59 protein-coding genes (1 of these 59 running past the window's edge) are annotated in these 54,491 nt (G+C 65.7%); 40 read left to right on the top strand and 19 right to left on the bottom strand.

All coding sequences use genetic code 11. The features are described 5' to 3' along the window. From ACOJTD_RS24060 to ACOJTD_RS24040, 5 genes are all read left to right on the top strand, one after another. A protein-coding gene (locus ACOJTD_RS24060; RefSeq protein WP_420135366.1) for a TonB-dependent receptor crosses the window boundary here: on the top strand, window positions 1-1,789 show its 3' portion. The gene continues 500 nt to the left of window position 1, outside the view; the window shows 1,789 of its 2,289 coding nt (coding positions 501-2,289); the start codon falls outside the window, past its left edge; it ends in the stop codon at window positions 1,787-1,789. Between the two features lie 23 nt (window positions 1,790-1,812). Further along, window positions 1,813-2,535, top strand: a complete 723-nt coding sequence (locus ACOJTD_RS24055; RefSeq protein WP_420135365.1) for a cobalt ABC transporter substrate-binding protein — start codon at window positions 1,813-1,815, stop codon at window positions 2,533-2,535. Continuing rightward, a complete protein-coding gene (locus ACOJTD_RS24050; RefSeq protein ID WP_420135364.1) occupies window positions 2,532-2,813 on the top strand; it encodes a DUF3649 domain-containing protein in 282 nt (93 codons plus the stop codon). Before ACOJTD_RS24055 ends, ACOJTD_RS24050 begins: the two co-directional genes overlap by 4 nt. A gap of 64 nt (window positions 2,814-2,877) precedes the next feature. Beyond that, window positions 2,878-4,452: a PepSY-associated TM helix domain-containing protein gene (locus ACOJTD_RS24045; protein ID WP_420135363.1), complete on the top strand. Its 1,575-nt coding sequence runs from the start codon at window positions 2,878-2,880 to the stop codon at window positions 4,450-4,452. Then, the gene (locus tag ACOJTD_RS24040) at window positions 4,449-4,748 is read left to right on the top strand and encodes a DUF3325 domain-containing protein (protein WP_420135362.1); all 300 of its coding nucleotides are present in this window, start codon (window positions 4,449-4,451) and stop codon (window positions 4,746-4,748) included. Before ACOJTD_RS24045 ends, ACOJTD_RS24040 begins: the two co-directional genes overlap by 4 nt. Before the next feature lie 212 nt (window positions 4,749-4,960). Here ACOJTD_RS24040 and ACOJTD_RS24035 read toward each other — a convergent pair whose 3' ends face one another. Beyond that, the gene (locus ACOJTD_RS24035; RefSeq protein WP_420135361.1) at window positions 4,961-5,740 is read right to left on the bottom strand and encodes a class II aldolase/adducin family protein; all 780 of its coding nucleotides are present in this window, start codon (window positions 5,738-5,740) and stop codon (window positions 4,961-4,963) included. Window positions 5,741-6,005: 265 nt separating this feature from the next. On the opposite strand from ACOJTD_RS24035, the gene ACOJTD_RS24030 reads away from it, so the two are divergent. Together ACOJTD_RS24030 and ACOJTD_RS24025 are read left to right on the top strand one after the other, a co-directional pair. Next, window positions 6,006-6,893, top strand: a complete 888-nt coding sequence (locus ACOJTD_RS24030) for a hypothetical protein (RefSeq protein ID WP_420135360.1) — start codon at window positions 6,006-6,008, stop codon at window positions 6,891-6,893. A gap of 162 nt (window positions 6,894-7,055) precedes the next feature. Next, window positions 7,056-7,475, top strand: a complete 420-nt coding sequence (locus ACOJTD_RS24025) for a MucR family transcriptional regulator (protein WP_420135359.1) — start codon at window positions 7,056-7,058, stop codon at window positions 7,473-7,475. A 22-nt stretch (window positions 7,476-7,497) separates the two neighbouring features. Here the strand turns inward: ACOJTD_RS24025 and ACOJTD_RS24020 are convergent, their stop codons facing one another. Further along, window positions 7,498-8,238, bottom strand: coding sequence for an SDR family NAD(P)-dependent oxidoreductase (locus ACOJTD_RS24020; protein WP_420135379.1), 741 nt, complete (start codon window positions 8,236-8,238; stop codon window positions 7,498-7,500). 82 nt (window positions 8,239-8,320) lie between these two features. Here ACOJTD_RS24020 and ACOJTD_RS24015 point away from each other — a divergent pair, with 82 nt between their 5' ends. After that, window positions 8,321-8,986, top strand: coding sequence for a TetR/AcrR family transcriptional regulator (locus ACOJTD_RS24015; RefSeq protein WP_420135358.1), 666 nt, complete (start codon window positions 8,321-8,323; stop codon window positions 8,984-8,986). A 268-nt stretch (window positions 8,987-9,254) separates the two neighbouring features. Then, window positions 9,255-9,857, top strand: a complete 603-nt coding sequence (locus ACOJTD_RS24010) for a DUF6456 domain-containing protein (RefSeq protein ID WP_420135357.1) — start codon at window positions 9,255-9,257, stop codon at window positions 9,855-9,857. 3 nt (window positions 9,858-9,860) lie between these two features. Here the strand turns inward: ACOJTD_RS24010 and ACOJTD_RS24005 are convergent, their stop codons facing one another. Next, window positions 9,861-10,289, bottom strand: coding sequence for a SufE family protein (locus tag ACOJTD_RS24005; RefSeq protein ID WP_420135378.1), 429 nt, complete (start codon window positions 10,287-10,289; stop codon window positions 9,861-9,863). Between the two features lie 116 nt (window positions 10,290-10,405). Beyond that, window positions 10,406-10,810, bottom strand: coding sequence for a DUF5330 domain-containing protein (locus ACOJTD_RS24000; RefSeq protein ID WP_420135356.1), 405 nt, complete (start codon window positions 10,808-10,810; stop codon window positions 10,406-10,408). Window positions 10,811-11,212: 402 nt separating this feature from the next. Here ACOJTD_RS24000 and ACOJTD_RS23995 point away from each other — a divergent pair, with 402 nt between their 5' ends. The 3 genes from ACOJTD_RS23995 (at window position 11,213) to ACOJTD_RS23985 (ending at window position 14,237) form a co-directional block, all read left to right on the top strand. Beyond that, entirely contained in the window at window positions 11,213-13,030 is a 1,818-nt protein-coding gene (locus tag ACOJTD_RS23995) for a PAS domain-containing sensor histidine kinase (RefSeq protein WP_420135355.1), read from the top strand. A gap of 19 nt (window positions 13,031-13,049) precedes the next feature. Beyond that, the gene (locus ACOJTD_RS23990; protein ID WP_420135354.1) at window positions 13,050-13,826 is read left to right on the top strand and encodes a peptidoglycan-binding domain-containing protein; all 777 of its coding nucleotides are present in this window, start codon (window positions 13,050-13,052) and stop codon (window positions 13,824-13,826) included. Window positions 13,827-13,889: 63 nt separating this feature from the next. Beyond that, entirely contained in the window at window positions 13,890-14,237 is a 348-nt protein-coding gene (locus ACOJTD_RS23985; protein ID WP_420135377.1) for a DUF1491 family protein, read from the top strand. 54 nt (window positions 14,238-14,291) lie between these two features. Here ACOJTD_RS23985 and ACOJTD_RS23980 read toward each other — a convergent pair whose 3' ends face one another. The 3 genes from ACOJTD_RS23980 to ACOJTD_RS23970 form a co-directional block, all read right to left on the bottom strand. Beyond that, on the bottom strand, window positions 14,292-15,254 hold the full coding sequence (locus tag ACOJTD_RS23980; RefSeq protein ID WP_420135353.1) for a DUF2336 domain-containing protein: 963 nt from the start codon (window positions 15,252-15,254) through the stop codon (window positions 14,292-14,294). 136 nt (window positions 15,255-15,390) lie between these two features. After that, window positions 15,391-16,431: a polysaccharide deacetylase family protein gene (locus ACOJTD_RS23975; protein WP_420135352.1), complete on the bottom strand. Its 1,041-nt coding sequence runs from the start codon at window positions 16,429-16,431 to the stop codon at window positions 15,391-15,393. 80 nt (window positions 16,432-16,511) lie between these two features. Next, a complete protein-coding gene (locus tag ACOJTD_RS23970) occupies window positions 16,512-17,024 on the bottom strand; it encodes a hypothetical protein (RefSeq protein ID WP_420135351.1) in 513 nt (170 codons plus the stop codon). A 172-nt stretch (window positions 17,025-17,196) separates the two neighbouring features. On the opposite strand from ACOJTD_RS23970, the gene ACOJTD_RS23965 reads away from it, so the two are divergent. From ACOJTD_RS23965 to ACOJTD_RS23955, 3 genes are all read left to right on the top strand, one after another. Then, entirely contained in the window at window positions 17,197-17,397 is a 201-nt protein-coding gene (locus ACOJTD_RS23965; protein ID WP_420135350.1) for a hypothetical protein, read from the top strand. 14 nt (window positions 17,398-17,411) lie between these two features. After that, window positions 17,412-18,188 carry a hypothetical protein gene (locus tag ACOJTD_RS23960; RefSeq protein WP_420135349.1) on the top strand — a complete coding sequence of 259 codons (777 nt, stop codon included), beginning with the start codon at window positions 17,412-17,414 and terminating at the stop codon, window positions 18,186-18,188. Between the two features lie 140 nt (window positions 18,189-18,328). Beyond that, window positions 18,329-19,210 (top strand): oxygenase MpaB family protein, encoded by an 882-nt coding sequence (locus ACOJTD_RS23955; RefSeq protein ID WP_420135348.1) that lies wholly within the window; start codon window positions 18,329-18,331, stop codon window positions 19,208-19,210. Between the two features lie 136 nt (window positions 19,211-19,346). On the opposite strand, the gene ACOJTD_RS23950 is transcribed toward ACOJTD_RS23955, so the two are convergent. The 3 genes from ACOJTD_RS23950 to ACOJTD_RS23940 are packed head-to-tail and all read right to left on the bottom strand — an operon-like array spanning window position 19,347 to window position 22,768. Beyond that, a complete protein-coding gene (locus ACOJTD_RS23950; RefSeq protein ID WP_420135347.1) occupies window positions 19,347-19,916 on the bottom strand; it encodes a DUF1254 domain-containing protein in 570 nt (189 codons plus the stop codon). Continuing rightward, complete coding sequence (locus ACOJTD_RS23945; protein WP_420135346.1) at window positions 19,913-20,491, bottom strand: DUF1214 domain-containing protein; 579 nt, start codon at window positions 20,489-20,491, stop codon at window positions 19,913-19,915. The genes ACOJTD_RS23950 and ACOJTD_RS23945 overlap by 4 nt, the downstream gene beginning before the upstream one ends. 30 nt (window positions 20,492-20,521) lie before the next feature. Beyond that, window positions 20,522-22,768, bottom strand: a complete 2,247-nt coding sequence (locus ACOJTD_RS23940) for a transglycosylase domain-containing protein (RefSeq protein WP_420135345.1) — start codon at window positions 22,766-22,768, stop codon at window positions 20,522-20,524. Between the two features lie 273 nt (window positions 22,769-23,041). Here ACOJTD_RS23940 and ACOJTD_RS23935 point away from each other — a divergent pair, with 273 nt between their 5' ends. Together ACOJTD_RS23935 and ACOJTD_RS23930 are read left to right on the top strand one after the other, a co-directional pair. Beyond that, on the top strand, window positions 23,042-23,554 hold the full coding sequence (locus ACOJTD_RS23935) for a YcgN family cysteine cluster protein (protein ID WP_420135344.1): 513 nt from the start codon (window positions 23,042-23,044) through the stop codon (window positions 23,552-23,554). A gap of 48 nt (window positions 23,555-23,602) precedes the next feature. Further along, window positions 23,603-24,346 (top strand): sulfite exporter TauE/SafE family protein, encoded by a 744-nt coding sequence (locus ACOJTD_RS23930; protein WP_420135343.1) that lies wholly within the window; start codon window positions 23,603-23,605, stop codon window positions 24,344-24,346. A gap of 349 nt (window positions 24,347-24,695) precedes the next feature. Here ACOJTD_RS23930 and ACOJTD_RS23925 read toward each other — a convergent pair whose 3' ends face one another. Continuing rightward, a complete protein-coding gene (locus tag ACOJTD_RS23925) occupies window positions 24,696-25,202 on the bottom strand; it encodes a MarR family winged helix-turn-helix transcriptional regulator (RefSeq protein WP_420135342.1) in 507 nt (168 codons plus the stop codon). Between the two features lie 97 nt (window positions 25,203-25,299). Here ACOJTD_RS23925 and ACOJTD_RS23920 point away from each other — a divergent pair, with 97 nt between their 5' ends. The 3 genes from ACOJTD_RS23920 to ACOJTD_RS23910 all read left to right on the top strand — a co-directional run bounded on the left by ACOJTD_RS23920 (window position 25,300) and on the right by ACOJTD_RS23910 (window position 28,159). After that, window positions 25,300-26,535 carry a cytochrome P450 gene (locus ACOJTD_RS23920; protein ID WP_420135341.1) on the top strand — a complete coding sequence of 412 codons (1,236 nt, stop codon included), beginning with the start codon at window positions 25,300-25,302 and terminating at the stop codon, window positions 26,533-26,535. A gap of 10 nt (window positions 26,536-26,545) precedes the next feature. Then, window positions 26,546-26,866, top strand: a complete 321-nt coding sequence (locus ACOJTD_RS23915) for a 2Fe-2S iron-sulfur cluster-binding protein (RefSeq protein WP_420135340.1) — start codon at window positions 26,546-26,548, stop codon at window positions 26,864-26,866. Window positions 26,867-26,944: 78 nt separating this feature from the next. Further along, window positions 26,945-28,159, top strand: a complete 1,215-nt coding sequence (locus tag ACOJTD_RS23910; RefSeq protein WP_420135339.1) for an ABC transporter substrate-binding protein — start codon at window positions 26,945-26,947, stop codon at window positions 28,157-28,159. A 291-nt stretch (window positions 28,160-28,450) separates the two neighbouring features. Here the strand turns inward: ACOJTD_RS23910 and ACOJTD_RS23905 are convergent, their stop codons facing one another. Genes ACOJTD_RS23905 through ACOJTD_RS23895 form a run of 3 tightly spaced genes read right to left on the bottom strand, consistent with a single transcriptional unit; the run spans window position 28,451 to window position 31,838 of the window. Further along, window positions 28,451-28,657, bottom strand: a complete 207-nt coding sequence (locus ACOJTD_RS23905) for a hypothetical protein (protein ID WP_420135338.1) — start codon at window positions 28,655-28,657, stop codon at window positions 28,451-28,453. Then, complete coding sequence (locus ACOJTD_RS23900) at window positions 28,654-29,817, bottom strand: PepSY-associated TM helix domain-containing protein (RefSeq protein WP_420135337.1); 1,164 nt, start codon at window positions 29,815-29,817, stop codon at window positions 28,654-28,656. Before ACOJTD_RS23900 ends, ACOJTD_RS23905 begins: the two co-directional genes overlap by 4 nt. Next, window positions 29,814-31,838: a TonB-dependent siderophore receptor gene (locus tag ACOJTD_RS23895; RefSeq protein ID WP_420135336.1), complete on the bottom strand. Its 2,025-nt coding sequence runs from the start codon at window positions 31,836-31,838 to the stop codon at window positions 29,814-29,816. Before ACOJTD_RS23895 ends, ACOJTD_RS23900 begins: the two co-directional genes overlap by 4 nt. A 154-nt stretch (window positions 31,839-31,992) precedes the next feature. Here ACOJTD_RS23895 and ACOJTD_RS23890 point away from each other — a divergent pair, with 154 nt between their 5' ends. Continuing rightward, the gene (locus ACOJTD_RS23890) at window positions 31,993-32,439 is read left to right on the top strand and encodes a hypothetical protein (RefSeq protein ID WP_420135335.1); all 447 of its coding nucleotides are present in this window, start codon (window positions 31,993-31,995) and stop codon (window positions 32,437-32,439) included. 374 nt (window positions 32,440-32,813) lie between these two features. Here the strand turns inward: ACOJTD_RS23890 and ACOJTD_RS23885 are convergent, their stop codons facing one another. Together ACOJTD_RS23885 and ACOJTD_RS23880 are read right to left on the bottom strand one after the other, a co-directional pair. Further along, window positions 32,814-34,001 carry a serine hydrolase domain-containing protein gene (locus ACOJTD_RS23885; protein ID WP_420135334.1) on the bottom strand — a complete coding sequence of 396 codons (1,188 nt, stop codon included), beginning with the start codon at window positions 33,999-34,001 and terminating at the stop codon, window positions 32,814-32,816. A 284-nt stretch (window positions 34,002-34,285) separates the two neighbouring features. After that, on the bottom strand, window positions 34,286-35,356 hold the full coding sequence (locus tag ACOJTD_RS23880; RefSeq protein WP_420135333.1) for a linear amide C-N hydrolase: 1,071 nt from the start codon (window positions 35,354-35,356) through the stop codon (window positions 34,286-34,288). Window positions 35,357-35,676: 320 nt separating this feature from the next. Here ACOJTD_RS23880 and ACOJTD_RS23875 point away from each other — a divergent pair, with 320 nt between their 5' ends. The 9 genes from ACOJTD_RS23875 (at window position 35,677) to ACOJTD_RS23835 (ending at window position 44,644) form a co-directional block, all read left to right on the top strand. Beyond that, window positions 35,677-35,952 (top strand): hypothetical protein, encoded by a 276-nt coding sequence (locus tag ACOJTD_RS23875; RefSeq protein WP_420135332.1) that lies wholly within the window; start codon window positions 35,677-35,679, stop codon window positions 35,950-35,952. A gap of 191 nt (window positions 35,953-36,143) precedes the next feature. Beyond that, window positions 36,144-37,739, top strand: coding sequence for an MDR family MFS transporter (locus ACOJTD_RS23870; RefSeq protein WP_420135331.1), 1,596 nt, complete (start codon window positions 36,144-36,146; stop codon window positions 37,737-37,739). 164 nt (window positions 37,740-37,903) lie between these two features. Further along, complete coding sequence (locus ACOJTD_RS23865) at window positions 37,904-39,304, top strand: TAXI family TRAP transporter solute-binding subunit (RefSeq protein ID WP_420135330.1); 1,401 nt, start codon at window positions 37,904-37,906, stop codon at window positions 39,302-39,304. Window positions 39,305-39,430: 126 nt separating this feature from the next. Then, on the top strand, window positions 39,431-39,595 hold the full coding sequence (locus tag ACOJTD_RS23860) for a Flp family type IVb pilin (RefSeq protein ID WP_420135329.1): 165 nt from the start codon (window positions 39,431-39,433) through the stop codon (window positions 39,593-39,595). 166 nt (window positions 39,596-39,761) lie between these two features. Then, on the top strand, window positions 39,762-39,899 hold the full coding sequence (locus ACOJTD_RS23855; RefSeq protein ID WP_420135328.1) for a twin-arginine translocation pathway signal protein: 138 nt from the start codon (window positions 39,762-39,764) through the stop codon (window positions 39,897-39,899). A gap of 333 nt (window positions 39,900-40,232) precedes the next feature. Further along, on the top strand, window positions 40,233-40,382 hold the full coding sequence (locus tag ACOJTD_RS23850; RefSeq protein WP_420135327.1) for a hypothetical protein: 150 nt from the start codon (window positions 40,233-40,235) through the stop codon (window positions 40,380-40,382). Between the two features lie 216 nt (window positions 40,383-40,598). Further along, window positions 40,599-42,278, top strand: coding sequence for a methyl-accepting chemotaxis protein (locus ACOJTD_RS23845; RefSeq protein ID WP_420135326.1), 1,680 nt, complete (start codon window positions 40,599-40,601; stop codon window positions 42,276-42,278). Window positions 42,279-42,390: 112 nt separating this feature from the next. Further along, window positions 42,391-43,380 (top strand): hypothetical protein, encoded by a 990-nt coding sequence (locus ACOJTD_RS23840; RefSeq protein WP_420135325.1) that lies wholly within the window; start codon window positions 42,391-42,393, stop codon window positions 43,378-43,380. Next, entirely contained in the window at window positions 43,373-44,644 is a 1,272-nt protein-coding gene (locus ACOJTD_RS23835) for a DNA-packaging protein (protein WP_420135376.1), read from the top strand. The genes ACOJTD_RS23840 and ACOJTD_RS23835 overlap by 8 nt, the downstream gene beginning before the upstream one ends. Before the next feature lie 167 nt (window positions 44,645-44,811). Here the strand turns inward: ACOJTD_RS23835 and ACOJTD_RS23830 are convergent, their stop codons facing one another. Then, on the bottom strand, window positions 44,812-45,093 hold the full coding sequence (locus ACOJTD_RS23830; RefSeq protein WP_420135324.1) for a GIY-YIG nuclease family protein: 282 nt from the start codon (window positions 45,091-45,093) through the stop codon (window positions 44,812-44,814). A 276-nt stretch (window positions 45,094-45,369) separates the two neighbouring features. Here ACOJTD_RS23830 and ACOJTD_RS23825 point away from each other — a divergent pair, with 276 nt between their 5' ends. From ACOJTD_RS23825 to ACOJTD_RS23790, 8 genes are all read left to right on the top strand, one after another. Continuing rightward, window positions 45,370-46,542 (top strand): phage portal protein, encoded by a 1,173-nt coding sequence (locus ACOJTD_RS23825; RefSeq protein ID WP_420135323.1) that lies wholly within the window; start codon window positions 45,370-45,372, stop codon window positions 46,540-46,542. Window positions 46,543-46,599: 57 nt separating this feature from the next. Beyond that, window positions 46,600-46,827 carry a hypothetical protein gene (locus ACOJTD_RS23820; protein ID WP_420135322.1) on the top strand — a complete coding sequence of 76 codons (228 nt, stop codon included), beginning with the start codon at window positions 46,600-46,602 and terminating at the stop codon, window positions 46,825-46,827. Continuing rightward, window positions 46,824-47,021: a hypothetical protein gene (locus tag ACOJTD_RS23815; RefSeq protein ID WP_420135321.1), complete on the top strand. Its 198-nt coding sequence runs from the start codon at window positions 46,824-46,826 to the stop codon at window positions 47,019-47,021. Before ACOJTD_RS23820 ends, ACOJTD_RS23815 begins: the two co-directional genes overlap by 4 nt. 221 nt (window positions 47,022-47,242) lie before the next feature. After that, window positions 47,243-47,944 carry an HK97 family phage prohead protease gene (locus tag ACOJTD_RS23810; protein WP_420135320.1) on the top strand — a complete coding sequence of 234 codons (702 nt, stop codon included), beginning with the start codon at window positions 47,243-47,245 and terminating at the stop codon, window positions 47,942-47,944. A 1,074-nt stretch (window positions 47,945-49,018) separates the two neighbouring features. Then, entirely contained in the window at window positions 49,019-49,738 is a 720-nt protein-coding gene (locus tag ACOJTD_RS23805; RefSeq protein WP_420135319.1) for a hypothetical protein, read from the top strand. 113 nt (window positions 49,739-49,851) lie between these two features. Beyond that, window positions 49,852-51,105 (top strand): phage major capsid protein, encoded by a 1,254-nt coding sequence (locus ACOJTD_RS23800; RefSeq protein ID WP_420135318.1) that lies wholly within the window; start codon window positions 49,852-49,854, stop codon window positions 51,103-51,105. A gap of 88 nt (window positions 51,106-51,193) precedes the next feature. Further along, window positions 51,194-51,616: a DUF2019 domain-containing protein gene (locus tag ACOJTD_RS23795; protein ID WP_420135317.1), complete on the top strand. Its 423-nt coding sequence runs from the start codon at window positions 51,194-51,196 to the stop codon at window positions 51,614-51,616. Window positions 51,617-51,797: 181 nt separating this feature from the next. Beyond that, window positions 51,798-52,034, top strand: coding sequence for a hypothetical protein (locus ACOJTD_RS23790; RefSeq protein WP_420135316.1), 237 nt, complete (start codon window positions 51,798-51,800; stop codon window positions 52,032-52,034). 36 nt (window positions 52,035-52,070) lie between these two features. Here ACOJTD_RS23790 and ACOJTD_RS23785 read toward each other — a convergent pair whose 3' ends face one another. Then, the gene (locus ACOJTD_RS23785; RefSeq protein ID WP_420135315.1) at window positions 52,071-52,385 is read right to left on the bottom strand and encodes a hypothetical protein; all 315 of its coding nucleotides are present in this window, start codon (window positions 52,383-52,385) and stop codon (window positions 52,071-52,073) included. Between the two features lie 220 nt (window positions 52,386-52,605). Next, window positions 52,606-53,370, bottom strand: coding sequence for a S1 family peptidase (locus tag ACOJTD_RS23780; RefSeq protein ID WP_420135314.1), 765 nt, complete (start codon window positions 53,368-53,370; stop codon window positions 52,606-52,608). A 61-nt stretch (window positions 53,371-53,431) separates the two neighbouring features. Between ACOJTD_RS23780 and ACOJTD_RS23775 the strand changes: the two genes are divergently transcribed. Next, window positions 53,432-54,001: a head-tail connector protein gene (locus ACOJTD_RS23775; RefSeq protein ID WP_420135313.1), complete on the top strand. Its 570-nt coding sequence runs from the start codon at window positions 53,432-53,434 to the stop codon at window positions 53,999-54,001. Further along, on the top strand, window positions 53,998-54,318 hold the full coding sequence (locus ACOJTD_RS23770) for a head-tail adaptor protein (protein WP_420135312.1): 321 nt from the start codon (window positions 53,998-54,000) through the stop codon (window positions 54,316-54,318). The genes ACOJTD_RS23775 and ACOJTD_RS23770 overlap by 4 nt, the downstream gene beginning before the upstream one ends. The last annotated feature ends 173 nt before the right edge of the window (window positions 54,319-54,491 follow it).

Raw genomic sequence — 54,491 nt, 5'->3', positions numbered from 1 at the left:
CACCTTCCAGATCCGCGGCTTCCCGGTCGCGGCGACCGACGTCGGTCTTAATGGTCTTTACGGCCTGGCTTCGTCGCAGCGCGTGCCGGCGCAGATCATCGAACGGATCGAACTCTTGAAGGGCCCTGGCGCGCTGATCAACGGCATCGCGCCCGGTAACAGCATTGGCGGCGGAATCAACGTCGTCACCAAGCGCGCCACCGATCAGGATTTCTCACGGCTGACGCCGTTTTTCATGAGCGCGGCGAATTACGGCCTGCACCTGGAGACCAGCCGGCGCTTCGGCGACAACAAGGAGTGGGGCGTCCGCTTCAACGGCGTCGGCCGCAACGGCGAAGCTTCGATCAACGACGGCAATTTCCGCAGCGGCCTCGGCGCGGTGGCGATTGACTATCGCGGCGAGCGCTTCCGCTGGACGCTCGACGCGTTCTCGCAGAACGACGACACCGACAATTTCCGGCCGCAGATCAGCCTGTCGGCGGTCGGTGCAACGATTCCGGCGGCACCGGACGCGCGCAGCAACTGGTACCCCGGCACGAAGCTGCGGCAGAAGGACAACACCGTCGCCACCGCGGCCGAATACGATCTGACCGACTGGCTCACCGCCTATGCGGGCGTCGGCTATCGTGAGGGCTCAAACTACCAGACCTTTCCGACCTCTGCGACGCCGGTCGACGCGCTCGGCAACTTCACCGTTCGCAACACCTATTACGATTCATATACCAAGACCGTGAGCGGCAATGTCGGCCTGCGGTCGCAGTTCGACACGGGCTTCATCAGTCACAAGCTCAACTTTGTTTACACCGGCTATCAGCAGGAATACGGCTACGCCTACATCGTCGGCAACACCGCGGCGTCTAACATTTACAATCCGTCGCCGTTGCCCAGCATCACCGCGACGCGCACCTCGCCGCAGCACTCGCTGACCACCACGCTGCAGAGCGTCGCGGTCGTCGATACGATGTCTTTCCTGAACGATACCGTGCTGCTGACGGGCGGTGTGCGGCAGCAGAACGTCAAGCAAGACAACTTCAGCCTCACGACCGGCGCGTTCACCAGCGGGTACGATGCCAGCGCGACGTCGCCGCTCGGCGGCATTGTCGTCAAGCCTTGGCACAACGTCTCGCTCTACGCCAACTACGCCGAAGGCCTGAGCCAGGGCACCGTCGTCGGCGCCGGTTTCTCCAACACCGGCACGGTGCTGGCGCCGTATCAGTCGAAGCAGCAGGAAGCCGGCGTCAAGGTTGACTGGGGCACCATCACCACCACTGCGGCGGTGTTCCAGATCTCGCGACCGAGCCTGATCACCAACGCCGCCAACGCCCGCGTCTACGATGGCGAGCAGCGCAATCGCGGCGTGGAGTTGTCGGTTTACGGCCTGATCCTGCCGGGCCTCCGCGGCATGGCCAGTGCCACCTTCCTCAAGCCGGAGCTGACCAATCCGAGCGACCCGACCCAGCGCGGCAATGACGCCGCCGGCACGCCGGACAAGACGTTCTCGGCCGGTCTGGACTGGGATACGCCGTGGATCCCCGGCTTCGCGCTGAACGGCCGCGTGATCTACACCGGCAGCGCCTATCTCACGACGGCGAACACGGTGAAGTTCCCCGATTGGACGCGGCTCGATCTCGGCGCGCGCTACACTACTACGCAGCTCACCGGGAAGCCCGTGACCTTCCGGTTCAACATCGAGAACGTCACCGGCGAGAATTACTGGCTGACCACCGGCACCTATGTGACCGTTGGCGCGCCACGCACCTATCTTCTCTCCGCCGCGTTCGATTTCTGATCGCATAACCCAGAGGTGTTGAGATGAACAAACTCTCGCTCGCGATCGTCGCAGTGCTCGGCTCGGTGCTGCCCGCGCAGGCGCACCAGATCTGGATCGAACAGGCCGACGGGCAGAAGCCCGTGGTTCGGTTCGGTGAGTTCGGCGAGAATCTGCGTGAAGCGTCGCCCGGCCTGCTCGATAAGTTCAGCAAGGTCACGGCTACGTTGGTATCCGGCAAGGGCGAGCAGAAGGCAGACGCGAGCAAAACCGCTGATGGCTTCACCTTGCCGTTCGCCGCAGCGACAGGGGACAGCATCGTCGCCGAAGATGCCAACTATCCGCTTTACACCTGGAAGCAGCAGGACAAGGAAGTCCGAAGCTGGTTCTATCCGGCCGCGCGGCTGATCACGGGCTTTTCGGCGCAGCAGCCGAAGCTGGTGCTCGATCTGGTGCCGACCGGCCAGCCAGGGCTGTTCAAGCTGGTGTTCAAGGATCAGCCGAAGCCGAAAACCAAGGTGACGCTGACCACGCAATCGGGGTGGGCCAAGGAGGCTCACACGGATGCGGACGGCTTGGTGAGCTTCGAAATGCCCTGGAAGGGCACTTACGTCGCGGAAGTCAGCCACAATGACCGCACGCCGGGCGAGCGTGCCGGCGAGAAGTACGATGCGGTGAGCTACGCCACCACGGTCACCTTCCTGCAGGCCGAAGGGCTGCCGCCCATTCCGGCGGGCCCGGCGGCGAAGCCGGCCGCGCCGAAATGACCGCACTGACCCGGCGAGCATGGCGTATCGGTCCGCTGGTCTCACGGATCGTGGCGGCGCTGTTCGGCAGCTATGGTCTCGCGACGTTGTTCAGCCTCGCCGTCTTCGCGCTACCAATCAGCAAGCCACAGGCCGTGCTCACCGGGCAGCTCGCCAGCTTTGCGATCTATGCCGGCGCGGTGATCTGGGTATTCGCGGTGCGTCGTGCTTCGACTGCGTGGATCGGCCTGCTGTTCGCAGCCGCGGCATTGGCGCCGCTGGCATGGTCGGCCTTCTGAGACGAGGCGTCGCGTGAAAGCGGGCAGCAATCAGCGTCGCGACGGTCGTGGTATCCGACAAAGCATGTCGGGCCTGCACACCTGGACCGGGCTGCTGCTCGGCTGGGTGCTGTATGCGATGTTCCTCACCGGCACGGTGTCGTACTTCAAGGAAGAGCTGTCGCAGTGGATGCGGCCGGAGCTGGCGCGCCTGGTGCAGCCGCTCGATCCGGCAGGCGTGGCGCAGCGCGTGGTGGACGAACTCCGTCGCGTCGCGCCTGAGGCGACACAGTTGAGCATCAAGCTTCCCGACGAACGCAGCAATACCGTCTATGCATTCTGGCGGCTGCCCGGCGGCGAGGGGAGGCGAGCTTTCGGCGATGGCCATTTCGACCCGGTGAGCGGCCATCGCGTCCAAGGGCGGGACACGCTCGGCGGCGACTTCTTCTATCGCTTCCACTTTCAGTTCTACTACATGTCGCCGTTCTGGGGACGGCTGCTTGCAGGCCTGGCGGCGATGTCGATGCTGATCGCGATCGTCGCCGGCGTGATCACCCACAAGAAGATTTTTACCGACTTCTTCACCTTCCGCTGGGGCAAGGGGCAGCGCTCGTGGCTCGATGCGCACAATGCGCTGTCGGTGTTCGGGCTGCCGTTCCATCTGATGATCACCTACACCGGCCTGGTCACGCTGATGGCGTTGTACATGCCGTGGAGCGAGCGCGCCGCCATCAAAACGCCGGCCGAGCGCCAGCAATTGCTTGCCGAACTCAGTCCCTTTCTGCCGCCCGCTAAGCCTAGCGGTGAAGCGGCGCCGCTCGCCTCTGTCGAGACGGCGGTCCGGCAGGCTCAAGAGCGGTGGGCGCAGACCCATGTTGGACGCGTCAATGTCTCCAATCCGGGCGACGCCACTGCGCGCATCGCTGTCACCCGCGGCGACGACGGCCGAGTGTCGATGAGTCCGGATTACCTCGAATTCGACGGCGTAAGCGGGAAATTGCTGTCGGTGCATGATCAGGTCGGCGCTGCGGCGGAGACGCGTGGCGTGATGTATGCACTGCATCTCGGCCGCTTCAGCGATCTGGAGACGCGATGGCTCTACTTCCTCGCCAGCCTAATGGGCACCGCGATGGTCGGCACCGGGCTGGTGATGTGGACGGTGAAGCGCCGGCAGAAGCTGCCTGATCCGGAGCGGCCGTATTTCGGCTTCCGACTTGTCGAGCGGCTGAACATTGCCAGCATCGCCGGGCTCTCGATTGCGATGACGGCCTTCCTATGGGCGAACCGGCTGCTGCCGGTCTCGATGGCCGGGCGGTCGTTCTGGGAAATCCACGTGTTCTTCATCGTATGGGGGCTCGCGCTGTTGCACGCGTTGGTGCGTCCGGCCCGTTCCGCCTGGGTCGAGCAGCTCTGGGCGGCCGCTGCGCTGTTGGCATTAGTCCCGGTTCTCAACGCCGCGACGACGCAACGTCCGCTGTGGCATAGCCTCGCTTCCGGCGACTGGGTGTTCGCCGGCGTCGATCTGATGTGCTGGGCGCTGGCGCTGCTTCACGCCGTACTGGCCATCCGCACCGCGCGGCACGGCGCGCGCGGCCATGCCAAAGTCGAGAGCGTTCGACATGCTCCGGTTGCCGTCACCACCAGCGAGGCTGCGCCATGATGCACGCGCTCGTTCTGGCGCTATGTCTCGCCGGATTTATCGGGCTGGCGTTCGCAACGCGTCGTCCGCAGCACGAGATCCTGCGGCGCTCGCTGCCGCGCCGAACCGTCAGGGCGCTCCGTATCGCCGGCGGCCTCGCGTTGCTGATTGCGCTGATCGTCCTCGTCGCGGCGTGGGGATGGGGGCTGGGGCTTGTGATGTTCAGTGGTCACACCACGCTCGCGGCGGCGCTCGTTTATGTGGCGCTGATCATTTACGGGCAGTTGCCGCGCGGGCCTCGTCTTCATCAAAGCTGATGCCGACGCAAAAACGCCGCCCGGGATTGGGCGGCGTTTGAATTCCGAGAAGCGTAGAGGGTGATGCGGGAAAGATAGCATCACCCTCCCGATTTTCAACCGTGCTCGTTTCAGCGCCGTTCCCGGAGGTACTAGACCGAAAGCGATCCGTGCTCATTTCGTGACGCCGATTGCTCCGCTGCGCTTGCAATGACGGACATTCAGTGAAGCGCTCAGGTGCGGTAGCTCGGATCGATGCGATCCAGCTTGCGCAGCAGCGGTGGCCAGACGAGCTTGGTGGAGCGCAGTTCCATCGCATCGCGATTGGTCATCAGCTCGTGGTTCTTGTCGACCGCCAGGTCTTCGATCGGATAGGCGGTCGGGCCGAGCATCCGTGTGCGAACCTGCATCGTACAGGCGCGCTCGAGGTGATACATCCGCTCGAACGCCGACGCGACGCTGCGGCCAACCGTCAGCGTGCCGTGATTGCGCAGCAGCATGTGGTTCTTGGTGCCGAGGTCGCGTTGCAGCCGCGGCCGCTCGTCATGGTCGAGCGCGACGCCCTCGTAGTCGTGATAGGCGAGATCGCCGGTGACGAAATGCGCGGTCTGGTTCAGCGGCAGCAAGCCTTCCATGCAACTGGCCACCGCGGTCCCGTCCGGCGTGTGCAAATGGAGAACGCAGCCGGCGTCTTCCCGCACTTCGTGGATCGCCGAATGAATGGTGAAGCCGGCCGGATTGATCTTGTACGGGCTGTCGCTGAGCTGGTTGCCGTCGAGGTCGACCTTCACCAGGCTCGATGCGGTGATCTCGTCGAACATCAGTCCGTAGGGGTTGATCAGGAAGTGATGCTCGGGACCCGGCACGCGGGCCGAGATATGGGTGTCGACCAGATCGTCCCAGCCGTAATGTGCCACCAGGCGATAGCAGGCGGCGAGATTGACGCGCTGCTCCCACTCCGCCTCCGTCATCTGCGAGGGGACTTCCTTCAGGCGGGCTTCGGCTGGCGACATGCGTTTCTCTCCCGGTTGTTGGGTGGTGGTTGCATGCACGGTAGCTCTGCGACTGTGTCGCAGCAAGGCGCTCCGTGCGCGGCAGTCATGATTTGCCGATCCGGCCCCCGATGCCAGGCGAGCAGGTGCAATCGGCGAGTCCCGCGTGCCCGAAAACTCGCCAACAAGTTGTTTGCAAACGGGAACGACGATTGCCGATCTCGATCATATGACGTTATCGTGGCTTGGTGACCGCCGCGCGTGCTGCGGCGGACTGGAGTTTGGGATGATTTTTCTGCTGGTGGCCGGGATTGTCTTCCTGTTGGCTGGAGCGGCGTCGATCCTGTTCGGCGTCCCGGTCAAGGAGTTCAGCTTCGGCAACACCTTGATCCTGTCGGGTGTGGTCGGCGGTTGCACCGGAGCGATCCTGGTCGGCTTGTCGTTCGTGGCCCGTGAGATTCGCGCTTTGGCTGTCGCTACCGCGGCTGCAGGTGTTGCGGCGCAGAGGCCAGCAGCGAAATCCAGGCCCGCCTTGCCCTCGGCTTCCCCGGAAGCTGCCAGTGAGGAGGGGCTGCTGTTCCCGGGCGATCGCACGGAGCGGGAGGTGGCGTCGCCGTCCCCCGAGGTCCCGGCGCCGTCGTCGTCCTCCTCTGCGCCCTGGCATGACGAGCCGTCACCGCGCGACCGTCTCCGGGCACGACCGCCTGAGCCCGCGGTCGCGCCGCCGCCGCCGGCCGAGTCGGGACCCAAGAAGCGCAATCTGCTGTTCTCGACCTCGCGCCGTGATCGTGCGTCGCGTGGGGGCGACAGTGAAGGGAGCGAAGCTTCGGAAAACGGCAGTGTGCTGTCCCAGGGATTGACGCGCAGCTTCGACGAGGCGTGGCCCGATGCGGATCGTCCGCGCAGCGATGCAACTCCGCGTCGCCGCCGTTCGTTGCTCGGCGGAGGGGACGAAGCTCCCGAGGCCGAGCCGGAGCGGCCTCGTCTACCGGAGCCCACGCCCGCGCCGCGCAGCGAGGAAATGACCGAGGTCACCGTGCTGAAGTCTGGCGTCGTCGATGGCATGGCGTACTCGCTTTACTCCGACGGCTCGATCGAGGCGCAGATGCCGGAAGGCATGATGCGTTTCGAATCGATAGACGCATTGCGGGAGCACCTCGACCAGCGCGGTTAATCTGTTGGTCTACTTGCATCCACTCGAGAGCGCGAAATACAGTCAGGTTCAGGCAAGGTCTGTGTTGCGTTCGGCGCGCGGCCTGCCGATCATCGTTCGAGCAGCAGACAAGATTCGACTGGCGCGAGAATCCGCGACCGGTCCAAGACGATTGGAATTCCCATGAGCGACCCCGCGGCCAAGAGCTTCATCGAACTGACCGCGACAATCGTCTCCGCTTATGTCGGCAACAATCCGACTCCTGCGGCAGATCTTCCCAGCCTGATCGGGCAGGTTCACGCCGCGCTGCAAAAGCTCTCGATGGGGCGGGCGGAGGCACCGGCGGTGGAGCCGGCAAAGCCCGCCGTGCCGCTGAAGAAGTCGATGACGCCGGAATATCTGATCTGTCTCGAGGACGGTAAGCGCTTCAAGTCGCTGAAGCGCCATCTCCGCACGCAGTACAAGATGACGCCCGAGCAATATCGCGAGAAGTGGGGCCTGCCGGCGGACTATCCGATGGTCGCGCCGAACTACGCGGTCGAGCGCTCGCAGCTCGCCAAGAAAATGGGACTTGGCCAACAGCGTCGCCGCCGCGGCAAGTGAGCCGCGGTGCGAGCTCGATCGGTCAGGCGCTGAAGCCTGCGTCGACCGTCACCATAGAGCCAGTCATCAGGCTCGCGGCCGGGCTCGCGAGGAACGCGACCGCGGCTCCGATTTCATCGACAGTGCCATATCGACCGAGTGCAGTCAGGGCGCGAAGGCCGCCCGCCTGCTCGCCCGAGGCTGGATTCATATCGGTATCGATCGAGCCGGGCTGGACGAGGTTGACGGTGATGCCCCGCGGCCCAACTTCATGCGCAAGGCCGCGCGTGAAGGCGAGCAGGGCAGACTTCGTCATCGCGTAGATCGTCGAGCCGCCGAACGGCACGCGTTCGGCGAGGGTCGATCCGATCGAGATGATCCGGCCGCCATCAGCCAGATGGGGAATCGCCGCCTGCGTGGCGAGTACGACGCCGCGCACATTGACGTTCAGCAGCGCATCAATGTCGGCGAGGCTGATGTCGGCGACGGCGCCGGCCCGGGCGATGCCCGCATTGTTGACCAGAATGTCGAGGCCGCCGAGCTGCGCCGCCGCTTCATCGACGGCGCGCTGCACCGCCGCCGGATCGCCGCTGTCGGCACGGATGGCGATCCCGCGGCGCCCCTTGACTTCGATCGCGCGGACAACTTCGGCGGCACGGTCGGCGGACCGCTCGTAGGTGATCGCAACGTCGGCTCCTTTGTGCGCCAACGCCTGCGCGATGCCGGCTCCGATCCCTCGCGATGCGCCGGTCACCAGCGCCCGTTTGCCTGCCAGTTCACTCATCGTCCACCTATTTTTGTAATGATCGATATATAAATACGTAGGCAGATTGGCGGGGCGGATCAAGCCATTTATATAGTGACCGATGCAGAAGTCCGGAAAAATCCCAAGTGCAGTGAAAGGCGCCAAGCCCCGCGGCCGGCCGCGCGCGTTCGACCGTCGTGCCGCGTTGGCGGAGGCTACCCGTCTGTTCTGGATCAAAGGCTATGAGGCGACCTCAATTTCCGATCTCACCGAGGCGATGGGCATCGGGGCGCCGAGCCTCTACGCCGCGTTTGGCTCCAAGGACACGCTCTACGCGGAGGCGTTGAGCTACTATGGGGAGACCTACGAGAACGAGGTTTGGGGCGGCTTTCATGCTGCCACCAATGCGCGGCAGGCGATCGCCGCCTATCTGATGGATTCGGCCGCCGCATTGACCGGCTCGCTCGCCGACCATCCGCTCGGCTGCATGGTGACGCTGTCGGCGGTGGGCAGCGAAGGGCATTCGGAACTTGGCGAGCTTGTCCGGACAGCCCGCGCTGTGACCTTCGACCGCCTGAGGGCTCGTCTCAGCCAGGGAGTGCGGGACAACGAGTGGCCTGCCAGCCTGGATGTCGCTGGGCTCGCTCGATTTTTGCAGTCGGTGCAGGCCGGAATGTCGATTCTCGCTCGCGATGGCGCCAGCCGTGCCGAGCTGGAGACCGTCGCTCGAGCCGCCATGCGGACACTCGACGCTTCGGAAAGAGAGATCGGCTCCCGTGAAAGCTGACCGCCGATCGCGACGCGTTCGTTCGCGCGAAATAACGACGTTGCTTTCTGAGGAAAAAAATCCGAACATGCGTGCTTCGGGGATTGATCTGACGATCTCGATCTGAGAATATATTCCTTATAAAGGGAATCTCAGATAGGGTTGCTCCAATGTCGATGTCAGTCCCGCGGTCGATCGCCGCTTGTTTGCTGAAAACCACATTTCAATCGCTCGGTGTCAGCGCAGCGAGCCTTGCCCATTTCGGCTGGCGCGCAGCGGGAGACGCCCGATGAAGCGCCGCAGGCCCGCATCCAAATCGATCACCCAAGATAGCGCCGAGATCGGCGACTTCCGCGCCCAGCATCTGTCGCTCGCAGAACGTCAAATCATGACGGAGGAGGGGCTGGCGCGCGTCATCGTCGACGATAGCGAAAGTCCTCTGGCTTGGCTGGCCCGCCGCAAAGGGCGAGATGGGCGCAGCTTGATCAGCGCGCATCAGTTCGTCGCCGGAGAGCGGCTGCGCTCAGACTTCACCCGAGGGAACCTCACGCCGCGCGTCACCTCGAACTGGGGCGCCCCTACCGGCCGCTCGGGGGGCGGCGGGGCCGGGGAGATGACGGATCTGGTGGTGGCTTCGCGGCAGCGAGTGCAGAATGCGATCGCGGCTTGTGGGCCGGAATTCTCCGGCATTCTGCTCGACGTCTGCTGCTTTCTGCGCGGGCTGGAGGACGTCGAGCGGGAACGCGGCTGGCCGACGCGTTCCGCCAAAGTGGTGCTGCAACTCGCGCTGGATCGACTGGCGCGCCATTACGGTCTTGCGCCGACCACAGGCTCTGCCAATCCAAAGCTTCGGAGCTGGCTCGCCGACGGCGCGGAGTTCGTCGTGGGGTAGGGGTCAGGCTGACGCCGCGAGCGCCTCGTGCGCGTCGGCCTTGATCCGCTCGATCATCGAGCGGAGACCGTTGGAACGCTGCGGGGTCAGGTGCTCGCGAAAGCCGAGCTCATCGAACACGGCGATGGGTTCGGCCGCCAGGATCTCCTTCGGCGTACGTCCCGACACCAGCGTCAGCAGGATCGCGATCAGGCCACGTACGATGTGCGCATCGCTGTCCCCCAGATAGCTCAGCACAGGCTCGCCTGCCGCGTTCTGCGCCACCCGGCGCGACAGCCAGACTTGGCTGGCGCAGCCATTGACCTTGTTGGTGGAGGAATGTTCTTCCTCGGGCATCGGATCGAGGGTGCGGCCGAGTTCGATCACGTAGCGATAGCGATCGTCCCAATCGTCCAGCAGCGCGAAATTGTCCCTGATTTCGTCGATCGTCATGACCACCCGTATCTGCTCGTCGCGGCCCGCCAGCGGAACCTTTCCGTACAGATATATGGGATCGCCGGCGCTCGAAAGCGATATCGCCGGGCTCGTCTGAAAGTTGGACCGCGCGCTCAATTCGTGGGCGGTGCCGAATCCGGCAGGCGCCATTCGATGGCGAGGTCGGCGGACACCAGCGTATCGCGCGGGGCGCTGCCGATCTTCGAATCGTCGGCGAAGTCCTCGCCACCGATGGAGCCGGTCTGGTCGTTCGACTTCTTATCGATGATCATCTTGTAGACCTTGCGCGCGCCTTCCTGCGCGCGATGGCCGATCACCGTCACGGCATGTTCGCCGACTTCGCATGCCGCCGGCTGGCGCTTGCAGAACTGGCTGAAATCGGACACGGCGGCGGTTGCGGCGGAGACGGCTTCGGTCGCGCCGACCTGCGGCAGCTTTTCGGATTCGGGCGTCTTGTCCTGGGGAAGTAGCACCAGAACCAGCCCGAGCCAGAACGTCAATCGAAGCAGGAAAAACATCTCGCGACCCCGTCGTCCAATCCGCGTTGCGATTGGTCTCGCAATCGAGCACCTTCCTAATTTGCTTCAATGAATTCGGAGTGTTTCGGTTACTTACAATTCGAGCAAAATCTCACGAAACAAAGCGTCGAAACGATTCGACGTAAACATTCGATTGATGTCGCAGCACATTCGGGATCGCGCGCGTCGCTTGGCTACCAATTCGAAACCATATCCCGGTGGTTTTCGAAACCATGTGTTCACCATCCGTGCCGAATGCCGGGGCTGATCCAGTCACAAATCCGGCCGTACCGTTCGCTCATCGAATGCCTTAGCGTTCGTTTAAGGTGGCTCTGACACGGTGGGCCAACCAGAAACGGGGGCTTAGTCCCTCGTCACGAGGCGACAGCGAGCGCGGACCGCGTGGCAATATCCAAGATCATCAGCGAGTGTCTCGATGCACTGCTGCACCCGTCGGCGCGGTTCGATGCGCTGGCGAGCGCGCGGCACCGTGCCTTCATCGCGCCGCGGCTCCTGGGCAGCCTCGCGGCGCTCGCCGCATTTCCAGTGTATCTCGTTCTGCGCGGCGCGCCGAGCGCGCTGGAGACGCTGGCGTTCGTCTGGCTGATCGCGCCCATTCTGCTGTCATGGTTCTTGTCGCGCACTGGCCGCTACGAGAGCGCACATGTGCTCTCGTCATTGTCACTGGCCAGCCTGATCAGGGTGATTGCCGCGCTGACCGGTGGCATTGAATCCTTCGCATCGATCTGGCTGGTGCTGGTTCCGCTGGAGGCCGCGCTTTCGGCTTCGCGCCGGGTCGTCGCCTTCGCGGCTGCGCTGGCACTGGGTTGCGCCGCTGCGCTGATTGCCGCCGGGCAGTTCGGTTGGCTTCCGGCTCCTTCATCCGGCGAGCTGTCCCATGGTGCCGCAATGGCGCTGAGCGTTGCGGCGGCCACGCTCTATGCAGCCGGGCTCGCTTTCGGATCCGAATCCCTGACACGCACGAGCGACACCTTGCTGAGCGTCGAGGAAGAGCGCTATCGGCTGCTGGCCCTGCACATGAGCGACGTCATCTCTCGTCATGCACGCAGCGGCGATGTGCGATTCATCTCGCCGGCGGTGGAATCGCTGGTTGGCCAGCCGGCGCAACGGCTGCTCGGGCAGGGACTGTTCGATCGCGTCCACGTCGCCGACCGGCCAGCCTTCCTGAAGGCGTTATCGGATGCCGGACGAGGCGAAGCCGGCAGCGTCGAGTTTCGTGTCCGCCGCGAAGTACCGCGCGATGATCGCGGGCGGCCGATGGCGTGCGAATTCATCTGGCTCGAGATGCGATGCCAGCCGTTCGATCCGAACATGTCGAACGCCGCAGGCGATCACGAGGTCGTGGCGGTGATGCGCGACGTCACCGACCGCAAGCTGCAGGAACAGGCGCTGGAAGAGGCGCGCGCGGAAGCCAGCCGCGCCGATGCCGCGAAGGCACGTTTCCTCGCGACCATGAGCCATGAACTACGCACGCCTCTGAATGCGATCATCGGATTTTCCGATATGATCTTGCACGAGGACGATCTGATGCTGGCGCCGGAGCGGCGCAAGGAATACGCGCAGCTCATCAACGATTCCGGGCAGCATCTGCTCTCTGTGGTCAACGGCATCCTCGACATGTCGAAGATGGAGTCCGGCAATTTCGAGATCGTACCGGAGCCGTTCGCTCCTCGCCCGGCGCTGTTGAACTGCTGCAATTTGCTGGCGCTGAAGGCACGCGAGAACGGTATCGATCTGGTGACGCGCGCGCCGGAAAATCTGCCGGAGATCGTCGGTGATCCGCGCGCGTTCAAGCAGATCTTGCTCAATCTGGTGTCGAACGCGATCAAGTTCACCGAGCGTGGCGGTGCGGTATCGGTCGAAGCCGTGGTTGAAGGCGTTCGTCTGGTCCTGCGCGTCAGCGACACCGGCGTCGGCATCGCGGCCGAAGATCTGAAGCGCGTCGGCGATCCATTCTTCCAGGCGGGCAAAACCTATCAGCGGCGCCACGAAGGTACCGGTCTGGGCCTGTCGATCGTCAAGAGTCTGGTCGGCCTGCATGGCGGCGACATCGACGTGAAGAGCGAGGTTGATCGCGGCACGACGGTCACGGTATCGCTTCCATTGGCGCAGCCGATGCCGAGCAACGTGACGACGCTGGCGCCGGTTCAGTCTGCCGAGCCGAAACTGCAAGACTATCAGGTGAAGAAGAGTGCGTAAGAGCCGGAAGGACGATGATATGCCGCGCCGTCGCGGCGCGGCAGCGGCAGCCGTCGTGGATAGCGACGAGCCAGGGTTCGCGATGCGTCTGCTGACGCACAGTCCGCGTGACGTGATTGCCGGCATGTTCGCGTCCGCGGCAGTCATCGCCATCATCACCAACGCGATCTTCATGCAGGCGGGGCAGCATCCGTCGCCGATGTTCGGCCGCAGCGGTGCTGCGCCCTCGGTGTCGGTGGTGACGTTGCCGCGTCCTCGTCCGGTCGAGCCGCGGACCGAAACCAAGGTTCTCGACTCGGCGCTGCTCGAACCGAGCGCCACCGAACTGAAGGCGGCCGAGCCGAAGGTCGCGGAGACCAAGCCGGTCGAGACCCGAGCCGCCGAGCCGAAGCATGTCGACGCCAAGCCGGATAATCGCCGCAACGCGCGCACCGCCGACGCCGATCCCACCGACCCGCTCGGCAATCTGGTTCGCAGCACCGCGCAGCCGCGGAGCGCCGCCCAACCGGCCGCTATCAATTCGCCGAGCGTACCGCGTCCGCCGGCCGCCAGTCCCGCTGCAGCATCGCGCGATCCGGTCGGCGACATGATCACGTCGTCGCGCCGCGTCGCCTCGGTGCAGCGCGCGCTCACTGAATATGGCTACGGTCAGCTCAAGCCGACCGGGACGGCCGGACCCGATACCCAGGCGGCGATCCAACGCTTCGAGCGCGCGCGCCGAATGCCGGTCACGGGGCAGGTGTCGGACAGGCTGGTGCGCGAACTCAGTCTGGTGATCGGGCATTCGATCGACTGACGCTCGATCGGGAGGCGTGTAAAGCCTATGGCTTTGCTGTGCCAGGCGGCTTAGACCTTGCCGATGCGACTGAAGAGTTCAATCTGGGTCTCCGCCTATCTGCGGCGCTGTCAAACCGAGGGCGTGTTCGGCGCTGTGAGTCGTCGCGGCGCCGAGGATGCCGGTGCAGTGTTCGTGAAGGTCGTGCTGCCCGACCGGACCGCGATGCTTTACGCACCCGCCCCGCAGACCGCCTACGACGATGCGCGGCCTTTCGAACGCGTATTCGCGCCGGTGTCGGTCGAGCCTCAGCCGGAGGCGCTCGTGGACGAGCGTCTTGCCAAGGAAATCCGGTTCGATCCTGATATCTGGATCATCGAAACCGAAGATCGCCTCGGCCGCCACTTCCTGGACCTCGTCAAGCAGAGCTGATTGCGAACGCCAGGCTGATCGGAATTACCAAGCTCGGCCCGGCAGGCCGTGGCCTCAGCGGCTGGTGCCTGTCCGCACAGGTGTGCCGGGCTGAACCGCTGGACGGGCGGTAGGTGTTGCGGCGCGCGCGCGATGGCGCTCGTCGTCGTGCAACACGGAGCGATACCTTGCCCGGGCGGTTGCCACGGTGGCGCCACGCCACGTCGCGACCATGATCAGCGCGGTGCGTTCGTCGAGCCGGTCGTAAAGTCGCGACAGCCGATAGACCCGGTCGACGGACGTGCCGAGCTCCGGATCCAGAAACATCAGAACCTGTTCGAACACAGCGAGCTTCATGCCGAGCGCCTTCAGGGCGCAGGCCAGCGGCTCGCCGCCGACGTCGCGCACGACGCGTTCGGCGGTACCGGAGGCTAGGATCAGCGCATCGCCGAGTTCGAGTGTAAAGTTCTCGATGTCAGCGGCGAAAGCCGCCATGTGCAGAGTTTCGATCGCGCGCTGCGCCCGCTGCGGCGGGATCCGTGTCGCCGGTCGCAGCGGCGCTTCGGCAAGATTGTGCAGGATCAGCGCGCGCTCGCGCGTCGCCGCGGCGAAGAACATCTCGTTGATCTGCGCCGCGTCGTCAGGCTGGATCATCAGGCTCGCCGCGCGCTGCTCGGCTTCGGTAGCCGGGCGCTGCACACGGGTAGGCGCTGCCGGTGCTGCGGCGCTGATCGCAGCGGCTTGCGGCATGCGGCGATCGTCTGCGCTGCGCAGCGCCAGTCGCCGCGCGATTGCTTCGGGCGTGTAGGGATAGACCGATAGACGCGCGCGGACCGCAGCGCGGGTCGCGTCGTCGACTTCATCGATCAGTCGCGATGTCAGCTCGACGAATTGTTGTTCTTCCTCGCGCGTGTGCACGCCGCCTTGCACATAGAGATCGGTCAGCACGCGCAGCAGCGTCGGACGGATGTCGATGCCCTCGCGGCGCGAGAGCGACATCAGGCCGTCGAATCCTGGGAATGGTGCTGACTGGGTCATGGCGTCGCAAAGCAGGGCAACTGCGCGAAATCTAGCGGGCCGGGTTTAATGCCGCGTTAAGTAAAACGCCTTGTTAATCAGCATCCTCCGGTAACTCGACGCAGTGGCAGCCACTGCGTCGCTCGCATGGCGCCGATTACTTAGTGCCGCTGACGGTGCGGATCACGCTGTTGATCGGTCGCGCGTTGCTCGCCGTCGGCTGGGCGGGTTGCACCTGAGTATCGTATTCCGGCAGCGTCGTGACCCGGTCCTTTGCGGTGATGAACACCACCTTGTAACCGCCGGCCTTGAGCTGCGAGAGCAGCTCCGGCAGCGCCTGCGCGGTCGACTTCTGGAAGTCGTGCATCAGGATGATGCCCTTGCCGGTCTTCTTCAGCTTGGTCATCACGCCGGTGATCAGTTGCTCCGGCTTGTGGATGCGAAAATCCTCGGAATCGATGTCGATCGAGAACGTCGCGATGTTGCGCTCGCCCAGATAGGTCTTCAGTTCGGACGTTTGCCGCAGCTGCGGGAAGCGGAAGAACGGCGAAGTCGGCTGACCGGCGGCGAGCACGGTGCCGCTGATACCCTTCTCGATCTCCGCCTTGGCCTCGGCGAACGGCTTGCTCGCCAGATTGACGTGCGACCAGGTGTGCGAACCGACCGTGTGACCGGCGGCCACGACCTGCTTGAGGATCGCCGGATGCCAGCTCGCATGCTTGCCGATCGGGAAGAACACCGCCTTGACGCATTCGGCCGCCAGCGCGGCGAGCACTGCGGGCGTATTCACCGGCCACGGGCCGTCGTCGAACGTCAGCGCGACTTCGCCGGGCTCGAGGAAGTCATAGTCGCGATATTGCGACAGGCCGAGGCCCGGTCCGCCGGTGGTGTCGATCTCGACCGTGCGCGAAATGCCAAGTGCATTCGGATTGGTGCAAGCCTGCTGCTGAACTGCGGGCGCCGGAGCAGGGATTGCCGCGGGCTCCTTGGCGACGACCGGCTGAACCATCGGCGCCGGCGACTTGGGCGCTTCCGATGCCGGGGTCGGCCAGCGCGATGCGATGGCGCCGGTGGTGAGTTCGGAGGAGGCAGATGCTGCCGGTGCGCTCGGAGCCGAAAAATAAGCGCGTCCCGCGCCAAGGCCGACCAGAACGGCCAGCACGCTGCAGCCAGCTGTCAACACTGCAACTCTACGCATACCCAACTCCCGAACATGATTACCGCTGACCAGCGGTCAACTTGCTCGCGAAATGGTTAAGCCCTGGTTTTTAACACCGATCAGCGCCGCGCTTTCGTGCGTTTGCGCAGCGACTTGTGAGCCTTGCCCCTCGTCTGGCGGGCGACCGGCTTCTTGGCAGCGGGTCGTTCCGCGGTGTCGCCGGGCTGGGCGGCCGCATAAGACTGGCGCAAGCTGTCGAGACTGCTGCCGATTTCGCCGACCTGGTCGGACAGCTTCTTGGTCTCGGCGCGCTGCGCGGTGATCAGTTGCTGCAGCGTGTGGAGCTGATCCTGCACCGTCTGCAACTGATCGATCGACTCCTGCTGAGACATTTCGAGGCCCTTGGCCTTTTCCATGATCTGCTCGGAGGTCTGGGCGACGCGGACCTGCATCTGCCGGCCGCTGGCGGCGCGTTCGGCTTCCGGCGTCAGACCGGTCGCCATGCGCCACAGCAGGATCGCACCTATGCCGGAGACGATCAGCACGAGCGCGGCTGCGGAGATCGCGATCGGCTGGGCCCCGATCGTCGCCATGGCGCGCGACCGGAAGTCTGACGGTGGAATCTCGGTCATGGACGTCACAAGCCTCGCGTCCGTGTGAAGTTCCCGCCCCACCGCGATGAAATAGCATTTCGCTAGCGGGAGTTGCAACCGCCCGGAGGCTTGCCATTAACAGCGCATTAACCATAACGCGACTTAATGAACCGGCATCACACCAAATCAGGAAGGGCTGTGAGAGGTCGCAATGGGCACCATCCTTGAATTCCCGGCGGACGCGGGCATGCGGCGGTCGGGCTCAACCATGGTCCCGTCACCGGGGCACTGCGCGCAGGTCGTGATCCTGCCGGTGGTCCGGATCGAACGTCACGCCCAGACGCGGGACGATGGCGGCCCGGAGCAAGGGGATGCGCCGCGCCGCCGCCGTCGCCGCCGCGTCCGGTCCTGACTCCGATCATTGCGATGGGCGCGATCCGTCATCCGGCCCCGGTCAGGGGTGATCGCGTCCGTTCCGCAGCGATCTTGTTTGCTTTGCTCGGCGTCATGCTGGGCGGCTGCGCGGGCGGCGATTTCGGCCGGACCCGCGGCGACTTCGTCAACGACGACATGCATCGTTGGATGGGGATCGAAGCCACCGGCAGCGTTGGCGCGCGCGCGTCCGACTTCCAGCTCACCGACGACGAGCGCACGCTCCGCGACATGGCCTATCCGCTGGTCGAGCCCCCGCGCTCGCGGCAGGCCTGGAAGACCGTATTCGGAGACTATCAGCCGATCGCCGCGCCGTGGCGGCAATCGCCGCCATTCGATCGTACCGCTTACGGCAAAATGCTGGTCGACGAGCCGCATCGTTCGCATGCCTCGCGCTACGCGGCGCTCAACGAAGACATCCGCAACGATCTGACCCGGTTCGAGCCGTTCAAGTTCACCGCCATGCGGGTGATCGAGATGGACCGCAAGCGCGCGGCCGCGCTCAAATACGTCTCCGACTTGTCGCCGCGCGAGCGGGCCGACGCGATCGGCCGGATGGAGGAGAATGCGCTGATCATCCAGTGGGTGCAGCAGTGCCTCAACCGGCGCGCCTCGTCATATCGCTGGGCACTGGAACGGCTGGTGATCATGGCGCCCGACACGGTGGCGGCAGATGCCGACCGGCTGATCGCAGAGCTGGAAGTGCAGGCGGCCAATCTCGCCGTTCCGGCGGGCCCGGCGAAGGGCCACGTGCTGGTGTCGAAGGGCTGAGCCAGACGTAGCTCTCATCGATCGGCCAATGTTGCGCTGCATCATGTGGCCACGTCTGTGCACGCTTCCGCCAGCAGCTTTACGCAAGACCGGCCTCGCCCCTGCGATCGACTCTGTGCGCCGCTTTGGAGGAGGCGCTTATGGTCGATTCTCTTGTGACCCAAGTCACGACGCCGGACGAGTTGGCTCCGCCGGAAGGTTCTGCTGAACTCGCGGAAGCCCAGCGCACGGCTTGGCGCCTGGCGCATATCGACTTTCCCTGGGACATCAACAAGGCGCTCGAGTTCGCGCTGCTCCGGACCTACGCAGTGCCATCGATTTCGGGCCTTCTCGCGCGCACCGGTGAATTCTCAGCGCGCGTCTCAAAGCGTTACGACGACACCGCGCTACTGATCCGCGAAGTGCTGCGCAACGGTCTCGACAGCGAGCGTGCGCGTCGGGCGTTCGGTCGTATCAATGCGATGCACGGCCGCTACCGCATTGCTAATGATGATTATCTGTACGTGCTGTCGACCTTCGTGTTCTCGCCGATCGACTGGGTTGGCCGTTTCGGTCATCGACCGATGACCCAGGCCGAGCAGCATCTGTGGTTCGTTTACTGGAACGAATTCGGACGGCGGATGGGCATCGAAGGCCTGTATCCGGACATTGCCCAGTTTCGCGCTTTCGCCGACGAGTTCGAGCGCCGGCGCTTTGTCTATGCGCCGTCCAACCGGCTGATCTCTGAACGGACAATCGACCTCGTTCTGTCCGACTACTTCGTGCCGCGCTTCCTGCATCCCGGCGGCCGGCAGGCGGCACTGGCCATCGTCGACCGACCGCTGGTCGAGGCGCTGGGATTCAAATACCCGTCCGCTGCGCTACGCGGGATCGCCAACGGCGCGCTTGGTCTGCGTCGCGCGATCCTGAAACTGCTGCCCAAGCGGCGTGCGCCGAAGTGGCAGGAGATCGGCGGCCGGACCTATCCCGAAGGCTACAACATCGAAGAGCTGGGCACATTTCCCCGCACCAAGGGCGCGTGACGACCAATTGAGGCAGGGCGGGTAAAATAGATTTGCGTAGGTGGGCAAAGGCGCGAAGCGCGTGCCCACATAGCGCCCAGAGACAGAGTCGATGAGGGGGATCGTGGGCACGCTGCGCTTTGCCCACCATAGAAGATTAGGAGGAGGACTTCGCCTGCGGTTCCGGTTGCACCTTGCAGCTGGCGGCCGTGAGTGCCGCGCGGGCCTGCGTCATCATACCGGGTTCGGAGGCGAGGGCCTTCATCACGATCAGGCCGGTCGTCGTCGGCGAGTCGATGATTAAACGGTCCGCCGCAGTGACGTCCTCGTCTTCCGGCAGATTGCCGTGCTGCTCGCTGGTCATCAGGTCGAGTTCGATCACCTTGCGGCCGGCCGAGCGATCATTGATCGCGTAGTAGGCGATCTCGCTGCGAGTATAGAACGACACCGCGGTGTAGGCTTGGCTGACAGGTACGGTGAGCTTCAGAGGTCCGTTAGACAGATCATATCGACAGACTGCGACCGCAAAGGCCGGATCAAGAAATGGCAGCGGTGCATTATCGGGCGCCGCCTGCGGCAACTGGGACACTTCGTTGACCTTGGTCAGTGGCGTCAGACGCGCATAGGCATCCTGGCTGGCGATGCGCGGCAATGCCAACACACTGACCAAGTGCACGATGCCGCCGAGCACGAGGCCGGCGATGATGGTGGCGATGAAGCGGATCATGGGCAGCCGACCGTGGTGATTGACGGCATCGGCGCGTCGCGCTGGGTGCGGGTGGCGACGCCCACTGGCGTATCGTACAGCCGCAGCATCAGCAGATAGCGATCGACACCGCCGGTGGGCAACCAGTTGCCCGAGCGCGAACGCGCTGCGATCCGGATCTTGAACTCGCCGTCGGCGGAACGGATGATCTCCTGGCTGGTGAAGCCGTAGCGCTCGAGACTGTTCGCGATCAAATAGCCGCGCGGATCGTAAAGCGTCAGAGTCCAGAACCGCGCCGGAGGAGTGACTCCGCTCACCTCGACGTCGCAGCGGCCGTCGAGCGGGCGCTTGTTGTCATCGGCGGTGGCCGTGAAGGCGATGCCATCGCCGGCGCCGACCGGTAGTTCACCGCTACGCGCGATCGCGGCGCGGGCGTAGGGATCCACCTCGACGGTGCCGGCGCGCGGCCGCGCGGTCCACGAGCCGATCGTCAGGGTGCCGAGTTCGGTGCCGCGCGTCGCCGTCATCCAGGTCGCGCCGACGCCGACGCCCGCGGCGATGATCAACGCCAGCAAAGTGAAGAAGATCAGGCGCACGTTGCAACCGTCCTTGGATGTCCTGCAGCGTCAGTTCTTGCGCAGCGGCGAGGGGGCCGATGTCGGCGACGCCGAGGCCAGGCTCTCGGTCGCGCTGGTGCCGATCGACGACACCGGTTTGCCCGGCTCGGCGTCCATCGCTTTCGCGGCGTCGTCGAGCATCTTCTCGACCCGCACCAGAATGTCGGCGCCGCGCCGCGTCAGCACCGGCGGCGGCGCGGGCTTGGCGTCGTCGTCGGTGGCGCGCGCGTTGGCCTGCGCCGGGGAGACCGGCAGCTTGGTGCCCATGCCGACGCCGGCGAGTTCCTTGACCTCGACGCCCTGATGCGCTGCCACCATGATGTCGTGCCAGGTCTGCGCCGGCAGCGAGCCGCCGGTCATGCGGTTGGTCGGCGAGTAGTCGTCGTTGCCGTACCACACCGCGCAGGAAAAATTGCCGGTGTAGCCGACGAACCAGGCGTCGCGATAATTGTTGGTGGTGCCGGTCTTGCCTGCCGTCGGAATGCCGTCGAGCGCGGCGCGGCGTGCCGTACCCTCGCTGACCACGTGGCTCATCATGCCGGCCATGTCGGCGGCCACCGAGGCGGGGATAGCCTGCCGCGGCTTCGGCCCGTCGCGGTCGTAACGCCACACCAGATCGCCGGCACCGGTGCGGATCTCCAGCACGGCGTGCGGCTTCACCGCCTTGCCCTTGTTGGGGAAGGTCACATAGGCGACCGCGTGTTCCAGCACGGTGACTTCGTCGGCGCCGATCGGCAGCGACGGCGTGTCGGGAAGCGGTGCGGTGAGGCCGAAGCGGCGCGCGACTTCGACGATCTTGGCGCGACCGGCCTTCGGGCCGCCCTTGCCGCCGAGCGTGATCGACAGCTTGACCGGCACGACGTTGATCGAGCGGGTGATCGCCTGGGTCAGCGTCACTGAACCGGAATAAGAGTGACCATAGTTCTGCGGGCACCAGTTGCCGATACACACCGGACCGTCGACCACGATCGAGGTCGGCTTGAAGCCGTTGAGCAACGCCGTTGTGTAGACATATGGCTTGAAAGACGAGCCGGGCTGGCGATAGGCGTCGACCGCGCGATTGAACTGGCTGGAGCCGTAGTCGCGGCCGCCGACCATGGCGCGCACGCCGCCGTCGAGATCCGATACCACCGTCGCCGCCTGCGTCGCGTGATAATCGCGACCGAACTGACGGAGCTGGTTCTCGATCGCGCCTTCGGCGGCGCGCTGCACGTTCATGTCGATCGCGGTGCGCACCACGAACACGCGTTCGGTGTACGATTTCGGGAAAGTGTCGACGACCTTGCGGACTTCATCGAACGCCCAGTCGAGATAATAGTTCGGCGAGTTCTCGTCGCGGCGATCGACCACCGAGGCGGGGTTGCGCCGCGCGCCGAACACCTGGCCCTCCGTCATGAATCCGGCATCGACGAGGTTGTCGAGCACGACGTTGGCGCGGGCACGCGCCGCCGGCAGGTTGATGTGCGGGGCGAATTTGGTCGGCGCCTTGAACAGGCCGGCCAGCATCGCGGCCTCGGCGTGGTTCACGTCACGCACCGACTTGTTGAAGTAGAAATGCGCCGCGCCGTCGGCGCCGAAGGTGCCGCCGCCCATATAGGCGCGATCGAGATACAGTTTGAGGATCTCGTTCTTGGTCAGCCGCGTCTCGAGCCAGATCGCCAGGAACGCCTCGTTGACCTTGCGCTCGAGCGTACGCTCGTTCGACAGGAACAGGTTCTTGGCGAGCTGCTGGGTGATCGACGAACCGCCCTGGCGCACGCCGCCGGCCTGGGCATTGGTGACCAGCGCGCGCGCGGTGCCGGCGACGTCGATGCCGAAGTGATCGTAGAAGCGACGGTCCTCGGTCGCGAGCGTCGCCTTGATCAGGTTGTCGGGGAAGTCCTCGAGCGGGATCGAGTCGTTGTGCTTGATGCCGCGGCTGCCGATCGGATTGCCGTAGCGGTCGAGGAAAGTGACAGCGAGGTCGGATTTCTTCAGCCAGTCCTCATCTGTGGTCTCACGGAACGCCGGCTGCGCCAGCGCCAGCAGCACCAACAGGCCGCCGGCGCCGATGGTGGCGGCTTCTGACAGCGGCTCGATGAACACCCAGCGCTTCCAGTGACCGACATAGAAGCGGTCCATGAAGGTGGCGAAGCGTTCCCATAGCTCGCGGATGCCGGCGGCGGAGGAAAACAGCGTCGAGTCGAGCCGGGCGTCGAGGTCCAGAAACCAGTTCCGGATCCGCTGCATGAAGTTGTCTGGCAGAATCTTCGGCACCGGGTTTCGACCAATCGCGTGTGACGCCGGGCGGGCGCCTCAATCTGTCTTGCGGCAGGGTTGCGGCAAACCGAAGGCGCTTGAAGCCATTCTGGAGAATCCTCCTTCTTGTAGCCGAGCGTCGGCCATAAACCAATGGCCGCGCAGGGATTTTTCGCGGAAGCGGCGCCCGGGCCACAGCTCCGCAGGGAGCGACCGCAGCTAACCGCTTGCGCCGTCGGCGTAACTCCCCCTAGAACCACGCTTGGACAGCACGGAAGCACCCCTCTCGGCATGACCGCAGCCCGCAAAAAGATCTCCGACCAGGATGGTTTTTTCTGGAAAACCAAAACCTTGGAAGAGATGTCGGACGCCGAATGGGAGAGCCTGTGCGACGGCTGCGCGCGCTGCTGCCTGGAGAAGCTCGAGGATGAGGATTCCGGGCGGATCTACTTCACCCATGTCGGCTGCCGGCTGCTCGACGGGCAGGCGTGTGCGTGTCACGACTACGCGAACAGATCAGACCGGGTGCCGGACTGCGTGCGGCTGACGCCGCAGAACGTCCGCGAGCTGACGTGGCTGCCGCCGAGCTGCGGCTACAAGCTGGTGGCCGAGGGGCGTGATCTGTACTGGTGGCATCCGCTGATCTCCGGCGATCCGAACAGCGTGCACGACGCCGGCGTCTCGGTGCGCGGCCGGGTTGAGGCGATGGAAACCGAAGTCTCGGTCGAGGAACTCGAAGACCACATCGTGTCCTGGCCGGCCTTGCTGCCGAAGCGGGCGAAGCTGAAGAAGCGGCCGACGTGAGCGCGGCCGTCGCGGCAGCGTCCTGCCGCCGCGCCTGGAAGGACCGTGATGACTGCCTTGATCATTCTCGCTGTCGCCGGGCTTTGGGCCGGGATGCAGAATACGCTCGCCGGTGGCGGCTCGTTCGTGACGCTGCCGGCATTGCTGCTCGCCGGGCTGTCGCCATTGTCGGCCAATATCACCTCGACGGTCGCGCTGTTTCCGGGCCAACTCGCCTCCGGCTTTGCCGGGCGCTCGATGGTGCTCGGGGTGGGGCGGCTGTCGTTCTGGTGGCTGATCGGCATCAGCCTGGTCGGCGGCATCGTCGGCGCGGTGCTGCTGCTGATCACGCCGCCCACGATCTTCGCCCGGATGATGCCGTGGCTGGTGCTGTTCGCCACTGCGGTGTTCGCTTGGGGCAGTTTCGTCCGCACCGCGCGGGCGGAGCCGGCCAAGATCAATGTCGGCGTGCTCGGCGTCATTCAGTTCGTCATCGCAATCTATGGCGGTTACTTCGGCGGCGGCATCGGATTTCTGATGATGGCGGCACTGTCGGTCGCCGGCATGCACGCCCGCAACGCCGGCGCGACCAAGAACGCACTCGCTGCCGCGATGAACGCCTCGGCGGTGGCGATGTTCGCGCTGTCGCCGGAAGTGAAGTGGATCGAGGCCGGCGTGCTCGCCGCGTCGTCGACGGTCGGCTATCTCGCCGGCGTCTGGGTGCTGCGCCGCGTCAATGAAAAGTGGCTGCGTGTCGGCGTCGTCGTGCTCGGCATCGCGCTGACCATCGGGCTGTTCTGGCGGCAGTTCTAACAACTGCTCGACGCGCGCGTTTACTCACATCCGTCATCGCCCGCGCATGCGGGCGATCCAGTATTGCAGAGCGCTCGTTGTTGCGCGCGATGCTCGCCGCTTATGCCCTGGTGTACTGGATCCTCTGCATTCGCGGAGGATGACGACCGAACGTAAGACGGGCCCCAACATATTTGTTGCCAAGGCAACTGATCTATGAGAATTGTTCCGAACAAGAGCGATCCAGTCGCCGGGTTCGGGAGGAATCATGTTCGGCAGTCCAGCCGGCACATGCCGCGTCGTGCCCAGTGCGCGCGACGAGGCGAGGGAGCAACTACGCGCGGCGCCGGGTGATGCGCAGCCGCGCGCGTCAGGGCTCGCCGGTGACCGCGCCGAGATTGTTGTGCAGGCGGCGCAGCAGATCGATCAGCATTTCCTGTTCGTCGGCATCGAGGCACGACATCAGCCGCCGCTCGCGCTCGAGCGCGGCGACGATCACCTTGTCATGCGTGGCGCGGCCCTTCGCGCTCAGCGAGATCGAATGGCTGCGGCCGTCGTTCGGGTCGGTGCGGATCGCGATCAGTCCGCGCTGCTGCATGTCGGCCAGCGTGCGACTCACCGGGCCCTTGTTGAATCCGATCACCTGGCAGATCCGCGATGCTGCGATGCCCGGCTCGATCGCCAGCAGCGACATGATCCGCCACTCGGTGACGTTGACGCCGAATTCGCGCTGATAGAACGCCGTCGCGCTGTTCGACAGCTTGTTGGCAATGAAGGTGATGAAGGCCGGAACGTAGCGTTCGAGGTCGAGCGTCTGCGCGCCATGAGGCTGCGCCGCTGCGGCACGTCGTGAGGGCTTGGGAGGCGAACCGGTCATGGCGCTTTCGAAGGCTGGCGGCGGTGAGCAGACATAAAGATACGCGGGCACGGTTCACAAGTGCCGAATGCAAGGTTCGAACGAAAGGGAGGACGAGATGACTGCGACTCAAGCTGCCTCGCAGAGCGCCGGCACGGCGCCGAGCGCGCCGATTCCGCATCTGGCGATCGATCCGTTCTCGATGGAGTTCTTCGCCGATCCCTTTCCGGATCAGCAGGCGCTGCGCGATGCCGGCCCGGTGGTCTATCTCGACAAATGGAACGTTTATGGCGTGGCCCGCTACGCCGAAGTGTATGCGGTGCTCAACGATCCAGCGACATTCTGTTCGAGCCGCGGCGTCGGCCTCAGCGACTTCAAGAAGGAGACGCCGTGGCGGCCGCCGAGTCTGATCCTCGAAGCCGATCCGCCGGCGCATACGCGCACGCGCGCGGTGCTCAGCAAGGTGCTGTCGCCGGCAACGATGAAGCGGTTGCGCGACAGTTTTGCCGCGGCCGCCGATGCGAAGATCGACGAACTGCTGGCGCGCGGCGGTACGGTCGATGCGATTGCCGATCTTGCCGAGTCCTATCCGCTGTCGGTGTTTCCCGACGCGATGGGGCTGCAGCAGGAAGGCCGCGAGAATCTGCTGCCCTATGCCGGGCTGGTGTTCAACGCATTCGGTCCGCCGAACGAGCTACGCCAGTCGGCCATCGAACGCTCGGCGCCGCATCAGGCCTATGTCAACGCGCAATGCCAGCGACCGAACCTCGCCCCCGGCGGCTTCGGCGCCTGCATTCATGCCTTCACCGACTCCGGCGAGATCACGCCGGACGAAGCGCCGTTGCTGGTCCGCTCGCTGCTGTCGGCCGGGCTCGACACCACGGTGAACGGCATCGGCGCCGCGATGTATTGCCTGGCGCGGTTTCCGGAAGAACTGGCGCGGCTGCGCGCCGATCCGGCGCTGGCGCGCAACGCCTTCGAGGAGGCGGTGCGGTTCGAAAGCCCGGTGCAGACTTTCTTCCGCACCACGACGCGCGACGTCGAACTCGGCGGCGCAGTGATCGGCGAGGGTGAGAAGGTGCTGATGTTTCTCGGCTCCGCCAATCGCGACCCGCGGCGCTGGGCCGAGCCGGATCGCTACGACATCACCCGCAAGACTTCCGGTCACGTCGGCTTCGGCTCCGGCATTCACATGTGCGTCGGCCAGCTCGTCGCGCGGCTGGAAGGCGAGGTCGTGCTCGCCGCGCTGGCCCGCAAGGTCAAGGCGATCGAGATCGCCGGGCCGGTCAAACGTCGCTTCAACAACACGCTGCGCGGGCTCGAGAGCCTGCCGCTGCAATTGACGCCTGCGTAAAGGACTGCCCATGCCGAAGATCACCTTCATTCTGCCCGATGGCCGCCGCGAAATCGCCGACGCTGGCGTCGGCGACACCGTCATGTACGCGGCGCTGAGCCAGGGGCTCGATGGCATCGTCGCCGAATGCGGCGGCAACGCCGTCTGCGCCACCTGCCACGTCTATGTCGAAGAGGGCTTCAGCAAACTGCCGCCCGTCGACGGCAACGAGGACGATCTGCTCGATGGCGCCGCCGCCGAGCGGCTGCCGTCGAGCCGGCTGTCCTGCCAGATCAAGCTGACCGACGACCTCGACGGGCTGGTGGTGCGGATTCCGGACCGGCAGTTCTAGACATCAAGTTCTGCACCACCGTCGCCGGCAACGACCGGCGGCGTCACCAACCAACAAGATCACCTCAGGGAGAAAACCATGACCATCACCAAGGGCCTGTTGGGCCTCGCAACCGCATGTCTGCTGACGACTACGGCAAGCGCCGAGATCTCCGGCAACGTCGTGCGCGTCGGCGTGCTCAACGATATCTCGGGCATCTTCCAGGACACCAACGGCATGGGGTCGGTCGAGGCCGCGCGGATGGCGGCCGAGGACTTTGCCGGCGGCGGCAAGGATATCAAGGTCGAGATCGTCTATGCCGACCACCAGAACAAGGCCGACGTCGGCAACGCCATCGCGCGCCGCTGGCTCGATAACGAGGGCGTCGACGCCATCGTCGACGTGCCGAATTCGTCGGTCGGCCTGTCGATTAACACGCTGCTGCGCGGCACCAAGATGACGTTCCTGGCGTCGTCGACCGCGAGTTCCGATCTCACCGGCAAGGCCTGCTCGCCCAACACCATCCAGTGGGTCAACGACACCTGGGCCACGGGCAACACCACCGCCGCGGCCATGATGGAGCGCGGCGGCAAGGATTGGTACTTCATCACGGTGGACTACGCGCTTGGCAAGGGCATCGAGGCCGAGGCCAGCAAATACATCGAGGCGCATGGCGGCAAGGTGATCGGCTCGAGCAAGCATCCTCTCGGCACCTCGGACTTCGCCTCGTTCCTGCTGCAGGCGCAGACCTCGAAGGCCGGCGTGATCGGACTCGCCAATGCCGGCGGCGACACCATCAACACCGTCAAGCAGGCCGCCGAATTCGGCATCCAGCAAGGCGGCCAAAAGCTGGTCGCGTTCCTGCTGTTCATCAACGACATCCACGGTATGGGCCTGAAGGTCGCGCAGGGCCTGCAGCTGATGGAAGCGTTCTACTGGGACGCGAATGACGACACCCGCGCCTTCGCCAAGCGCTTCGCGCAGCGTCCCGGCATGAACGGCAAGATGCCGAGCGGCAATCAGGCGGGCGTCTACGCCTCGACCCTGGCTTATCTGAACGCAGTCGCCGCCACCGGCAGCGACGACGCCAAGCAGGTGGTGCCGCAGATGAAGACCTTCAGCGGCAAGGACAAGCTGTTCGGTGACGTCACCATCCGTCAGGATGGCCGCGTCGTGCATCCGATGTATCTGTTCGAGGTCAAGAAGCCGGAGGAGGCAAAGTATCCCTACGACTACTATCGCCTGGTCTCGACCATCCCGGCCGACAAGGCCTTCCGGCCGCTGGCCGAGGGCGGGTGCGAGCTGGTGAAGTAGTTAGGGGCCGTTGTCTCTCAACAGCGTCATGGCCGGGCTCGTCCCGGCCATCCACGTTTTGCCATGCGAAAGTCCTTCATGACCGGCAAAAGGCCGGCAGGACGCGGGGGATGGACTCGACCCTAACCCCATCTTCAACCGTCATCGCCCGCGCAGGCGGGCGACCCAGTATTGCAGAGCGGTCGTGTTCGGCACTGAGCGAACTCCGCCGCGATAGAGCGGCGCTCTGGGATACTGGGTCGCCCGGTCGAGCCGGGCGATGACTGCTATTTGTTGGGATATGCCGCGGCTCTATCGCGACTCAGCCCGCCTGCTACCCAAGTGCCAATAGACCATGGCGACGGCCACCGGCAGGCTCAGCGCGATCCAGGACATCCAGTCCCAGAGGCCATCGCCGAGTAGCGCCGTTGTCAGGCCGAGGGCGGTGATGATGCCGATGGCGAGCGGGGCGGCGAAGATCTGGGCGGTGGTGTGGGAGGCTCTGCGGGGCTTTGTCATGCTGGCCTCGCATCGGCGGATTGGACCTCGGTCTGCGGCGCGGCGGTGCGGCTGCGGGCGCTGCCGCCGAAGCGCTGTTTCGCGATCCAGAGATAAAGGCCGGTGATCAGCACGACGATGCAGACGAGGTCGAGCAGGCCCCAGATGATCTTGAGCGGCAGGCCGCCATAGTCGCCGAAATGCAGCGGCCGGGACATCTGCAGGGCCGTCAGGTACCAGGGCATCTGCGGCACCAGCACCGGCACGCTCTGGTCGACGTCGACCAGCGTCGGCGTGGCGAGCAGTGCGGTCAGGGCAGAGTTGCCTTTCATCCAGACCACGAGATGCCGCGGACTGCCGAAATTCTCCGCGGTCGGCATGGTGATCGAGGAGAGGCGGCCCTCCGGCACGGCGGCGCGGACTCGCGCGATCGCTTGATCGAGCGACGACGGCTGCGCCACCGGCGCGCCCTTGTAGGGCGCCAGCAGCGGCGGCAGCACCTGTCCGCGCCAGTAGTCGTACATCGGCATCGCCAGCGTGTTGATGACGCCGGTGCCGCCGACGACGATCAGCCAGACCGTGGTGACGATGCCGAACAGATTGTGCAGGTCGAGCCATTTCAGCCGCCGTGAGCGCGGGCGCACGGTACCGAAGTCGAGCCGCCGCATGAATGGCGCGTAGACCACGACGCCGGAGACGATCGATACCACCAGCAGCAGGCCCATTGCGCCGAGGAACAGTTCGCCCGGCAGCTCGAGCAGCATGTTCTTGTGCAGCACCAGGATGATGTCCATCACGCCCTGCTGCGGCCGCTCTTCGCCGAGCACGGCCTTGGTGCGGCCGTCCATCACCAGCCGATAGAACTGGCCGCGCATCGGCTTCGGCGTCGGCGACATCGAGACCACGACGACCGACGGCTGCTCGTCGCGCCAGGTCACGAACAGCACGTGATCGCCGGGGCGTGCCTGCTGCGCGGCGCGGACCACGTCGTCGACCGGCGCGGCCGGCGTGCCGCTCGGGAGGTGCGGCGCGGCGAATTGCTGCTGCGTCAGATCCTCGATCTCCTCGTGGAAGATCAAGGGCAGCCCGGTGAGGCACAGCATCAGCAGGAACAGCATGCAGATCAGCGAGGTCCAGGTGTGGACCTTGCTCCAGATCTTCAAGGCGCGTGTCCCGGTCACCAGCGGTAGCTCGCGGTCGCGGTGATGACCCGCGGCGTGATGTACTGGCAGCCGCCGGTGACGGTGCAGAGCAGGTTGTCCTTGTTGGCGATGTTCTTGACGTTGAGCGCGAAGTTCATGCCCTTGGGCTGGCGATAATGCAGCCCTGCGTCGAACACCGTATAGGCGTCGTTGGTCAGGGTGTTGGCCGCGTCCATGTAGGATTCGCCGACATAGCGAACGCCGGCGCCGAGGCCCCAGCCGGCCAGCGGGCCGCTCTGCAGCGTGTAGTCGGCGAAGGCCGAGGCCATGTTGCGCGGCTGCTGCAACGGCACCTTGCCGACATCGCCGTTGTTGCTCTCGGTGATCTTCATGTCGAGCACCGTGTAGCTGGCGACGACGTTGAGTCCCGCGACCGGCTTGGCCAGCACCTCGAATTCGAAGCCGCGCGAATTCACCTGGCCGGTCTGGATGCTGTAGTTCAGGTTGTTGGGATCGGCGGTCAGGACGTTGTTCTGGGTGAGGTCGAACGCCGCGGCGGTGAACAACAGGTCACGGTTCGGCTGGAATTTCACACCGCCTTCGTATTGCTTGCCGGTCGTCGGCCTGAATGCCTGGCCGCTGAACTGCGTGCCCGCGGTCGGCATGAACGATTCGGAGTAGCTGACATAGGGCGCGACGCCGTTGTCGAACAGATAGGTCAGGCCGGCGCGTTTGGTGAACGAGGTGTCGTTGCTGATCTGCGGCTGTCCAGTGATGCGATTGAGCGTATCCTGCTGAGCGGAGTCGAAGCGGCCGCCGAGCGTCAGCAGCCAGTTCTGCCACTTGATTTGGTCCTGCAGATAGAGCCCGGCCTGATTCAGGGTCTGGTTGAAGCTTTGCGCCAGCGCGGTCGGCATCGCCACCGCCTGACCATAAACCGGATTGATCCGGCTCAGCGACGGCGCCGTGCCGTTGTATTGCTTGTTGGAGAGCTCGAACGCCTGATAGTCCATGCCGGCCAGCATGGTGTGCTGCAAATCGCCGGTCCAGGCCTTGGCGATGAGGTGGTTGTCGGTGTTGAAGCTGTCGCTGGTCTCGAACACGCGCCGGGAGACACGTGGGTACACAGTCTGGGTGTCGAGCGGCGTGCCGGCGAAGGTGAGATAGCGATACTCCAGGTCGACATGGCCGTAGCGCGCCCGCGAGCGCACGATCAGATCGTCGCTGAAGCGGTGCTCGAACTGATAGCCGACACGATATTGCGTCTGGTCGAAGGTGTTGTACGACGGGTCGCCGAGAAACAGCGGCAGCGCGCTCATCTTCACGACCTTGCCGCCGCGCACGGTGGCGACCGACAGCGGAAAGGCGTTGCCGGTGACGTCGTGCTGATAGTCGCTGAGGATCGTCAGCGTGGTGTCGTTGGTCGGCCGCCAGGTGATCGCCGGCGCGATATAGGCGCGGTCATCTTTCACCTTGTCGGAGAATTTGGCGATCTGCGCGTCGGAGTCGCGCAGGACGCCGGTAAGCCGATAGAACAGCGTTTTGTCGTTGTCGACCGGGCCACCGACATCGAACGCGCCCTGCAGCCGATCGGCGGTGCCGACGAGCCCGACCACTTCGCCGAACGCCTGCTCGGTCGGCCGCTTGCTGATCAGGTCGATCAGGCCGCCCGGCGGGCTCTGGCCGTACATCACCGAGCTCGGCCCCTTGACGACGTCGACCCGCTGCACGCCGTAGGGCTCGTTGCGGAACACCGAGAAATACGCCGAGCCGTTGCCAATGTCGCGCAGGCCGTCGCGATAGTTGGAAAAGCCGTTGGTCTCGAAGCCGCGGATGCGGGCCTGATCGTAGCGCGGATCGGCGCCGCCGGTCTGCACCGCGACGCCGGCGCTGTATTGCAGCGCCTGCGCGATGGTGTCGACGCCGCGGGCATCGAGATTGTCGCGGCTGATCACCGAAATCGATTGCGGCGTCTCGATCAGCTTGGTGTCGGTCTTGGTGCCGCTGGCACTGACGCTCGGCACGAATCCCGGCACCGGATCGGTGCCGCGTTCGAACACGGCGCGCTGCGACGGCTGCGCCGGCTGTGGCGCCCGCGCGGTGCGTTGGGCGGAACGACGGGACGGGCCAGTGGCCGCACGATTTGAGGCGCGTGGAGCTTGAGCCTGCCGCCGGCTCGCCTGCGGCGCGGTGATTTCGACGGCAGGCAGTTCGGTGGCCGAGGGCTTTGCGCTCTGCGCAGACGCCGACGAAGAAAGCCAGGAGCTCGGCGCGATCAACGCTGTGGTCAGCAACAATGCATTGAGAACAGACCTGCGGCCGGCATTCGCGCCGGCATCGATTGAATTCATCACGCGCCCCCAGTTGTTGAGGCGTACTAATCGAATGTATCCGCGTGCATCAACGTGGTTGCAAAGCTTTTGCGTGAACCAAATTTGGAATTGGTCCAACAAGAAGGCGGTGCGTCGCCGCCGCGATGCGCGCGACGGAATTTATCGTCTTGATTCACTTGGGCCGCGCACGATTGCCGCAGCACGCTACGCAAAACGCGCGGCTGTTTTGAATCGTTCAAAGCTCAACGTGTCCTGCGTACGCAACGTCGTCGATCTTACGTCGCGGCTCGTCGTGTCGCGCATCGCAACTGTGTCGTTGTGTTTCTAAGGAAGAAGCATGGCGCAATGCGAGCGATCCTGTTTGTCGAGGCAGGGACGGGCGGCGTGCCTTCGTGTTCGTTCAAGCCTTGCCGAGCGCCAAAGGGAGAGGCTGGCTCGGCCAGCCGCCTCGGCTCAACCGCGTGCTCGCCGCTGACGGCGCTGCGTCGGCGATCAACAGAGCGGACTGGGTTCGCTGGCCCAGCAACCTCCGTAAAACTACGGCTGGGGACTGTCCCAAATAGTACGCACGCGTCGATTGTGAGACAAGAGAGACAGCCGCGGCGCGGTCCGTCGCGGTCCCCTTCCTTGGGGCGTTTCCTCCCTTGACTTGGCCCGGGCGCCGATCGGCGACCGGGCCTTTTTATGTCGTGGATCAGCCCATCAGCCGGCGAAGCCGCGGCGTAGTTCCGGCAGGGCGCGATGCGTCACCGCCCATGCGGCGTTGTCGACCGGCGTCCCTTGCGACGACAACTTCGCGATCACCAGACGATTCGTCGGATCGACGAACAGGTTCTGGCCGTGGATCCCCATCGCGAACATCATCCGCGGCTCGTCGTCGACCACGTACCAGCCGCCGCGATAGCTCATGCTCCGATAGGAAAACAGCTTCGGCCATTCGCCGGACTTCCAGGCGGCGCGATCGCCATTGGTCCACAGATCGTCGATCCATGCGGACGGCACGATCGCGCGGCCGTCGCGCGCGCCGCCATCCAGCATCATCTGGCCGAGACGGGCGAAGTCCCGCGCCGTCATGCTGAAGCCGCCGGTGGCGCGGGCGAGGCCGCCGCGGTCCAGCGTGATGGACGCCGGCTGTTCGGCCCCGAGCGGCTGCCAGATCAGTTCGGAGACGAGTTGTGCAAAGCGGCGACCGCTGGCGCGTTCGATCGCCCAGCCGAGCAGGTCGATGTTGGCGGAGGTGTAGCGGAAAGAGCCGCCATGCGGCTGCGGCTTGATCGACAGGCTCTGATAGAAGCGCTTGAGATCCGACGGCGGTTGTTCTGGCGCGAGCGCGTCCCAGCCGGCAGCTGCCGCGTAGTCGCGGGTCGCGTCGAGATCCAGGACGATGCCGGTGCGCATGTCGAGCATCTGCCGCAGCGTCGCGCCGCGATAAGCCGTGGCCGCGATCTCAGGCAGCAAGGCGGTTACGTCGGCGTCGAGATCGAGCGTGCCGCGGCCGGCCAGAATGCCGGCGAGCAGTCCGGTGATCGATTTGGACGCCGACATGATGATGTGCGGCGTCTGTGCGGTCATGCCGTGCGCGTAATATTCGCAGGCGACTACACCGTCGCGAAGGATGACCAGCGCGTCCGTTGCGGTGGCCTCGAGAAAGCTCGTGAAGTCGAGCATCTCGCCGCCCTGCGCGCGAACCCTGAAATCATCGAAGCTATGCGCTGCGTTGTGTAGCTTCCACACGTCGTCCGCCGCATTGGCGATCCGTTCTGTGGTGATCAGTTCGCCCACATGCTGGAATGCCCAGCGGTTGAACGGCAGCGTGCGCCAGTTGGCGAGCGTCGCAGCGGGCTTTTCGCCCGACGCGGCGTCCGGTGAAGGCGAAGTTTCTGCAGGCATGGACGTCTCCGGAAGGATGCCGGGGACATGTAGGCGGTCGGAAGCGCTTGGTCCATGCTGAGGCGCGATTGCCCGTCGCTTGATGCTCCGTGCTGCGACGGCCAGCGGATTGTCGCGCGAAGGGCTGCACAAGACCTTTAAACATGACCTTCAAGGAGATCTCGAAACCGGAGTCCGAAACCGTGAGCCAGGTGATGCGATGGCTCGGCGTGCCGTTGCTCGCCGAGCCATCCGAGAAAAGCTAAACCTGACGCCGCGCGGCGGCGCGGGCGTGGCCTGCTGTTTCACTTTGGCCCAAGACCCTGGAACTTGAACGGTGCGCTCGGCTTGAACTGATTGTGGACCTCGCCGGCGAAGATGTTGCTCTGGCCGGGCCCGAGATCGAGCTTCTTCACCGCGCCTTCGGCAGCAAAGTCGATCTTGGTGACATCGACCCAGAACACATTCGGCGTCAGAGCAGATTCGAAGAAGTACAGCTTGCGCTTGTGATCGACCACGCTGCGCCAGCGCGTCGAGGAGATGTTCGGCTGGTCCGGCGTGGTGATGCCGTAAGGAACCGAGGCGTTGCGGATGACGCCGAACACGCTGGCGAGGGCTTCGGTCGGCTTCTCGGACTTCGGAATGGCATCGACGTAGAACGATGCGCGGGCGAAGCGGTCGGCGGCGCGGTTGGTGCCGGGCAACATCACGGTGCCGCCGATCTGCTGCCAATAAGCGTTGAGCGCGAGCTGCTGGTCGAACACCGGCGAGTTGGTCATCACCTGATAGCTGCGGCTGTGATGGATCACCTGCTTGCCGTCGATATATTCGATGATGGCGCTGTCGCCGCTCGGGTCCGACAGCGACAGGTGTACGGTGGCGGGACGCTCCTCGTCCGGCATATTTGCCGTCACCACGACGAACGGCTCCTTGGCCAAGGCATCGACCGCTTCCTTCACGGTGGCATAGCTGTCGAGCACATATTGCGCCCATAGCGACAGCGCCAATCCGGGTTTGCTGCCGTCGAATTTCGGATAGCTGGATTCCGCGAGCCAGAGCACGTTGGCGACCAGCCCGGTTTCGTTGACGCCGTCGGATGTGGCGAGATCGTAGGCCGACGCGATGAGACTGCCGTAGCGCGCGGTCCACTGCAGCGAATCCGGGCCGACTTCGCCGTTGCGCTTCATGCCGCGCGGGAAGATCCACAGATTGGTGCCGATGTCCCGCGCCCAATCCATCGAGCGGGCGGTGATCACCTGATTGTCGGCGCCGAGATAGACGAGGCGCGTGCAGGCCTGGGCTGGTGAAAGCACGGCGCTGCCGATCAGCAGTGCGGCAATCGAGGCAGAGGTGAAACGGCGTTCGAATGACATCATGGCCTTGGCTCCAGAAGCGGTCGCGTGCGTCAGTCAATGGCGTTGCGATGAGGAGGGATGTCTGCTGCGACGATCGAGCCGCCGCAGGCCGGGAGCGTCGCACGGCGGAATGACAAATCAATCCTGCAACTCGCGCTTAGCAAATAATTCGTCAATGACTGGCTGATCGGCTGCATCGTAGTGTGCCGAGCGGTGCGCTGCTGCTGCCGGAAGCGACGGCGACTGCGCGTCATCATGCGGCCGATACAATTCGGAACGCGCAGATCGGCGAATCTTGCGCTAGGTTCTCAGAAAGACTGCTCGATCTGGAAGGAGTTTCGATGGGCGCGCGGGCGAGGGTGCTGGCATTGATCGGGGCGGCACTGGTGACGGCTGGCTGTTCGACGGCCTGGGCGCAGACCGGCGGAAAGCACGAGGCCGGCAAGGCCATGCCGCCCGCCACATCAGCCAAGGCGGCGCCGAAGAAGCCGGCCCAGCCGATGACCCGGCGCGAGGAGATCCAGCACGCGATCGACACCCGGACCGTGCCCGAGCACTATCGCAGCTCGGTGCCGAAAGAGTATCAGAAATACATTCCATTCGAGAAGCACAGGTAGCGGCTCGGCTCCGTCGCTCGTCTCCTGCACTGTTTCCGCACTGCGGAACGGCCTTGGTCGGCGCTCCGCCCTCCGCCCGCGACCGGCGCGAACCACCCATGCGCCGCGACGGCTGCCGGTGTGGTTCCTGTTAGGGTAGTAACTTCGGCAGCGATTTCCCCCGACCTCTCGCACCGAGATTCCGCGCCCGCATGAGCATGCCCGAGCCCCAAAGCCGTGAGCCGGTCAGCCGGCATCTTTTGTCCGATGAGGCGGCGGCGGAACTCTCGCACATCCCGACAGAGGTAATCGATTTCGGCGAAGCGCCGCCGCTGGCTCCGGCCACCCCGCTGACGCAGGGCGAAGTCCGCGCCATTCTGCTCAGCCTTCTGCTGGCGATGTTCCTCGCCGCGCTCGACCAGACCATCGTCGCCACTGCGCTGCCGACGATCGGCCGCCAGTTCGGCGACGTCGAGAATTTGTCGTGGGTGATCACGGCATATCTGCTGTCCTCGACCGCGGTCGCGCCGGTGTTCGGCAGTCTCGCCGACATCTATGGCCGTCGCGCCACCATCAGCGCCTCGCTCAGCCTATTCATCGCCGGTTCAGTGATGTGTGCGCTGGCGCCGAGCCTGCTGGTGCTGATTCTGGGGCGCGCGCTGCAGGGGCTCGGCGGCGGCGGCATCATGCCGATCGTGCAGACGGTGATTTCCGACGTGGTGACGCCGCGCGAGCGTGGCCAATATCAGGCTTACTTCTCGGGCGTCTGGGTGTCGGCCGGGATCGGCGGACCGATCCTCGGCGGCGCGTTCGCCGAGCATCTGCACTGGTCGATGATCTTCTGGATCAACCTGCCGCTGGCGATCGGCGCGCTGGCGCTGCTGCTGCCGAAAATGGGAAAGATCCCGGTGTATCACCGCCGTCGCAAGGTCGACTGGCTCGGCGGCGTGCTGCTGATGGCGTCGGCGCTCTCGGTGATGCTGGTGCTGACCTGGGGCGGTACGCGGTTTTCCTGGCTGTCGCCGACCATCCTGGCGCTCGCGGGCGCGGCCGTGCTGCTCGCGACCAGCTTCATCTGGCATGCGCTGCGGGCGCCCGAGCCGTTCCTGCCGCTGCAGCTGATGAGCGGCACGGTGGTGCCGTGGGCGATGGCGGCTGGCGGCTTTGCGATGGGCGCGATGATCGGCCTGACCGTGCACATGCCGCTGTACTACGAGGCGGTCTATCACCTCAGCGCCAGCCAGTCCGGCCTGGCGCTGATTCCGATCGCCGCCGTCTCGGTGCTCGGCGCAGCGTTCACCGGGCGGGCGATGGTCAAGGTCGAGCGCTACAAGCGGATCGCCATCCTCGGCACTTCGTTCTCTGGCCTGATGATGGCGGCGATCGCCGTGCTGACGCCGCTGCCGCTGTGGCTGTTCCTGGCGATGCTGTCGCTGTTCTCGATCGGGCTCGGCACGGTGTTTCCCGTCACCGTGGTGTCGATCCAGAACGCGGTGGCGCGCCCGCAGATCGGCACCGCGACCGGGGCGATGAACTTCTTCCGGGCGCTGATGGCGTCGTTCACGGTGGCCGCCTTCACCGCCGTGCTGCTGATCGCCTTCGGCGGCGAACTGCAGCTCGGCGGCACCGAGCATCGTCACGCAATCGGCTCCGTCGCGGCAGCCGACATGGTCGCGGCGTTCCGCTGGGTGTTCGCCGCGGCCGCGGTGATGCTGGCGGCCTCGGCGACCTGTGTGGCGGTCATGGAAGAACGCAAGCTCGCCGGCCCGGAGCAAAGCGAGCCGCCTCCGCTGGAGATGGCGGAGTAGGGCGGATACGCCTCGCGACGACCTCCGATTAAGCCTGCCGCACGGAATTCCTGCCACCTACGCGGGAAAACGAGTAGTCTGCCGCAAATCCGCCCGGCGGGCGGCGCATGGCGCTCGTCGAACGGTCCGGGTTAGCGCGCAGATGACGACACCGAGTAGCAGCGATGGCATCGCCTGAGGGCAGCAGCGAGTCCCTGCGCAAGCGGCGGCGGCGCAACCGCGCCCGGCTGATGCTCGCCACCGTGGTGACGGTGCTGCTGCTCGTCGTCGGCACGCTCGGCGTGTTGTTCTACGAACTCCGGCCAGTCACATTGCGCATCGCGGTCGGCCCTCCCGGTAGCGACGATCTCAAGCTGATCCAGGCGCTGGCGCAGACCTTCGCGCGCGACCACAGTTCGGTACGCCTGACGCCGGTCGTCACCGACGGCGCATCGCCGAGTCTCGCCGCGTGGAACAAGGGGCAGGCCGATCTCGCGGTGACGCGCGGCGACCTCGATCTCCCGAGCGATGCCCAGGCGGTCGCGATCCTGCGCAAGAACATGGTGACGCTGTGGGCAGCGCCGGCCAAGAGCCGTAAGGCCGGCGCGGTGAAGACCATCGCGGATCTCGCCGGACGCAAGGTCGGCGTGATCGGCCGGACGCCCGCCAACGTCAAGCTGCTGCACGTCATCCTCACAGAGTCCGGCGTTGCGCCCGACAAGGTGCAGACCGAACAATTCTCGACCGCTCAGATCGCCGAGATGGCGCGCGACGAGTCGCTGTCGGCCTATCTCGCGGTCGGGCCGCTCGACAGCAAGACCACGGCGGAGGCGATCGCCGCCACCGCTAAAGCGCGCGGCGAGCCGCGCTTCCTGCCGATCGACGTTGGTGACGCGATCGCCAAGAAGTATCCGATCTACGATTCCGAGGAGATCCCCGGCAGCATCTTCTCGACGTCGCCCGCGCGGCCCGAGGACAAGGTCGACACCGTCAGCGTCAATCATCTGATCATCGCCAAGCGCGCGCTGTCGAGCGTCACCATTACGCAGCTCACAAGGCAGATCTTCTCGGCGCGGCAGCAGCTCGCGCGCGAATTGCCGATCGCCGGCAAGATCGAAGCGCCCGACACCGACAAGGCGGCGGCGCTGCCGGCGCATCGCGGCGCAGCGGCGTTCATCGACGGCACCGAGCGCACCTTCATGGAGCGCAACAGCGATTACATCTGGGGACTGATCGTGCTGCTGTCCGGCCTCGGTTCGGCCGGCGCGTGGTTTCGTTCCTACGTCACGCGTGACGAACGCGCGGTCGGCGCGCGGATGCGCGATCATGCACTGGCGCTGGTCGCCAAGGCGCGCAAGGCCGAGTCGCTCGATCAGCTCGACGCGATGCAGCAGCAGATCGACCACATCGTGCGCGACATGCTGGACCTCTACGACGACGGCGCGGTCGACGATCTGGCGCCGTTCAATCTGGTGCTCGATCAGTTCCACAACGCGGTGGTCGACCGGCGCGCCGTGCTGACGATGCCGAGTGCCGGCCTCGCGCCGACGCAGCCCGATCCGTTCGGCGTCGCCGGCGCCGGCTGATCGAAGTTGCCCGCCGGTTCCAATTCTGAAACCGTCTCAACGCTCCGGTAACCACTCGGCGGGTAGTTTCCACCCACCGCGGCAGAAGCCGCTATGCCTGCGACGGGCACAATCCAGGAGGCGATTTTGCGACGCCTGATTTCCAGATTTGTTTTCGATGATCATGGGGCCACCGCGATCGAATACGCGCTGATCGCCGCCGGCATCGCGCTGGTGATCGTGACCGCGGTCAATTCGATCGGCGACAAGCTCAACACCAGCTACACCGCGGTCAACACCGCGCTCCATTAGTTCGCCGCCGCGCCGCGTGCGGTCACTCGACCGCGCTGTTGCGGCGCCGCACGGATGGTTAAGCAACGTCCTTCGGCGCTCCGCAAATTCACTCGAATCGGCAGCGCGATTCTTCAGAGACGTCGACTATCAACGCCCTCGCAGACAGCAAACATGCGGGGGCATCATGCAACAGTCCGATATCCATCCAGGTCCGTTCGGCTGGTTGACCGGGCGTGACATCGTGGCTGGATTGATGATCGCGGCCGTCTTCCTGGCGGTGACGCCGATCATCGGCCTGTTGCTGCTCCTGCTGATGGGCTGACCGCGGGATCGTTCCAACGGGGCCCGCAAGTCTTGCGGCAAACCTGTGGCAGCGCGGCCGGCGCGGTCATCGCGGCGGCGGCGAATTGTTCGCAGGAAAAAAGTCCTTGACAGCGTGACGCTCCCGCAGTAGTGTCCCGGCATACTCCACAATTGGGTTTCGGGGACGTCGGCGACGCTCTGATCTGCGCCGCATCGATGCCGGCCGATTCTTGTTTCTCCGGCTTGCACCGCGCGTCGTGTCGCGCCCGGCGATGCCGGAACATCGCTTACGCCTCTGCGTTGGCCGCTGGGAGGGTGCCTTCGGGCATCGTGATCAGCAGGGAGGGCAGGAATGGCACCGAAGGATCAGACTCAGATCGTCGAGAGCGCCACCGAAGTAAGGCAGGGAGAGCGCGGCCCGTCCGTGCTGGCGCTGCTGATGGCGAGCACCGGCTTGGCCATTCTGATTCTCGGCGTGATCTGGTTCGTCTGGTTCAGATAGACGGATAGTCGGAGACGCAACGTCTCCCCGCAGAAGCTGGGCACCGCGGTAGCAATCGTGTCGCAGTGCCTACGAAAAGTATGTGCCCGCAAACAGAGCTGCGAGGTCTGGTAGTTCTACCGGGCGCAGACTTAATTCATTATTGGAACTTCCCGCTCAAAACGACAACCAATGTCATTGTCGGCACGGGCCGCGTGCATTGAGCGAGGAGATGCCATGTTCGGCCGCAAATCCAAGACGAATGCCGTCCCTCTGACGTTGATGGCGACCAAGGCGGTCCGCGCCAACATCATGGTGTCGGACGCCAATCTCGACATTGTCTACATGAACGACTCGGTCACCGAACTGCTGCGCGATGCCGAGAGCGACCTGCGCAAGGAATTGCCGAACTTCAACGTCGACACGCTGGTCGGCACCAACATCGACGGCTTTCACAAAAATCCGAGCCACCAGCGGCAGATGCTGAAGAGCCTCAGCACCGTGCACCGCGCCACCATCCAGATCGGCCCGCGGGTGTTCGACCTGGTGGCGACGCCGCTCAACAATCCGGACGGCAGCCGCGCCGGCGTTGCGGTCGAATGGGCCGATGCGGCAATCCGGCTGCAGAATCTCGACTTTGCCGGGCAGGTCGCCGCCGCCAACCGCTCCCAGGCGGTGATCGAGTTCAACATGGACGGCACGGTGCGGACCGCGAACGAGAACTTCCTCAAGACGATCGGCTACACGCTCGACGAGATCAAGGGCAAGCACCACAGCATGTTCGTCGAGCCGGCGGTGCGCGACAGCGCGAGCTACCGGGATTTCTGGGCGGCGCTGAATCGCGGCGAATACCAGGCGGCCGAATACAAGCGGATCGGCAAGGGCGGCCGCGAGATCTGGATGCAGGCATCCTACAATCCGATCTTCGACGACAAGGGCAAGCCCGCCAAGGTGGTGAAGTTCGCCACCGACGTCACCGAGCAGAAGCTAAAGAATGCCGATATGGCCGGCCAGATCGAAGCCATCCGGAAATCGCAGGCGGTGATTGAGTTCGACATGGACGGCAACGTTCTGATGGCGAACGACAACTTCCTGCACACGTTCGGCTACACGATGGCCGAGATCAAGAACAAGCATCACAGCCTGTTCGTCGACCCGGCGGAGCGTGACAGCACGGCGTATCGCACGTTCTGGGCGGCGCTGAACCGCGGCGAGTATCAGGCGGCGGAATACAAGCGGATCGCCAAGGGCGGCCGCGAGGTCTACATCCAGGCGTCCTACAACCCGATCCTCGATCTCAACGGCCGGCCGTTCAAGGTGGTGAAATTCGCCACCGACGTGACCAAGCAGGTATTGGCCCGCATCGGCAACGAGCAGGTGCGCGGCATGATGGAAACCGTCGCGGCCGGCGCCGAGGAACTCAACACGTCGGTGCGCGAGATCTCCGAAACCATGACCAAGTCGCGCCAGACGGCGGCCGGCGCCGTGGAGCGCGTGGCCAATGCCGATGCCCAGGCGCAGCGCCTCAACAGCGCGGCGCAATCGATGAGTGGCATCGTCGAACTGATCAACAACATCACCGGCCAGATCAATCTGTTGGCGCTGAACGCGACCATCGAGTCGGCGCGTGCCGGCGAGGCCGGGCGCGGCTTCGCCGTGGTGGCGGCCGAGGTTAAGAACCTCGCCAACCAGGCCAAGCAGGCTACCGACAAGATCGGCGAGGAAATCAGCAGCCTCAACATCATCTCCGGCGACGTCGCCGGAGCGCTCAACGCGATCAAGCAGGCGATCAACGATGTCAGCGAATACGTCACCTCGACCGCTGCCGCCGTTGAAGAGCAGAGCACGGTCACCGGCGAAATGTCGACCAGCATGCAGCGCGCCGCCTCGGAGGCCGCGCGGATCGCGGCCGGCTGACCACGACCTGAAGTTCTTCGGCAACGGCCCTCCGGCGCGCGGACATCGCGCACGCGGGGCCTTTGTGTTTTTGGCGACGCTTCGGTGAGCGCGCCGATAACGGAATCCGCCCATGCCCAGCAACCGTTCCCGGCCAGCTGCAAAACCGGCTGCCCGATCGCCGTCCCGTGCCCGGACCGGCCCCGTCGCGGCGCGCAAGTCGACGCTGCAGACCTGCGCCAAGCCGGTCGACGAGACGATCCGGATCGATCCGTCCGACACGGAGGGGCAAGAACGCGTGGCGCGTGTTGTGGCGCGCAGGAAGAAGGCCGAGGACGAAGCGGGCAAGGCTGCGGCGAAGACGACGAAGCGCACATCTGCGAGCAGCACTGCCGGGACCGTCGCGCCGAAGATTGCCGCGTCGAAGCTCTCGGTTTCCAAGAAACCGGTATCCAAGACACCGGCATCCAAGACTGCGGCATCCAAGGCATCAGCTTCGAAGACACCCGCTGCCGGGAAGGCCGCGATGAAGAAAGTCGCGCCGGCTAAATCGTCGCGCGCAAAAGCGTCGGCCGACGACCCGGCTGGTGTCACGGCTGCAGCGGGGAGGGCGGCGAGCAAGTCGGCTTCGCCGGAGCCGCCGCAGGTCGCGGAGACCGACGCATCCGTCGTCATTGCCGAGGCGGAAGCGGAGGTGAGCGCGTCTGCTGATGCTGCGGATGCTGCTGACGCGGCCGAGACGCCGCGCCGGCGCGGGCCGAGCGGCGTCACCCGCACCGCGGTCGATAAGCTCGACGATCCGCCGTTCGAGAGCGGCGTGCCGCTGATCGACAGCGTCAGCCGTGCGGTCGAGCGCGAGATCACCCAGATCGCCGTGATCGTCGGCGGCCATCATCTCAAGCAGACGCAGCGCACCGAGGCCGAACGTCGCGCCCGCACACTCGCATCGCTGGCGCGCACGCTGGCCGAACTCCGCAAACTGCGCAGCGACGAGGATCGCAAGAGGGCACGCGATGACGATGCCATTCCCCGGGATCTCGACGAGCTCAGGCGGGCGCTTTCGCGACGATTGGACCAGATGGTCGCAGGCGCAGCGGGACTATCTGCTGCAGGGGATGAGTGAGGCCGAGCTCGCTTTCCTCGACACCCAGTGGGACGTGTTCGCGCACGATCACCAGCGCCCGCCGGACCTCGCGCCGAACGGCCGGCCGTGGCTGACCTGGCTGATGATCGGCGGCCGCGGCGCCGGGAAGACCCGCGGCGGCGCCGAATGGATCCGCTGCCAGGCGCTCGGCCTGCCGCCGTTCGCCAGCGAGCCGGTAGCCCGGATCGCGCTGGTTGGCGAGACCGAGCACGATGTCCGCGAAGTGATGATCGAGGGTGTGTCGGGCCTGCTGGCCGTGCATCCGCCCGATCAGCGGCCGCAATGGCAACCGTCGCGCAAGCGCCTGGAATGGAGCAACGGCGCGGTGGCGCAGGCGTTCTCGGCGGACGATCCTGAAAGCCTGCGCGGCCCGCAGTTCAGTTGCGCGTGGTCCGACGAGATGGCGAAGTGGCGCTACGCGGAGGTCGCGTTCGACATGCTGCAATTCGGCTTGCGGCTCGGGTCGCAGCCGCGCCAGCTGATCACCACCACGCCGCGCCCAACTGCGCTGCTCAAACGCTTACTTGCCGATCCGGCCGCAGTGACGACGCGCGCGCCGACGCAGGCCAATGCCTTCAACCTGGCGCCGACCTTTCTCGACGCGGTGATGACCCGCTACGCCGGCACGCGGCTCGGCCGTCAGGAGATCGACGGCGAACTGGTCGAGGAACGGCCCGACGCGCTGTGGTCGCGTGCGCTGATCGAAAGCTGCCGCGTCGCCGAGGCGCCGCCGCAGACGCGCATCGTCGTCGCGGTCGATCCGCCGGCGTCGGCGACGAAACGCGCGGATTGCTGCGGCATCGTCGCTGCCGGCATCGCGGAGAGCGGCGTGGTTTACGTGCTCGCCGACGACACCGTCGCCGCCGCAACGCCGACGCTGTGGGCCAGCAAGGCGATCGCATTGTGGCGTCGGCTCAGCGCCGACGTGCTGATCGTGGAGATCAACCAGGGCGGCGACATGGTGCGCACGGTGATCACCGAAATCGACCCCGGCGTACCGGTGCGCCCGGTCCGCGCCCTACGCGGCAAATGGCTGCGCGCCGAACCGGTCGCCGCGCTGTACGAGCAAGGCCGCGTCCGCCACGCCGGCTGCTTCGCCGCACTCGAAGACGAAATGTGCGACTTCGGCCTGACCGGCCTGTCCAACGGCCGCTCGCCCGATCGGCTCGACGCGCTGGTGTGGGCCGTGCACGCGCTGGCGCTGCAGCCGAAGGTGGCGGAGCCGCGGATCAGGATGTTGTGATGGTTAGTCTAGTGGGTGAAGCGGGTCCCCCGACCCGTGTCCCGCACGCACTGCAGCGCGCAGCGGTGCAGTGCAGATGCGGGACCCCGGTTCGGCGGCGGATGAGAAACCGGGGCCCCGGATCTACGCCTCGGCACTGCGTGCCGTGGCTTGTCCGGGGCACGTGATCAGAGGTCTTGCGCGAGGTCTCGCCAGGACGGATTGAGCTTCTCGATCAGCGCGAATTTCCAGTCGCGGCGCCAGCGTTTCAGGACGTGTTCGCGCGCGCGGGCTTCGCGGATCGAGGCGTATTCTTCGACATAGACGAGCGTGGTGACCTTGTACTTCCTAGTGAAGCCATCCGCAGCGCCGGCTTTATGCTCGCCGATCCGGCGCGCAGGATCGTTGGTCACGCCGCTATAGAGCGTGCCGCGATAACGACTGGCCAGGATATAGACGTAGTAGGGCATCGCAGCGGTCCCCACACAATCATGCCCACGTTCTGCCCGCGACGCTACGCGAATAACTGCCCAGCAGCCGTTGTTCATTAGTAGAATCTGAAAAAGGAAACCGGGGCCCCGGATCTGCGCCGCGGTACTGCGTACCGCAGCTTGTCCGGGGCACGGCAATCAATTCCGTGTCCCGCACGAAGATGCAACGCGCAGCGGTGCATCGTAGATGCGGGACCCCGGTTGGGCGGTGAATGAGAAACCGGGGCACAAATCATCAGCAATGGATTCAATCCCATGTTCGATCGTCTCAAAGCCTACCTCACGCCGCCCGAAACCAAAGCCTCGCGCACCGCGCGGCTGTTGGCGTTCGAGAGTGGCGGCGTCGCGCGCTGGACGCCGCGGGACTACGCAGGTCTGGCGCGCGAGGGCTATCTGCGCAATGCCATCGTGCATCGCTGCGTGCGACTGATTGCCGAGCACGTCGGCGCCTGCGTGTACTCTGTGTTCGACGGCGCGCAGGAAAAGGAGGCGCATCCGCTGGCGCTGCTGCTGGCGCGGCCGAACCCGCGGCAGGACGGGGCGGCGCTGCGCGAGACGCTGGTGGCGCATCTGCTGCTCGCGGGCAATGCGTACCTCGAAGCGGTCGCGCTCGGCGACCGCGTGCACGAACTCTACGCGCTGCGGCCGGACCGCATGAAAGTCGTGCCCGGCGCCGACGGCTGGGCGGAGGCGTATGACTACAGCGTCGGCGGCCGCGCTGTGCGGTTCGATCAGCACGGCGCGATCCCGCCGATCCTGCATCTGACGATGTTTCATCCGCTCGACGATCACTACGGCCTGGCGCCGCTCGAGGCCGCCGCCGCCGCGGTCGACACCCACAACGCCGCGTCGCGCTGGAACAAGGCGCTGCTCGACAATTCGGCGCGGCCGTCCGGCGCGTTGCTCTATGCCGGGCCGGAAGGCGCGGTGCTGAACGAGACGCAGTTCGACCGGCTCAAGCAGGAGCTGGAGCGGACTTACGAGGGCGCCGCCAATGCCGGCCGGCCACTGTTGCTCGAAGGCGGACTCGACTGGAAGCCGATGGCGCTGTCGCCGAAGGACATGGACTTCCTCGAAGCCAAGCACGCGGCGGCGCGCGAAATCGCGCTCGCCTTCGGCGTGCCGCCGATGCTGCTCGGCATTCCGGGTGACAACACCTTCTCGAACTATCAGGAAGCCAACCGCAGCTTCGTGCGCCAGACCGTGCTGCCGCTCGCGACGCGCACAGGCAACGCGCTGGCGCAATGGCTGGCGCCGCAATTCGGCGACAGCGTGCGCCTCGTCGTCGACACCGACCAGATCGACGCGCTGGCGAGCGACCGCGCCGCGCTATGGGACCGCATCACCGCCGCGCCGTTCCTGACCCTCAACGAAAAACGCGAAGCCGTCGGCTACGCGCCGCTCGACGGCGGGGACCGGCTGGGGTGAGGAGACACATTCAATCAGCGGGACGCGGCAAGCGTCTGCGTAGTCCGGGAGAGGCCGATGTCCGAGGTGATCAAGACGTTTTCCGAACGCGGCGACCTGGCTCACCTAGCTTTGTTGCTGTGGGCTGCGGCGGCGTCGGCCGGGCTGTGGTTCGCGCTGCGCGAGCTGGCGGCGGCGTCGCGGCGGTTCGACGATTTCGTCCACGCGCTGGAATTGTTCAACCGCCGGGCGCGGCGGCGCGAGCGCAGCGCACTGGAGCATGACGACGAAGGAGGGGCACGATGAACGATCAGGCTCAGCCGATGGACCGGCTGCACCGCATGATGACGTCGATCCGTAGCGAGACGAAGTCGGCCAAGGACCCGACCCGGGTGTTTCGCGAATTCATCAGCCATCTCGATCAGGCGCAGCGCTCCGCGGCGCGCCGCGTTCGCCACAAGCCGACACCCCGCCGCCCGTCGCGCAAGCGGGCAAAGTAACGCCCGCCATTTCGTGTCCCGCACGGAGATGCAGCGCGCAGCGGTGCATCGCTGATGCGGGACCCCGGTTGGTGTTTCGGCGCGTCGCTGAACCGGGGCCCCGGATCGGCGCAGCGGCACTGCGTGCCGCGGCTTGTCCGGGGCACGTGGGGTGAGGGCAGTGCTTCGCTGCGGCGTTGCTCCTTCCGATCATTAGTTATCAGCTTAGTCACGAGGCGCTCATGCTTGCCCCGCTGTCCGATGCTGGCCCGGCGCCGGCGCGATTGGTGCTGGCCGAAGACGGCAGCATCGAAGGCTATGCCAGCCTGTTCGGCGAGGTCGATCAGGCGCGCGACATGGTGATGCCCGGCGCCTTCACGCAGACGCTGAAGCAGCGCGGCCTGCGCAAGATCCCGATGTTGTTTCAGCACGACCCGAGCGAGCCGGTCGGCGTCTGGCTCGAACTCACTGAAGACTGGCGCGGCCTGCGCGCGCGCGGCCGGCTGATCCCGGACGTGGCGCGCGGCCGCGAGCTGCTGGCGCTGCTGCGCGCCGGCGCGATCGACGGGCTGTCGATCGGCTATCGCACCGTGCGCGGCGCCATCGATCCGAAGACGCGGGTGCGGCGGCTGTATCAGGTCGACCTCTGGGAGATCTCGATCGTCACCTTCCCGCTGCTGCAGGGCGCGCGCGTCGGCGCGGTGAAGCAGGGGCCGCCGTCCTCGCCGCTGCGCCGCGCCGCGGAGGCGGCCTGGCGCAGCGTGCAGAGCCCGCCGGCTGCGCCCCCCACACACCTCACAGGATCGGCCGCCGCCGCGGATGCACCGGCGCCGGCCCTCCGGCGCGGGCAGGCGGTGGCAACACTCGCCTCCCGCGCCGGCCGCAAGGCGGCGCTGACGGGGATCACTGGCCGCGCGGGCGTGAGCGGAGCTTTGCCCAAGTAGCAGCGCTGCGATTTGCGTCGCCCACCCCAGCCCTCTCCTGCAGGCGGGAGAGCGAGCGCGCTGCGGAACGGCGCTTCTTCCGCATTCCTGATCAACAATCGAGGCACCGCCGATGTGGAGCTCCACCGCGAGCACCGCCGCGCATCAGCGCGCGCGATTCATGCAGCCCAACCCGGCGCGCTGGATGCGCCCGGACGCCGATCGCTGGGTCAGGCCCGACGTCGCCCGCTTTCTGTCTCCGGGCGTCCGGCCGCAAGACGTCTTTCCAGCGCTCAGCCGCAAGTACAACCCGAACCAGCCCCGGGTGCCGAAGGGCAATCCGGACGGAGGGCAATGGACGCTCGGTGGACTGGGGTCTCGTTGGCGCATCGACCTCACCGGTACAGGAGTCGCAGGCGCCACGCCGGCGGTAAGTTCTGGCCGCGATGATCGTCGCGTCATCTCGGATGCAGATCCCGAAACTATCAAGCCTGGTCAGCAATACGCCCAGGTGCGTGGACGAGGAGGTGGAGGAACCCGGACCGTCACCATCAACGGTCGGGAATTCGAACTAACGCCAGCTCAAGGGACACTTCTTGATGCGCTAAAGGCTAGGGCGGCCTCTGCCGCGAGCCGCGTCCGTTCGGTCAATCCAAACTGGAAACCGCCTGCCTCAGCGTACGAGAGCCCGGCGGGCTTGATTAGTGCGTATCGGGCCGATGCTGAGGCGGCAGAAGCTTGGATGAGTCGATTCTTGGATGTTGGACCGGGGCCCTATGCTAACAGGTGCATTGTTGCGCCTATCGATAGGAGGTTGAGAGTTGGGGAGCAGCGTGAGCTGAACGAATTCCTCGTTACGGACGGTTGTCACACCTGCGGGACCAGAGTTGCGGGCACGCGTTCGGGAAACGCAGTTGGTGATCATCAGCGGCCTACCGCACTTAATTATCTCGGATTGGCGCAGCGGATTTACCCCCAATGTGCCGGCTGCTCTGCTAGACAGGGCGGGTACATAAGTTGGTTGACGAGGTCGCAATGAAAGACTCGGTTCGCTGCTCTCCCGCCAATTCAATCGTGTTTGTTCACGGAGGTCTTGTGGAATTCCTGCCGACGCCGTTCTGGGGTGCGCAGGTGCTGGCGACTAATACCTGCCTCATCCTCGGCTGCATGCCGGACATCGACGGGCCGACGCAGATCGTGCTCGGCGACAGCGCTGAGGTCGATCCGGGTCGGCCGGCGGATTTCGTCTCGCTGCTGCGGGTGCCTGACGGCGAGGTTCGCGTCACCACGGTCGGGGATGACGTTCTTCTCCGGATGCCGGCTCCGCCGCTCTCGCTGGTCGAGATCTGGCGTAGCCATCCGAAATGGCCGGAGACGGTGATCATCGGGATCAATCCGCCCGCAAGTCGCTCGGCGCTGCCGGCGATGCTGCCGACCGAGCAGGCGACGCGGACCGTGCTCGATCTGCCCGAGGACGTCGATCGCCTGTTTCTCTACAATGCGGTGATGGCGGACCGTCCGGACGTGTTCAATCCATGGCTGTCGGATCGGACTTTGACGTCGGGACTTGTCGTTCCGATCGCTCCGTCGTCGAAGCTGGAGGTGACCGATGCCGAGCCCGACATGTCCAACGATCCGGTGTTTGATGCCGTCCTGCCGACGCCGAACCGGCTCGTTGGCATCTTCCCGAGCGATCGGCTCGTGATGCTAAGGGCTGACACCGCCACGAAGCTGACGCGCGTGCGCGCCTGGGTCGAACGCCGTCCCGAAGGAGCGATCGCGATCCTGGCTCTGACCCCAGCGGAAGAGCCGTAGCATCCCACTGCCATCGCGCCGGTTCGCCGGCGCGCCTCATCACATCCAACGCCGTGGCTTCCCGCCGCGGCGTTTTCGCTTGTGCAGACATCAACGCCCACCAGGAGAACCCCATGGATTACGACATCGACACCGCCGCGCCGGAGACCAAGGCCGGCTTTGCGTCGGAGCGTGACACGCATGACGAGCTGATGCGCACGCACGACGAGTTCAAGGCCGCCAATGATGAGCGGCTCGCGGCGCTCGAGCGCCGCCGCGGCGATGTGTTGCTGGAGGAGAAGGTCGACCGGATCTCCGACGCGATCGACCTGCGGCTGAGGCGGATCGAGGACTACGCGCTGAAGCAGGCGCGCCCGCAGCTCGACGGCCGCCGTGCCGATACATTCGCCGTCAGCCGCGAGCATAAGAGCGCGTTCGAGACCTATGTCCGCTGCGGCGATGCGGCGCCGCTGCGCCAGATCGAGACCAAGGCGCTGTCGATCGGCTCCAATCCGGACGGCGGCTATCTGGTGCCGGTCGAGCTCGAGCACGCGATCGCGTCGCGGCTGGCGGCGATCTCGCCGATCCGCGCCATCGCCTCGGTGCGCGAGATTTCCGGCAGCGTCTACAAGAAGCCGTTCATGACGGCGGGGCCGGCGACCGGCTGGGTCGGTGAAACCGATGCGCGCACGCAGACGACGTCGCCGACGCTCGACGCGTTATCGTTCCCGGCGATGGAGTTGTACGCGATGCCAGCGGCGACCGCGACGCTGCTCGACGACAGCGCGGTCAACATCGACGAGTGGATCGCCTCGGAGGTCGAACTCACCTTCGCGGTGCAGGAAGGCGCGGCGTTCGTGCACGGGGACGGCGTCAACAAGCCGAAGGGCTTTCTCGCCTCGCCGGTCGTGGCGAACGGCTCGTGGAGCTGGGGCAATCTCGGCACTGTGGCGACAGGCGCCGCCGGCGCGTTCCCGGAGGACGATCCGTCCGACGTGCTGGTCGACCTGATCTACGCGCTCAAGGCCGGCTACCGGCAGAACGGCGCCTTCGTGATGAACCGGAAGACGCAGGCGACTATCCGCAAGTTCAAGGACTCGTCCGGCAGCTATCTGTGGCAGCCGCCGGCGCAGGCGGGCGGCCGTGCCTCGCTGATGACTTTCCCGCTGGTCGAGGCCGAGGACATGCCGGACATCGCGGCGAACTCGCTCAGCGTGGCGTTCGGCGATTTCCTCCGCGGTTATCTCGTGGTCGATCGCCAGGGCGTCCGCGTGCTGCGCGATCCGTATTCCGCCAAGCCCTACGTGCTGTTCTACACCACCAAACGCGTCGGCGGCGGCGTCCAGGACTTCGACGCGATCAAGCTGCTGAAATTCGCGGCGGGCTGAGGAGATTCACGACGAAGTATCGGACGGCGCGCCTGATCGGCGCGCCATTTAACCGAAACGTTGTCCGGCTGGAGCCTTGGAAATTGCGATGTCGTGCGCGATCATGATTTCCGAGGCCGCACACCGGATCGCTCACATGACGAAGAGAACTCGGTATCAAGATGCAGCCACGTCGGAACTCGTCGCGCTGTTCGAAACCATCACGACGGAGCAACGCGATGCGAGTTGGTCCTGGCAGGCGTCGCGCTATAATCGGCTTTTCGGGCAGATGGTAGCCATCTGCGACGAGTTGAAGTCGCGTGCTGGCGATCAGCGTTTGGCATTGCTGCCGCTGCTGAAGTCCGACAACGTTCAGGTGCGACTGATGGCGGCGATCCAGCTTCTCGCGCTTGCGCCTGAGCAAGCCAGAAGCGCGCTGGAGAGTGTTGTTGATTCCGGATATATGCCTCAGGTCGGGGACGCTCGCGGTATGCTGCGGGCGCTCGACGAAGGCACATATGTGCCGCAGTGACTGGTGAGCCGGCATTTGACTCATGGGGTGGGTCACCGCGAGCTAACACATCGTGCAAGACTGGTTTTGATGTGACTCTGTGACGGTCTACACAGCTTTCTCATCCACCAGCGGCCGTCGCGCGGGTCGGTCGCGGGAACTATCTCGTGCGGCGGGATTTGCTGCGGGAAGGGAGAACCGCATGACGCGAACGATCGTACTATCCGCCGCCTGTGCCGCGCTGGCGCTGGTCGCCTTCGACAGCGGTCCGGCTGCCGCGCGCGGCGGGGCGGCGAACATCATGGATTCGCCGGGCTATCAGCGCCGGCTGCAGGAGTCGCGGCAGCAATTGCAGCAGCCTTATACGACGCCGCCGGCGGTGTATCCGCGGCAGCGCGTCGAGACGCCGCGCAAGGCCAAGCGCAAGCCGCGTCGCTGACGGCGTGACGCCGCGCGGGCGACCCGGTCGCCGGCGTCAGCAGTAGCCGTGCCAGCCGCAGGCATAGGGCAGGCGGCTGTAGATCGCGCTGGCCGGCGTGCCGTAGTAGTTGAAGTAGTGATAGGAATTCGGCTTGCCGTAATAGCCGTTGACCAGCGGCGGGATGTCCACCTCGGGCGCATAGACCGGATAGGGGCTGATGACGTCGCGTGGCGGCGGCACCACCGCGACGACGCGGCCGCGCGGCGCCGGCTCGGCAAAGATCTGCCCGATCTTGCTGTGCATCGGCAGATCGGCCGCCCGCGCCGGCACGGCGATCAGAACAAGCAGCAGCAGGGCAGCGAGGCGCATATCGGGCTCCGAGTGAGCCGGCAGGGTGGGCCAACATGGTTAATGAAATCTGAAGGGGGCGGGCGTTGCATCTCCTGGGGCCGTCATCCTGAGGCGCGAGCGAAGCGAGCCTCGACGGATGCGGAGGCGGGGACGGCGCTCGCGGCTCATCCTTCGAGGCCGCCGCTGCGCGGCGGCGCCTCAGGATGACGGCAGTGAGCGTGGCGTGCGCGCGAGCCGCCTACCGCGCCAGCGCGCTGCCCCAGCTTTGCGCGGTTTGCTCGATCCAGTCGCGATACAGCGTCAGCGGGGTGACGCCGGTGAGGCCGCCGCAGCCGGCGGCGTTGTTCGGGCCGGTCGACCACGACACCACGCCGATGATCACGGCGCGGCCGTCCTGCGCTTGCAGCGCCGGGGCGCCGGAATCGCCGGTGCAGGCGCCTTGGCCTGCGCTGGTGTTGTTTGTTGAAGCATCGACCAGGCGGATCTGCAGCCGGCCGGGGCGGCCGGTGGCGACGAGCGCGGCACTGCGCACGGTGCCGCCGCTCTTGCCGTCGCCGCGGATCGCGACGCCGATGCCGGCGACGGTGAAGCTCTGGCCGGCGCCGAGCGGATCGGTTGGTGCGCCGAGCGGCAGCGGCGATTTGCCGGGCAGGGGAGCTGCGAGCTGCAGCAGCGCGACGTCGGCGCTGGCGCGATGCGCCAGGATCGCCTTCATGTCGAATTGCGGATGCGCGGCGACGCGGCGGACGTCGCGCAGCTGCGGCTGCCGCGACGCGTCGTAGTGCACGATCTTGTAGTCCGCGCCCGGGCCGACGCAATGCGCGGCGCTCAGCACCAGATCCGGCGCGATCAGCGTGCCCGAACAGAAATTGCCGCGCGAGCCGACGATGGTGACCACCGCGCGGCCGAGCGCCGCATCCTCGCGCGCGCCGCCGACCATCGCGGCGGCGGGAGCGGCGAGCGCGGCGGTGAACACGAGACACAGTTTCAGCGTGCGGATCATGGCGGCTCACCAGCCCCGCCGCCGCGCCGCTGTCAACCCGATCCTTGCAAAGGAGCCGACCATGCCCGCGCTGCTGCTGACGGGGCCGACGGTGGAGCCGTGGACGCTCGCCGAATTGAAAGCGTTCCTGCGCGTCGACCACGATGCCGACGACGCGGTGATCGCCTCGCTGCTCGCCGCCGCGCGCAGCCAGGTCGAGGCGCTGACCCGCCGCGCGCTGCTGCTGCAGAGCTGGCGGCTGAGTTACGATGCCTGGCCGCGTGACAGCCGCATCCGTTTGCGGATCGGGCCGCTGCACGCGCTGACCGGGGCGCGGGTGATCGACAGCGCCGGCGTCGCGCAGGAGATCGATCTCGCGCGCTTTGTGGTCGATGCCGCGGACGGCGTGATCGCCGCGCCGCCGGGATCGTTGCCGCAGCCGGGATGCGGCGCCGCCGGCATCGCGCTCGATGTCGAGCTCGGTTTTGGCACGACGCCCGGCGATGTCCCCGAGCTGCTGCGCCATGCGGTGCGGACGCTGGCGGCGCATTGGTACGACAACCGCGGCCTGGTCGCGGTCGGCTCGAGCGTGGCGATGCTGCCGGGCAGCGTGGCGGCGATGCTCGCGAGCTTCCGGGTGCCGGCGCTATGAGCGATCCCGGGAAACTCACCACGCGGCTGACGCTCGAGGCGCCGGCCGAGACCGACGACGGGCAGGGCGGCGTGACGCGCGCCACCACGGCGCAGGCCGTGCTGTGGGCGCAACTGACGGCGCATCCGCCGCGCGAAGGCGTGGCGGCAGATGATGCCCGCGCGGTGCAGCGCGTGACCATCACACTGCGCGGCGGCGTCGCACTGACGCGTGCGCATCGCTTCAGCGACGGCCCGCGGATCTATCGCATCGTCAGCTGGCGCGACCGCGACCGCGGCGCCTGGCTCGAGATCGATGCGGAGACGGAGCTAACGTGAGTTTCCCCTCCCCCTTGCGGGGAGGGTGGCCGGCCGTAAGGCCGGTCGGGTGGGGGGGCGCCCCATGCTCAGTGCCCGCGGCCCCCCACCCCCGCCCCCCCGTAGCGCGGCCCACCCCCCCCCCCCCGGGGGGGGGGGGCGCGCGGGGGGCGGTGCCCACCCCCACAAGAAAA

This window comes from Rhodopseudomonas sp., assembly GCF_048594845.1.
Taxonomy (GTDB): Bacteria; Pseudomonadota; Alphaproteobacteria; order Rhizobiales; family Xanthobacteraceae; genus Rhodopseudomonas.
The sequence above is the reverse complement of the archived record's forward strand: the minus strand, read 5'-3'. Positions and strand labels throughout refer to the sequence as shown.

Coding starts and splice junctions, on each gene's coding strand:
- ACOJTD_RS23975 (WP_420135352.1), bottom strand. CDS start 16,431: ATGCGTAGAGTTGCAGTGTTGACAGCTGGCTGCAGCGTGCTGGCCGTT.
- ACOJTD_RS23855 (WP_420135328.1), top strand. CDS start 39,762: ATGCAACAGTCCGATATCCATCCAGGTCCGTTCGGCTGGTTGACCGGG.
- ACOJTD_RS23865 (WP_420135330.1), top strand. CDS start 37,904: ATGGCATCGCCTGAGGGCAGCAGCGAGTCCCTGCGCAAGCGGCGGCGG.
- ACOJTD_RS24045 (WP_420135363.1), top strand. CDS start 2,878: ATGTCGGGCCTGCACACCTGGACCGGGCTGCTGCTCGGCTGGGTGCTG.
- ACOJTD_RS23840 (WP_420135325.1), top strand. CDS start 42,391: ATGCCCAGCAACCGTTCCCGGCCAGCTGCAAAACCGGCTGCCCGATCG.
- ACOJTD_RS23955 (WP_420135348.1), top strand. CDS start 18,329: ATGGTCGATTCTCTTGTGACCCAAGTCACGACGCCGGACGAGTTGGCT.
- ACOJTD_RS23780 (WP_420135314.1), bottom strand. CDS start 53,370: ATGATCCGCACGCTGAAACTGTGTCTCGTGTTCACCGCCGCGCTCGCC.
- ACOJTD_RS23845 (WP_420135326.1), top strand. CDS start 40,599: ATGTTCGGCCGCAAATCCAAGACGAATGCCGTCCCTCTGACGTTGATG.
- ACOJTD_RS23875 (WP_420135332.1), top strand. CDS start 35,677: ATGGGCGCGCGGGCGAGGGTGCTGGCATTGATCGGGGCGGCACTGGTG.
- ACOJTD_RS23790 (WP_420135316.1), top strand. CDS start 51,798: ATGACGCGAACGATCGTACTATCCGCCGCCTGTGCCGCGCTGGCGCTG.
- ACOJTD_RS23825 (WP_420135323.1), top strand. CDS start 45,370: ATGTTCGATCGTCTCAAAGCCTACCTCACGCCGCCCGAAACCAAAGCC.
- ACOJTD_RS23830 (WP_420135324.1), bottom strand. CDS start 45,093: ATGCCCTACTACGTCTATATCCTGGCCAGTCGTTATCGCGGCACGCTC.
- ACOJTD_RS23770 (WP_420135312.1), top strand. CDS start 53,998: ATGAGCGATCCCGGGAAACTCACCACGCGGCTGACGCTCGAGGCGCCG.
- ACOJTD_RS24015 (WP_420135358.1), top strand. CDS start 8,321: ATGCAGAAGTCCGGAAAAATCCCAAGTGCAGTGAAAGGCGCCAAGCCC.
- ACOJTD_RS23910 (WP_420135339.1), top strand. CDS start 26,945: ATGACCATCACCAAGGGCCTGTTGGGCCTCGCAACCGCATGTCTGCTG.
- ACOJTD_RS23905 (WP_420135338.1), bottom strand. CDS start 28,657: ATGACAAAGCCCCGCAGAGCCTCCCACACCACCGCCCAGATCTTCGCC.
- ACOJTD_RS23980 (WP_420135353.1), bottom strand. CDS start 15,254: ATGACCCAGTCAGCACCATTCCCAGGATTCGACGGCCTGATGTCGCTC.
- ACOJTD_RS24010 (WP_420135357.1), top strand. CDS start 9,255: ATGAAGCGCCGCAGGCCCGCATCCAAATCGATCACCCAAGATAGCGCC.
- ACOJTD_RS23880 (WP_420135333.1), bottom strand. CDS start 35,356: ATGATGTCATTCGAACGCCGTTTCACCTCTGCCTCGATTGCCGCACTG.
- ACOJTD_RS23870 (WP_420135331.1), top strand. CDS start 36,144: ATGAGCATGCCCGAGCCCCAAAGCCGTGAGCCGGTCAGCCGGCATCTT.
- ACOJTD_RS23885 (WP_420135334.1), bottom strand. CDS start 34,001: ATGCCTGCAGAAACTTCGCCTTCACCGGACGCCGCGTCGGGCGAAAAG.
- ACOJTD_RS23965 (WP_420135350.1), top strand. CDS start 17,197: ATGGGCACCATCCTTGAATTCCCGGCGGACGCGGGCATGCGGCGGTCG.
- ACOJTD_RS23835 (WP_420135376.1), top strand. CDS start 43,373: ATGAGTGAGGCCGAGCTCGCTTTCCTCGACACCCAGTGGGACGTGTTC.
- ACOJTD_RS24000 (WP_420135356.1), bottom strand. CDS start 10,810: ATGTTTTTCCTGCTTCGATTGACGTTCTGGCTCGGGCTGGTTCTGGTG.
- ACOJTD_RS23815 (WP_420135321.1), top strand. CDS start 46,824: ATGAACGATCAGGCTCAGCCGATGGACCGGCTGCACCGCATGATGACG.
- ACOJTD_RS24040 (WP_420135362.1), top strand. CDS start 4,449: ATGATGCACGCGCTCGTTCTGGCGCTATGTCTCGCCGGATTTATCGGG.
- ACOJTD_RS24030 (WP_420135360.1), top strand. CDS start 6,006: ATGATTTTTCTGCTGGTGGCCGGGATTGTCTTCCTGTTGGCTGGAGCG.
- ACOJTD_RS23935 (WP_420135344.1), top strand. CDS start 23,042: ATGACCGCAGCCCGCAAAAAGATCTCCGACCAGGATGGTTTTTTCTGG.
- ACOJTD_RS23800 (WP_420135318.1), top strand. CDS start 49,852: ATGGATTACGACATCGACACCGCCGCGCCGGAGACCAAGGCCGGCTTT.
- ACOJTD_RS23960 (WP_420135349.1), top strand. CDS start 17,412: ATGGGCGCGATCCGTCATCCGGCCCCGGTCAGGGGTGATCGCGTCCGT.
- ACOJTD_RS23925 (WP_420135342.1), bottom strand. CDS start 25,202: ATGACCGGTTCGCCTCCCAAGCCCTCACGACGTGCCGCAGCGGCGCAG.
- ACOJTD_RS24050 (WP_420135364.1), top strand. CDS start 2,532: ATGACCGCACTGACCCGGCGAGCATGGCGTATCGGTCCGCTGGTCTCA.
- ACOJTD_RS23915 (WP_420135340.1), top strand. CDS start 26,546: ATGCCGAAGATCACCTTCATTCTGCCCGATGGCCGCCGCGAAATCGCC.
- ACOJTD_RS23990 (WP_420135354.1), top strand. CDS start 13,050: ATGCCGCGCCGTCGCGGCGCGGCAGCGGCAGCCGTCGTGGATAGCGAC.
- ACOJTD_RS23795 (WP_420135317.1), top strand. CDS start 51,194: ATGTCGTGCGCGATCATGATTTCCGAGGCCGCACACCGGATCGCTCAC.
- ACOJTD_RS23950 (WP_420135347.1), bottom strand. CDS start 19,916: ATGATCCGCTTCATCGCCACCATCATCGCCGGCCTCGTGCTCGGCGGC.
- ACOJTD_RS23985 (WP_420135377.1), top strand. CDS start 13,890: ATGCGACTGAAGAGTTCAATCTGGGTCTCCGCCTATCTGCGGCGCTGT.
- ACOJTD_RS23920 (WP_420135341.1), top strand. CDS start 25,300: ATGACTGCGACTCAAGCTGCCTCGCAGAGCGCCGGCACGGCGCCGAGC.
- ACOJTD_RS23810 (WP_420135320.1), top strand. CDS start 47,243: ATGCTTGCCCCGCTGTCCGATGCTGGCCCGGCGCCGGCGCGATTGGTG.
- ACOJTD_RS24005 (WP_420135378.1), bottom strand. CDS start 10,289: ATGACGATCGACGAAATCAGGGACAATTTCGCGCTGCTGGACGATTGG.
- ACOJTD_RS23970 (WP_420135351.1), bottom strand. CDS start 17,024: ATGACCGAGATTCCACCGTCAGACTTCCGGTCGCGCGCCATGGCGACG.
- ACOJTD_RS24020 (WP_420135379.1), bottom strand. CDS start 8,238: ATGAGTGAACTGGCAGGCAAACGGGCGCTGGTGACCGGCGCATCGCGA.
- ACOJTD_RS24025 (WP_420135359.1), top strand. CDS start 7,056: ATGAGCGACCCCGCGGCCAAGAGCTTCATCGAACTGACCGCGACAATC.
- ACOJTD_RS23930 (WP_420135343.1), top strand. CDS start 23,603: ATGACTGCCTTGATCATTCTCGCTGTCGCCGGGCTTTGGGCCGGGATG.
- ACOJTD_RS24035 (WP_420135361.1), bottom strand. CDS start 5,740: ATGTCGCCAGCCGAAGCCCGCCTGAAGGAAGTCCCCTCGCAGATGACG.
- ACOJTD_RS23850 (WP_420135327.1), top strand. CDS start 40,233: ATGGCACCGAAGGATCAGACTCAGATCGTCGAGAGCGCCACCGAAGTA.
- ACOJTD_RS23820 (WP_420135322.1), top strand. CDS start 46,600: ATGTCCGAGGTGATCAAGACGTTTTCCGAACGCGGCGACCTGGCTCAC.
- ACOJTD_RS23785 (WP_420135315.1), bottom strand. CDS start 52,385: ATGCGCCTCGCTGCCCTGCTGCTGCTTGTTCTGATCGCCGTGCCGGCG.
- ACOJTD_RS23775 (WP_420135313.1), top strand. CDS start 53,432: ATGCCCGCGCTGCTGCTGACGGGGCCGACGGTGGAGCCGTGGACGCTC.
- ACOJTD_RS24055 (WP_420135365.1), top strand. CDS start 1,813: ATGAACAAACTCTCGCTCGCGATCGTCGCAGTGCTCGGCTCGGTGCTG.